This window comes from Ignavibacteriales bacterium (genome assembly GCA_026390795.1).
Lineage (GTDB): Bacteria > Bacteroidota > Ignavibacteria > Ignavibacteriales > Melioribacteraceae > Fen-1258.
In genome coordinates this window covers 1-57,671 of the sequence record JAPLFG010000004.1, presented here as the reverse complement: position 1 = coordinate 57,671, position 57,671 = coordinate 1, and the positions used below count along the sequence as shown (strand labels likewise).

51 protein-coding genes and 2 tRNA genes (1 of these 53 running past the window's edge) are annotated in these 57,671 nt (G+C 33.4%); 47 read left to right on the top strand and 6 right to left on the bottom strand.

The window, feature by feature from the left end; genetic code table 11:
- The 10 genes from NTX65_14975 to NTX65_14930 all read left to right on the top strand — a co-directional run.
- Positions 1-161 carry the 3' end of a hypothetical protein gene (locus NTX65_14975; GenBank protein ID MCX6170642.1) on the top strand. 664 nt of this gene lie to the left of the window's left edge, so only the last 161 of its 825 coding nucleotides appear in the window; its start codon lies off the left edge, out of view; it ends in the stop codon at positions 159-161.
- Between the two features lie 291 nt (positions 162-452).
- Entirely contained in the window at positions 453-1,109 is a 657-nt protein-coding gene (locus NTX65_14970) for a tetratricopeptide repeat protein (protein MCX6170641.1), read from the top strand.
- Positions 1,109-1,789, top strand: a complete 681-nt coding sequence (locus NTX65_14965; protein ID MCX6170640.1) for a hypothetical protein — start codon at positions 1,109-1,111, stop codon at positions 1,787-1,789. Before NTX65_14970 ends, NTX65_14965 begins: the two co-directional genes overlap by 1 nt.
- Complete coding sequence (locus tag NTX65_14960) at positions 1,770-3,107, top strand: hypothetical protein (GenBank protein MCX6170639.1); 1,338 nt, start codon at positions 1,770-1,772, stop codon at positions 3,105-3,107. Before NTX65_14965 ends, NTX65_14960 begins: the two co-directional genes overlap by 20 nt.
- A gap of 23 nt (positions 3,108-3,130) precedes the next feature.
- Positions 3,131-3,310: a hypothetical protein gene (locus tag NTX65_14955; protein MCX6170638.1), complete on the top strand. Its 180-nt coding sequence runs from the start codon at positions 3,131-3,133 to the stop codon at positions 3,308-3,310.
- Between the two features lie 88 nt (positions 3,311-3,398).
- Positions 3,399-3,935 carry a tetratricopeptide repeat protein gene (locus tag NTX65_14950; protein MCX6170637.1) on the top strand — a complete coding sequence of 179 codons (537 nt, stop codon included), beginning with the start codon at positions 3,399-3,401 and terminating at the stop codon, positions 3,933-3,935.
- Positions 3,936-4,364: 429 nt separating this feature from the next.
- Entirely contained in the window at positions 4,365-5,438 is a 1,074-nt protein-coding gene (locus NTX65_14945) for a site-specific integrase (protein ID MCX6170636.1), read from the top strand.
- Positions 5,439-5,554: 116 nt separating this feature from the next.
- Entirely contained in the window at positions 5,555-6,154 is a 600-nt protein-coding gene (locus tag NTX65_14940; GenBank protein MCX6170635.1) for a hypothetical protein, read from the top strand.
- Between the two features lie 361 nt (positions 6,155-6,515).
- Positions 6,516-7,301, top strand: a complete 786-nt coding sequence (locus NTX65_14935) for a DNA/RNA non-specific endonuclease (protein MCX6170634.1) — start codon at positions 6,516-6,518, stop codon at positions 7,299-7,301.
- A 357-nt stretch (positions 7,302-7,658) separates the two neighbouring features.
- Positions 7,659-8,282, top strand: a complete 624-nt coding sequence (locus NTX65_14930; protein ID MCX6170633.1) for a hypothetical protein — start codon at positions 7,659-7,661, stop codon at positions 8,280-8,282.
- Positions 8,283-8,470: 188 nt separating this feature from the next.
- Here NTX65_14930 and NTX65_14925 read toward each other — a convergent pair whose 3' ends face one another.
- Positions 8,471-8,698, bottom strand: a complete 228-nt coding sequence (locus tag NTX65_14925) for a hypothetical protein (GenBank protein MCX6170632.1) — start codon at positions 8,696-8,698, stop codon at positions 8,471-8,473.
- 576 nt (positions 8,699-9,274) lie between these two features.
- Here NTX65_14925 and NTX65_14920 point away from each other — a divergent pair.
- The 18 genes from NTX65_14920 (at position 9,275) to NTX65_14835 (ending at position 31,945) form a co-directional block, all read left to right on the top strand.
- On the top strand, positions 9,275-9,622 hold the full coding sequence (locus tag NTX65_14920) for a hypothetical protein (protein ID MCX6170631.1): 348 nt from the start codon (positions 9,275-9,277) through the stop codon (positions 9,620-9,622).
- Positions 9,623-9,932: 310 nt separating this feature from the next.
- The gene (locus NTX65_14915; GenBank protein ID MCX6170630.1) at positions 9,933-11,150 is read left to right on the top strand and encodes a zinc ribbon domain-containing protein; all 1,218 of its coding nucleotides are present in this window, start codon (positions 9,933-9,935) and stop codon (positions 11,148-11,150) included.
- A gap of 11 nt (positions 11,151-11,161) precedes the next feature.
- Positions 11,162-12,649 carry a hypothetical protein gene (locus tag NTX65_14910; protein MCX6170629.1) on the top strand — a complete coding sequence of 496 codons (1,488 nt, stop codon included), beginning with the start codon at positions 11,162-11,164 and terminating at the stop codon, positions 12,647-12,649.
- Between the two features lie 17 nt (positions 12,650-12,666).
- Positions 12,667-13,002, top strand: coding sequence for a hypothetical protein (locus tag NTX65_14905; protein ID MCX6170628.1), 336 nt, complete (start codon positions 12,667-12,669; stop codon positions 13,000-13,002).
- Positions 13,003-13,010: 8 nt separating this feature from the next.
- Positions 13,011-15,944, top strand: coding sequence for a hypothetical protein (locus tag NTX65_14900; GenBank protein ID MCX6170627.1), 2,934 nt, complete (start codon positions 13,011-13,013; stop codon positions 15,942-15,944).
- A 19-nt stretch (positions 15,945-15,963) separates the two neighbouring features.
- Entirely contained in the window at positions 15,964-16,182 is a 219-nt protein-coding gene (locus NTX65_14895) for a hypothetical protein (protein MCX6170626.1), read from the top strand.
- A gap of 4 nt (positions 16,183-16,186) precedes the next feature.
- Positions 16,187-19,750 carry an Hsp70 family protein gene (locus tag NTX65_14890; protein ID MCX6170625.1) on the top strand — a complete coding sequence of 1,188 codons (3,564 nt, stop codon included), beginning with the start codon at positions 16,187-16,189 and terminating at the stop codon, positions 19,748-19,750.
- Positions 19,747-20,604, top strand: coding sequence for a hypothetical protein (locus tag NTX65_14885; protein MCX6170624.1), 858 nt, complete (start codon positions 19,747-19,749; stop codon positions 20,602-20,604). Before NTX65_14890 ends, NTX65_14885 begins: the two co-directional genes overlap by 4 nt.
- A gap of 10 nt (positions 20,605-20,614) precedes the next feature.
- Positions 20,615-21,568 (top strand): hypothetical protein, encoded by a 954-nt coding sequence (locus tag NTX65_14880; protein MCX6170623.1) that lies wholly within the window; start codon positions 20,615-20,617, stop codon positions 21,566-21,568.
- Entirely contained in the window at positions 21,565-22,296 is a 732-nt protein-coding gene (locus NTX65_14875; protein ID MCX6170622.1) for a hypothetical protein, read from the top strand. Before NTX65_14880 ends, NTX65_14875 begins: the two co-directional genes overlap by 4 nt.
- A gap of 9 nt (positions 22,297-22,305) precedes the next feature.
- Complete coding sequence (locus NTX65_14870) at positions 22,306-23,868, top strand: hypothetical protein (GenBank protein MCX6170621.1); 1,563 nt, start codon at positions 22,306-22,308, stop codon at positions 23,866-23,868.
- Positions 23,846-24,727, top strand: coding sequence for a trypsin-like peptidase domain-containing protein (locus NTX65_14865; protein ID MCX6170620.1), 882 nt, complete (start codon positions 23,846-23,848; stop codon positions 24,725-24,727). The genes NTX65_14870 and NTX65_14865 overlap by 23 nt, the downstream gene beginning before the upstream one ends.
- A complete protein-coding gene (locus NTX65_14860; GenBank protein MCX6170619.1) occupies positions 24,724-26,769 on the top strand; it encodes a hypothetical protein in 2,046 nt (681 codons plus the stop codon). The genes NTX65_14865 and NTX65_14860 overlap by 4 nt, the downstream gene beginning before the upstream one ends.
- A gap of 16 nt (positions 26,770-26,785) precedes the next feature.
- Entirely contained in the window at positions 26,786-28,471 is a 1,686-nt protein-coding gene (locus NTX65_14855) for a hypothetical protein (protein MCX6170618.1), read from the top strand.
- A gap of 23 nt (positions 28,472-28,494) precedes the next feature.
- Positions 28,495-29,163: an OmpA family protein gene (locus NTX65_14850; protein ID MCX6170617.1), complete on the top strand. Its 669-nt coding sequence runs from the start codon at positions 28,495-28,497 to the stop codon at positions 29,161-29,163.
- Between the two features lie 182 nt (positions 29,164-29,345).
- On the top strand, positions 29,346-30,857 hold the full coding sequence (locus NTX65_14845) for an ion channel (protein MCX6170616.1): 1,512 nt from the start codon (positions 29,346-29,348) through the stop codon (positions 30,855-30,857).
- A gap of 402 nt (positions 30,858-31,259) precedes the next feature.
- Positions 31,260-31,478: a hypothetical protein gene (locus NTX65_14840; protein ID MCX6170615.1), complete on the top strand. Its 219-nt coding sequence runs from the start codon at positions 31,260-31,262 to the stop codon at positions 31,476-31,478.
- Between the two features lie 218 nt (positions 31,479-31,696).
- Positions 31,697-31,945: a transposase gene (locus NTX65_14835; GenBank protein MCX6170614.1), complete on the top strand. Its 249-nt coding sequence runs from the start codon at positions 31,697-31,699 to the stop codon at positions 31,943-31,945.
- A 991-nt stretch (positions 31,946-32,936) separates the two neighbouring features.
- Here NTX65_14835 and NTX65_14830 read toward each other — a convergent pair.
- A complete protein-coding gene (locus NTX65_14830; protein ID MCX6170613.1) occupies positions 32,937-33,962 on the bottom strand; it encodes a tyrosine-type recombinase/integrase in 1,026 nt (341 codons plus the stop codon).
- Positions 33,963-34,584: 622 nt separating this feature from the next.
- Between NTX65_14830 and NTX65_14825 the strand changes: the two genes are divergently transcribed.
- Positions 34,585-35,136: a hypothetical protein gene (locus NTX65_14825; protein ID MCX6170612.1), complete on the top strand. Its 552-nt coding sequence runs from the start codon at positions 34,585-34,587 to the stop codon at positions 35,134-35,136.
- Between the two features lie 300 nt (positions 35,137-35,436).
- Here the strand turns inward: NTX65_14825 and NTX65_14820 are convergent, their stop codons facing one another.
- The 4 genes from NTX65_14820 to NTX65_14805 form a co-directional block, all read right to left on the bottom strand.
- The gene (locus tag NTX65_14820) at positions 35,437-35,976 is read right to left on the bottom strand and encodes a class I SAM-dependent methyltransferase (GenBank protein ID MCX6170611.1); all 540 of its coding nucleotides are present in this window, start codon (positions 35,974-35,976) and stop codon (positions 35,437-35,439) included.
- A gap of 33 nt (positions 35,977-36,009) precedes the next feature.
- Entirely contained in the window at positions 36,010-37,317 is a 1,308-nt protein-coding gene (locus NTX65_14815) for a radical SAM protein (protein ID MCX6170610.1), read from the bottom strand.
- Positions 37,318-37,571: 254 nt separating this feature from the next.
- Positions 37,572-38,216 (bottom strand): methyltransferase domain-containing protein, encoded by a 645-nt coding sequence (locus NTX65_14810; GenBank protein ID MCX6170609.1) that lies wholly within the window; start codon positions 38,214-38,216, stop codon positions 37,572-37,574.
- A 42-nt stretch (positions 38,217-38,258) separates the two neighbouring features.
- A complete protein-coding gene (locus tag NTX65_14805; protein ID MCX6170608.1) occupies positions 38,259-39,542 on the bottom strand; it encodes an FAD-dependent oxidoreductase in 1,284 nt (427 codons plus the stop codon).
- A gap of 467 nt (positions 39,543-40,009) precedes the next feature.
- Between NTX65_14805 and NTX65_14800 the strand changes: the two genes are divergently transcribed.
- From NTX65_14800 to NTX65_14715, 18 genes are all read left to right on the top strand, one after another.
- Positions 40,010-40,095, top strand: a tRNA-Leu gene (locus NTX65_14800).
- Positions 40,096-40,143: 48 nt separating this feature from the next.
- Positions 40,144-40,217: transfer RNA gene (locus NTX65_14795), tRNA-Val, on the top strand.
- Positions 40,218-40,258: 41 nt separating this feature from the next.
- Positions 40,259-42,190 (top strand): threonine--tRNA ligase, encoded by a 1,932-nt coding sequence (thrS, locus tag NTX65_14790; GenBank protein MCX6170607.1) that lies wholly within the window; start codon positions 40,259-40,261, stop codon positions 42,188-42,190.
- Between the two features lie 21 nt (positions 42,191-42,211).
- The gene (gene infC / locus NTX65_14785; protein MCX6170606.1) at positions 42,212-42,730 is read left to right on the top strand and encodes a translation initiation factor IF-3; all 519 of its coding nucleotides are present in this window, start codon (positions 42,212-42,214) and stop codon (positions 42,728-42,730) included.
- A gap of 12 nt (positions 42,731-42,742) precedes the next feature.
- Positions 42,743-42,934: a 50S ribosomal protein L35 gene (rpmI, locus tag NTX65_14780; protein ID MCX6170605.1), complete on the top strand. Its 192-nt coding sequence runs from the start codon at positions 42,743-42,745 to the stop codon at positions 42,932-42,934.
- A 15-nt stretch (positions 42,935-42,949) separates the two neighbouring features.
- Positions 42,950-43,297: a 50S ribosomal protein L20 gene (gene rplT / locus NTX65_14775; GenBank protein MCX6170604.1), complete on the top strand. Its 348-nt coding sequence runs from the start codon at positions 42,950-42,952 to the stop codon at positions 43,295-43,297.
- A gap of 68 nt (positions 43,298-43,365) precedes the next feature.
- Positions 43,366-44,355 carry a phenylalanine--tRNA ligase subunit alpha gene (locus tag NTX65_14770; protein ID MCX6170603.1) on the top strand — a complete coding sequence of 330 codons (990 nt, stop codon included), beginning with the start codon at positions 43,366-43,368 and terminating at the stop codon, positions 44,353-44,355.
- 21 nt (positions 44,356-44,376) lie between these two features.
- Positions 44,377-46,782, top strand: a complete 2,406-nt coding sequence (gene pheT, locus NTX65_14765) for a phenylalanine--tRNA ligase subunit beta (protein MCX6170602.1) — start codon at positions 44,377-44,379, stop codon at positions 46,780-46,782.
- A complete protein-coding gene (locus NTX65_14760; GenBank protein ID MCX6170601.1) occupies positions 46,783-47,097 on the top strand; it encodes a hypothetical protein in 315 nt (104 codons plus the stop codon).
- Between the two features lie 27 nt (positions 47,098-47,124).
- Positions 47,125-47,424, top strand: a complete 300-nt coding sequence (gene zapA / locus NTX65_14755) for a cell division protein ZapA (GenBank protein ID MCX6170600.1) — start codon at positions 47,125-47,127, stop codon at positions 47,422-47,424.
- A 232-nt stretch (positions 47,425-47,656) separates the two neighbouring features.
- A complete protein-coding gene (gene rny, locus NTX65_14750; protein MCX6170599.1) occupies positions 47,657-49,225 on the top strand; it encodes a ribonuclease Y in 1,569 nt (522 codons plus the stop codon).
- Between the two features lie 144 nt (positions 49,226-49,369).
- Complete coding sequence (gene coaE, locus NTX65_14745; protein MCX6170598.1) at positions 49,370-49,975, top strand: dephospho-CoA kinase; 606 nt, start codon at positions 49,370-49,372, stop codon at positions 49,973-49,975.
- A gap of 89 nt (positions 49,976-50,064) precedes the next feature.
- On the top strand, positions 50,065-50,964 hold the full coding sequence (locus NTX65_14740; GenBank protein ID MCX6170597.1) for a proline dehydrogenase family protein: 900 nt from the start codon (positions 50,065-50,067) through the stop codon (positions 50,962-50,964).
- On the top strand, positions 50,964-51,980 hold the full coding sequence (tsaD, locus tag NTX65_14735; protein ID MCX6170596.1) for a tRNA (adenosine(37)-N6)-threonylcarbamoyltransferase complex transferase subunit TsaD: 1,017 nt from the start codon (positions 50,964-50,966) through the stop codon (positions 51,978-51,980). The genes NTX65_14740 and tsaD overlap by 1 nt, the downstream gene beginning before the upstream one ends.
- 83 nt (positions 51,981-52,063) lie before the next feature.
- Complete coding sequence (gene mltG, locus NTX65_14730; protein ID MCX6170595.1) at positions 52,064-53,104, top strand: endolytic transglycosylase MltG; 1,041 nt, start codon at positions 52,064-52,066, stop codon at positions 53,102-53,104.
- Entirely contained in the window at positions 53,083-54,771 is a 1,689-nt protein-coding gene (locus NTX65_14725) for an Ig-like domain-containing protein (GenBank protein ID MCX6170594.1), read from the top strand. The genes mltG and NTX65_14725 overlap by 22 nt, the downstream gene beginning before the upstream one ends.
- A 779-nt stretch (positions 54,772-55,550) precedes the next feature.
- On the top strand, positions 55,551-56,237 hold the full coding sequence (locus tag NTX65_14720; GenBank protein ID MCX6170593.1) for a hypothetical protein: 687 nt from the start codon (positions 55,551-55,553) through the stop codon (positions 56,235-56,237).
- A gap of 144 nt (positions 56,238-56,381) precedes the next feature.
- A complete protein-coding gene (locus NTX65_14715; protein MCX6170592.1) occupies positions 56,382-57,401 on the top strand; it encodes an integron integrase in 1,020 nt (339 codons plus the stop codon).
- Positions 57,402-57,671 lie beyond the last annotated feature (270 nt).

Genomic DNA, 57,671 nt, shown 5'->3' with positions numbered 1-57,671 from the left:
CAAAATTCCAAGATCAAAGTCATCTTGATGCGATACTTGATAATATAAAAGATTGGCAATTCCTTAATAAAACTCAGCTGGCCCAAAAACTAGGATATCGTACTAGTAGCGGATTAAATGAAGCATTAAAAGCAGGTAAGCTTTCATTGCCCTCAAAATAGTCCCAGAGATCATAGAGATAGAAATCACAGAAATAAAGGCCTGTCTCTGTGATAGTAAAAAACCTTGTTTATAATCTAATTTCAAATCTTTTAGCCCCCAGAGATCACAGGTATAATACTTGTCTATTCTTTCTTACCAAGAGACAATAAAAGTTTAATACAATAAAAAATTTATTTTCCCTCATTGAGAAGCCGGTTTGTCTCTTGGTTAAAGACTTTCCGGCTTTTCTATTATGTGGGAATAAAACAGCAAGCACTCTAACACTTGCTCTATCAAAGAAGGAGATTCAAATGTCAAAAACCAAACGAAAATTTTATAAGAACTCAGACAAAAGCTTTCAGAGTGAATCTGAGAAAGTCCACTTTTATCGTGGTCTCTCTAGGGCTGAGCTTTCAGATCACCGGGGTGCAATTCACAATTTTAACAAAGCATTAAAAATTAATCCCAATTCAGCTGGTGCTTACTACAATCGCGGTATGTCAAGATTTAATCGTTCAGACTACACCGGAGCTCTCCAAGATTACACCAAGGCAATAAAACTAAATCCTTGTGATAGTTCTGCATATTATAATCGCGGTATTACGAAAGCTGTTTTAAACTATTACAATAGCTCAATCCAAGATTTCAATATTGTAATAAAGTACAATCCTTCTTTTCCTGATGCTTATCACGCTCGAGGTCTTTGTAAAGTAGAGATTGGAAACCTCATTGGAGCGCTTATTGATTTTGAGGAAGCAATACAAAATAATCCAGACTTTATCGAAGCATATATTAACCGTTCTCTCGTTAAAGTGAAACTTTTAGACATAGAAGCAGCAATTAATGATTTAAATAGGGCTGTAGAAATAAACAGTGAGTATACTGAGGACTATCTAAACCGGACTGGTTTTTTAGAAGCTCTCGAGTCTCTTCTTGAACCTTTATTAGATCCAAAGGAAACTGTTTAATGAAAGTGACCAATTTAGGATACGTCAAACTTTATCGAAAATCGTTGGATAGTGTTGTCTGGCAAAACCCAAACACATGGAAAGTTTGGTCCTACTGCCTTATCAGAGCTAATCATAAAGAAGCGGAGATACCATTCGGAGATGAAGTAAGTATCCTAAAGCCAGGTCAATTTATTACAGGAAGGTATACAGGGGCTCAGGAATGCAATATGAGTCCCTCAACCTTCTGGAGCCAAATTTTGAAATTAAAAAAGCTCAAATATATCGACACCTTTTCCGACAACAAGAAAACAGTTATTACGATTGTTAACTGGGATGTAGAGCAAAGTAGGCGGGATAATACCGACACCAAAGCCGACATCAATCCGACACCAATCCGACACAGACAAGAATGTAAGAATGAAGAGAATACTCCACCGGACTTCGAAAAGTTCTGGGACTTATACGGAAAGAAGGCGGATAGAGTAAAGAGTCTTAAGAAATGGATGAATCTACCTGAAGCAGTTAAAGAGAAAATTTTCACTACGCTGCCGGCATACATCTCAGCCACACCAGAATTGAAGTATCGTAAAAACCCTCTCACATATCTAAATGGCGAATGTTGGAATGATGAGCAGGCAACACCCCAAATTAATTATAAACCAAAATGGGATTACGAAAATGAACAAATACAAAATTAAGCTCGAAAAAGAAAAACAAATTCTTGCACTGCTTTATAAGGATCCTGAACAATCTAATGAGCTATTTGAAAAAGTACCATTGGAGATGTTTACAAAAGAGAACCGCGAAATCTTTGAGGCAATATCAAAACAAAGCCCTTGTGATAGCATAGCAATTCTTCATCAACTTCAGATACGGAGCTATCCTGTTCAAGAAATTTTGGATCTTTCATTTCAAATTGAATCTATAACCGAAAGAATAAAGGAATTCTATGATATTTGCGAAACACTCAACATAGAAAATATTTTGGCCGGTGCGTTAAATGAAAGCAAAACATCCTTTCGTGGAGTTGATCTACTATTTGAAGTAAAAGAAAAAATAGATGCCGGGATAAACAAGTATTCCCGCTTCCTTACGATCACAACCTTTGATCAAAACCTTCCGACCATATTAGAACGGATCGAATCCAAATTTACAATGGATGATTCACTAAAGACTAAATCATTCCCAAGTTTTAACACGGGAACCGGCGGACTTAATGAAGGGAACTTACTCGGCATTGCCGGTGCGTTTAAGAATGGTAAGACTACATTCGGATTAAATCTCATACTGGATTTTGTGGAGCAGAACATACCTTCTGCTATCTTCTCTCTTGAAATGAGTAATAATGAAATAGAAGAAAAGATCTTGTCTTATAAAACCGGTATCAATTACGACAAAATCCGTAACCCTAAACGCTTGAATGAAGAAGAAAGAGTTTCTTTATTGAGGTATTCATCACAACGTAAGAACAGCGACGAAAAGTTATTCATTTTTGATAGAGCTTTTACCCTCTCTGAGATAGAGTCGAACGTAAAAAAGCTGAAAGATAAATATGGTCTCAAGGTAATCTTGATTGATTACATAGGATTGATAAAATCTGTTAGCAAAAATAAAAACATCGACTCACGGGAAAGAGAAATAGCCCAAATTAGCAGCTCGTTAAAATTACTCGCAAAAGAAACAGACACAATCATTATTGTTTTATCACAGTTGAATAGGAGCGGAATTAAAGATGCAAGTTCTGTCAACTTAGCTGAAAGTCTAGGATTGGCACGAGATAGTGATTTCCTATTTACAATCAGTAAGCCAAAGGAGGAAGATACAACCTATTTTGAAGTAAAGTTAGATTCGAGCAGGCATACGGCTAGTGGGAAGGAATTTCTTTTACGATTAAATGACAACGGCAAAATGGAAGAAATTGAAACACGTTTTGACAACTCATACTTAAATAATAGAGGAACTTTGAAGCTTCGTAAAATCCACCATGGTACACAAACAAACTTTTTCAAAAAATAAATATAAAATGACAGGAATATAATATGAGAACAAATTTACCAATAAAATCATTTCAGGCTAATTATATAAATATAAAGCTCAAAGATGAAGGAAGAAACATGATAAGAAAAGATACAGAGTTAAGTCATGACAAGGAAGTAGTTAAGTTCTCAAAGATTGCTACTCTTACAGTAAGAATAATTTTTAAGAACCACAGAATCTGAGTTCTGCGAGTAGGTTAAACAATTTTATTCTCTCAGCGAAAGCTGAAAGAATTTCTGACGAATAATAAAACTAATAGGAGGTAACTATATGATAGACAACAGAAAAATAGAAAAAAGTAATAATGAAGATGCTAATCTTAAACTCGCTTTGGTGTATCACAGTCGAGCAATTTCTAAATGTGATCAAGGTGACTTCACGGGTGCTATACTGGATTTTGACAAAGCGATCCAGTTAGATCCCTATAATCAAGATATTTATTTCAATCGCGGTTATGCAAAATTAAAAATTTCAGACTTCCTGGGTGCTATCCAAGATTATGATAAATTCATCGAGTTTGATCCAACAGATGGTGTCGCTTTTATAGACCGTGGTAATGCCAAAAGAGGATTTTTAGATTTTGCGGGAGCTATCGAAGATTATAAAAAGGCTATAGAGATTTACCCCGATGATCTTGAAGCTAAGAATAATCTTGAGTTAACCAAGGCTGAGTTAAAAGACATCATTGGAACCTATGAACATTTTAACAAAACCACCGGGGGAGGAGAGACGGAAGGTATGCATGGATATGGATTAAAGCCATTCCTGATTTTCGAAATTGGACCAAGAAAAAGTGAAATTTCATAAATAGGCTGTTTATAAAATTATCGATTATGTAATCAAACACAAACTATAATCAGCAAGTGAAGGGAAAATAACATGAAAAAAAATACACCAATAAAGTCTATACGTCAGCATTGTCTAGAGTGTAGTTGTCAACAAAAAGGAGAAGTTCTTAATTGTCATCTAGAAGATTGTCCGTTGCATCCATACAGACTGGGCAAGAACCCAAATAGAAAGCGAAAAGCGGTGATACAAGAATCAGGTGAACTAGCATTAGGCTTAGAATAGTTTGTTATCAAAACGCTAGTTGAAAGGGGGTTCTTGACTATTAAAATTGATTATAGCAGAAGTGCTGGAATAATAAATCATTCCGCTTAGAATAATTTCGATTGGAGAGGCAGTATTAATGAATATAATAATCGTAACACTTAAAGAGATCATAATCTAAGAACTATGGAAGAGAATGTTCAGAAAATATTAAACCAATTCTCGTTTGAAGAGATCGAGAAATTGAAACGGCTTCTATTGATTATTCCAGACGCTTCGCAAAATGTGAACGTGGCTAAACCGATTGAAGTCGTTACGCTTAAAATATTTTTTGATGAGTATTCTCATCAAATAAAAATGAATCATAGTAAAGCATATCATGCTTCTGTTATACTCTCTTTGATGCATTTAACAGATTTTTTCGGCGATCAAAAATTGATACAATCTATTGGATTGCGAGAGGTTGAAAAATTTATGATCTACATTCAGCAAAAAGTTAAAAAAGGTTATGTCGTTTATTTCCGCAACTTAAAAGCAGCATTCAATCAGGCAAAAAATTGGGGTTATATAGGAGAGAACTATTTCTTAAAAATTAAGCTTCCGCGAAGACAGAAAACGGCACCAGCATATCTCAACAACGATCAATTGCTATTATTGAGCAGTCAGATAGAAAATCAAAAAATGAAGGAGATAGTTGTAACAGCATTCTTTACAGGTATGAGATTGAGTGAAATTACAAATCTGACTTGGCGGAATGTTGACCTAACAAAAAGAATAATTACGGTAGGAGATGAAAACTTTATAACGAAAAGTAGAAGCCAAAGATATATCCCTATGACTGCAGAAGTTTATGAAATTCTTATCAAAAAGAACGAAAAGAAAATGAAAGTTTTCAAACAAAACGAAGATTATATTTTTTGCAAAAATGATGGAAAAAAGTTCACCGGGGACTACATCTCTAAAATATTTAAACGTGCATGTGGGGCTGCGGGCATAAGTAAATCAATTCATTTCCATTCCTTGAGACATTCCTTTGCCTCCAACCTCGCGCAAAAAGGAATTTCACTTTATATAATTAAGGAGCTACTGGGACATACTTCGGTTTCAACAACAGAGATTTATGCACACTTAAACATGGATTCTTTAAAAGACGCAATTAAGGTGCTTGAAACATCCTCTTATTCTTCTTTGAGCAAAATTGCTCCAACTCCCAATGATTTCAGCTCAGTGATTAAGATAGATTCAAACTCTATATTATAAATTCTACCAATCTACTTATCTACAAAAAATTCTTTATATATATTACTTTGCAAGATCATTTGTTTATTTTAATTCAGGAAAAATTACATCAAGTAAAAAGATACTGGAGCACTCTTATGAAGAAATTTCTTTTTTTTATGTTACTTTTTTATTCATGTTCCAAACCACCTTCAATTTCTCCCAACCCGTCTTTGAATACGAAAAAACCTCTACCACAAAAATTTATTGCTCCTGATGAAAGAATAGAAGTATGTAAAGCAATTAAATTGAATTCATCACGTTTTTCTCAATATGCTATAATCGCCCTCGATACCACTGATGAATTCTCGTTAAAGCATAGTTTTTATGTTATAGACTATGATTCAGTGACTAACAATTGGGAGAAGAGTATTAATGAAAAAATTGAATATAGTAATCTAAGACTTGAAGTAGGCCAAATAGCAGGCATAGTTGATTCAGTATTAGTAATTTCGAGCGTGGAAGGGTCTGGTGCATATTTAAGTTATTGGATATTTGGGAAAATTGAAGGTCGTAACAAGAAATTACTAGACTCTGAAGTGAATCCTGATTTACCACGTGGTGGAATTTATTTTAATAATGGTAAAATATGTGTTGCATACGGTGAAAATATAATAGATAATTATGTCTGGAGTGGTAAAGAATTTATTAAGACTATTCCTTCCAGTCCACAATTAGGTCAAATTAAAAGAAAATAATACAATTATGGAATTCAACATAGATTATCAAGATCAAGTTCATATATACAAAAAAATAATAAATACTGAGTTAATGAAAACAATTTAACTAAACCGAACCGATAGATCGCTTTACTAAATTAGGATTTATATTGATGTAAATTATCTTGTGCATCTTAAAGGACTTTAGTCTAAAGCAATTGAAGAAGGGTTGTATAACTTCATGATTGAAAATTTTATTGAGAAAATTATAAAACAATCAAAATTAATGTCACCGAATAATAAGAGAATGTAATGATTATAATGGTATATCCAGATGATAATGTAATTCAAATATTTTTTCTCATAAATTAATAAATCTATTGTTTTCTATAAAATAAAAATGATTAATACTATTGTGAATTTTAAAACCACTATGTTATTTCTTCTCATAGTTGTTATAATTTCCTGTAATGAGAAAAAAGCTATACCCTCTAATCCCATAGCAAAAATGAGGTATGAGTTACCTGAAATTTATGTTGATGATGAAATTGTTGAACATTACGCTTATGTCCTGAATTATAAAGAAGAATTTGAGCAACCTACTTGGGTTGCATACGTATTGACCTCTGATAAACTAATTAAAAGAGCCAATCGTTCTAATGGATTTAAGCCAGATCCAGATGTTACAACTGGTTCAGCTACCCCGGAAGATTATAAAGATTCCGGTTATGATAGAGGTCATTTAGCTCCAGCAGCGGATATGGTTTGGTCCGATGTGGCAATGTCAGAATCATTCTTAATGAGCAACATGAGTCCGCAGGAACCCTCATTCAATCGTGGGATTTGGAAAAAACTTGAAGAAATGGTCAGAAGCTTTGTAATGAAATATGAAATAGTTTATATTGCTACAGGACCAATGCTTGAAAGAGGACTGCCGACTATTGGGACTAATCACGTAGCAATACCGAAATACTATTACAAAGTATTATGTGTATACCAAGGATTAATTAAACTGGGGATAGGATTCATTCTGCCAAATCAATCGTCTCAAAAAACGATAGAAGATTATGCTGTATCAATTGATTCTGTTGAAAAAATTACAAAAATAAATTTCTTTTACAGTATTCCTAAAAATATACAAGATAAATTGGAATCAAATTTTAATCTAAAGCAATGGTTTAATTAAAGGGACTTGTGATGTTCACTAAAAGATTATTTTATTTCCTACTAATAATTCCATTATTCTCCGTTAATAACTTTGCCTAAACTATTTATATTACTAAAAAGAGTGCAAAATATAATTCTTATACATGTCAATATTTTATAAATAGTTCAATACCATTTCTCTTAAAGATGACATTGATAAAGGATACACGGCTTGTTCAAGATGATCAGCACGTAAAAATATAACCATTGGAATTCGACCTGCTGCTTATAAATGAAGCGAATGAAAACAAACAATACTCAAAGGAGATTTCTGCTACACAAATTAAATGTATAGGTACAATTAAAAGAGTTAAGCGCTGTTAAAGAAAAACTTCAGTTGGCTCAAAATATTGTTTGCAGCATTAATAATATAATTACTTACAATAGGTCAGAACGAAATAAAAATATGATAAAAAATAGTACTTCAAATAATAATCCATATTTCAGCATTCAGCATTTTGGAAGTCTTCCTGCAGTGATACTATTATTCACGATTGTCTACATGTTTAATTACACTATTGTGATTGCTCAGTCTACTTTACCAAACTTTAAAGATTACTCTATTAATGAAAAAATTTACAATGGTTTAACTGCTCCTCTTGTTTTAACACGTGATGATCTAATGTTTAAGACACGCTTAAAATGGGCGACGAAAAATATTAAACCGAACTTTGCAGGGCACTATATTCTGACTACATGGGGTTGCGGGGCCCAATGTTTGATGGGTGCTGTCATTGATGCCAAAACAGGTAAGGTCTATTGGATCGAATTTAGTATATGTTGTTGGTGGAGTTCAAGTCTAGATGACGAAATCCAACCAATTGAATTTCGGCCTGAAAGTAGAATGATTGTATTTACTGGTTTTCGAAATGAGAAGGATGGTGACAATGGTACACACTATTATCAATTCGTTAATGAGCAGTTTGTCCATATACGATCAGTCATAAAACCTGAAAAATAAATATCCTAAAAATGCATTAGAGCACTGAAGATCGTTCAGACAAATTTATCTTTATGTTGTATCGCCAATGAATTTTGTGATTATCTTTTTTTGTTGTTAGTATTATTTATTTTTCTTTTTTGAGCTCCAAGAAAAGAATCTATGTTTTTGTAGCATTATGATATTTCAACAGTATTCTTCCAAAGATCTTAATCATTATTTATCAAAACATTTGCTTTTGGAATTGAATCAGAGCATTTAGGGATGTATCCTTTCGTTTTCCACTGGGCTGCATAATTAGCAATATCCGGATTTCTTGAGAAGCGAAAAACCGAATAATTCTGTATAAGTTCTTTCAACTTAGGATGTTCACTCCAAGTTTTACTCCGATCCTTGCTTATCAACGCAGTATCATCAATGTTGAGAAGAATTTTCATAGATGTCCAATTTTATTGGCAATATATTCTTGCTGTTTGACTGACAACCATCCATAAGAAGAGTGATTTAATACAAAAAGACTATAGTGTTTCGAATGCAATTCAAAATATTTTTTGTTGCCATTTCGTCCAATGGGAGTTTCTCGATTTGACTTAGTTGTATTGATAAAAAATTTTCGAAAATATATTTAAACAAGTTTACTTTGCTACCAATCAACAAAGTTTTCGAATCTATTCTCATATATAATTTCCTATTACCCATGAATTTGCAGAAAATATGATAATGATAATGTTGTCAATTGTTAAAACTTTTATTTTTATATGGTACATCAGCTTTATACCAAATGGGATAATATATTCTAGAATAAGACTATTGGTGATATTTGATTATTGTTGACTGAATAATTCCATTTGCTTAAGTTTAATTAAAATAAGAGATTCATACGAGAATTTATAATAATCATTTCTAAGACGTTATGAACAATTTTTTTCTATCAAAATAATTATAAATGTGACTGATAATAAAATATTGCTGATTGATTGAGAATGTACTCATTATAAAAAAAGGAGTGAATAATGGCAAAACAATATTTTACACGAAAAGGGTTTAGTGGTCTTACTACTCAAAGTCAAATGATTGATGTAGCAATTTTTATTGGTGTTGGCTTAATCGCTTGGTTCATTTTTAAGGCTGGAGCAGATAACTTTTTTGGTATTATCCAAACTGTGTTACTCTCAATAATTATAGCTTGGATCGCTCAATTATTTCTGCCAAAAGCAACATTTTATCGCACTATTAATAATTATTATTGTTCAGACTGTGGACAATATCTAGGAAATTCACCAAAAGTATGTGGTAAATGTGGATGTAATCGATATACAACAAAAGATACTGGTGTTGGTCAAACTATTAGGAATAGGTAATACGATTTGTCCCTCCAAAGAGATCCAACAGTTATACTAGATCCAAAAAGGACTAGATATATTATTATTAAGATTAAACATATTAATAAAATTCTCGCTAATACAAAGAACTTTCATTATTTTAATTACTGAATCAAAATTTATGGAAAAAATAAAAATTTAAGATTACTATTAAATAAAATTAGCACAATTATTATTCTGAAATAAAATTACTGCGATTATAAAGGTTTTTTGTATTCGGAGTAATCAATATTTTCAAAGAATAATTTTACCGAAGTAATATTTCTCATGTGCACTAATAGGGGCTTTAATGGTATCAAAAAAATGTTTAGAATGTAATCAGATATTACCAGCGAATACAAGATTTTGCCCAAACTGCGGTCAAGCAATCAAATCTATTGAAGGTTTTCTCAATATTTTTGAAAATGTAAATGATATCCACTCGATTCAAGTCACTCAGAATAAGAAATATCTTAGAGTACTTCCTGGTTTATCTGGATTTAATTCAATTCTATGTATTCCTGATAGCAATCAGAACTATTATAGGTTATTTGATAGCGGAAAAGGAAATTATGAATTAGGACGAACAGATTTCTTACCAAGTGAAATATCCAAATCTTCTACCCCAGTTTTTGATGGACTCTTTCTAAATACAATCTGTTCAAATATTCTTTTAAGGTTTGGGGTTGATAGAAATGAAAATATAATATCTAATGTATATATATATCATACGGCAGGCCAAATATCAAGTGTCGCAATCTCACCCACGATCGTTTTTGAAAAAGATAAGAGATTTCTTCTATTTATAGTTGAAAATAAACTTTTTATTATTGATCTATCTCGTTTTAAGGAAGAAAGTTCCAATCAAATTAACCTCGTCAGATTACAATCAAATAGAAAATGGAACTCAATATTTTATAATTTTAATAAAGAGACAATCTATATTAGCGATTCGGCTGGAAACGTATTTGAAGCATCATTAAAAAGTATTCTAGGAGGTGAAGATAGTTTTACTCATATAATTAAATCCGATCTAATAGATATTGCAATTCCCGTAGTCATGGATAATAAAATATATATATTTGGGTATAATGCTGATAAACAAGTCAAAATGAAAATCTTCGATTTAACCTCTCGAACAGATCTTCCAAATCGCAACATCAAAGAAAATAATATTGTAATTCCATGTGGACGACCTATTTATTCCGAGAGAGGTTTTCTCTTTAAAAACGGTATAGAGAAAGGATCTTTTTGCAAAATACTAAAAGATGGGAATTCTGAATTAATAACTTTAAGCTATGAATTGAACACGGAGTTTAATTTTGTTAAAAACAATATTATTTATTCAGTAAGTAGGAATGATAGAGCTATACGTCGACTAAACATGGCATCGAATCAATTTATTTCAGAAATCCCAGTAAATTTTGTCATGAGCGAAGTAGTAAATCCGTTATCGAACATTTTTTATTTAAATGGCTTATTAGCATTTATTGAACACAAGAAAATAATTTTAGTTCGTGATATTTAAGGAGAAATACTATGTCGAAAAAAATCGCAATTTTATTTTTCACTTTTCTTTTGTTTCTAAATCTTCAGAATGGTTTCTGTCAATCAACTCCTTCTAGGAATATTATTATAACCTATGATATTTCAAAAAGTATGTTGAAGAATGGAAGAGTTACAGATCAATTGATTACTGAATGGAACACTTTATTAGCAGATATACTTTTTAACAGTTCCTACTCTCCTTCAAATTACAAAAAATTTTTATTTCCTGACTTTCAAAATGCACCTGTTTTACCTGTTCCTTTAGTTTCAAAAGGTGATAAGGCAAGTCTTTTTCTAATTGGAGATAATTTAAAAACTGTTTTTGAAGATATTGAGATTGGAAATAATCCAATTACATTGACAGGAAAATTGCCCTCAAGGAAATCCGATTTTAATCAGAATAATACCAATGTTGAAGAGGCATATCGAAAATTTTTAGAAAGTATTAGTGTCTCATACGATCCAATTTGGATTTATTTATCAGACGATATTCATGATCAAGTCGGTGGTGGTCATACCTTGTCTCACGAAATTAGGGATCTAATGAGTAAGTATCACATAGCTTATGCAGAAGATATTGAATTATTCAATGACAAAATCACCAAATCAACAATTAGACTTCAAATCGCTAAGATTAAATCAACTATTGGAGACATTCTTGAGTTAATATCAGAAAAAAAGGATACAATAATTTTTTCCAATTCTAAAGAGAACAGCAACGTTTATGTAAACACTAACAATTCCCGAATTTCAACAAAAAAGGGACTGGCAGATGGCTTAGTGAAAGATTTAACACTTTGGTTGAGAGTGTATAATAATAAAAACGAGATTGTAACTCAGCAAGTAATGAGAAATGTGATCCTACCTTGGTTTTTCAATAAAATAATTTTAAAGGATTTGGATACTACAACAGTAGCGGCTTTGTGCAAAGGTGGATTTATAGATATTAAAGCCCAATACATTTACAATGGATTCCCAAATCTTCAAGATGTTACAAAAACTATTTATCCTAAAATTAAGTTGCAATTATTAAAAGAATCAATACAAGTTGTTACACCCAAAACGTCTTCTAAATCATGGATAATAATCATTTTACTAATGCTAGCGGTAGCTATTCTATTTCTTCTATTTAAGATTGCACAGAATAGAAATATTCAGGCCACATTTATAAACTTAACAAATAGCAGAAATCAAATTTTTAAAATAAAATATGGTGAAGAAATAAAATTTGGGAAATCTCGTCTCGAAGCATCAAAGAACAAATATTTCGATGTCCAAGCACCTCTTTTCTCAGTAAAGATTCTTAATCCCAAGGGTTTCGAGTTAATAGAAGAAAAAGCCCAGACAAAAAATATTGAGATGGGTAAAGACTTTGAAATTTATGACAAAGATAAAAACCCGATTAGAATGAAAATTTTACTGGGCACTAAGAGTGGGCCCTCCAAATCAAAAACACTTTTTAGTTCAAACCGGAAATAATCTATTAGGAGTTTAACATGGCAGAAATAATGGATTCAATATTTCAAGATCTTCTTTATTGGTTCTTGACACTTGCTGTATCTTATATTGTTTTCTGGTATTTAGTTGCGCTTATTTATGCAAAATCTAATACTAGTTCAACGAGGTTGGAAGAAACAGTTCTGACAGGGTTTTTCTTAGCATCACTAGTTCATCTAATGTTTATCGTTTTTTTACTAGTGTTCCTCTTCTTGTATTACGATTATACTTTGCTTTTGATACAAATGATATCTTTGGTAGTATTGTTTTTGTTTGATATAGTAATGGCTTTCATCTTTTTTTCTAAAAAAAATAATTTACCAGCAATAGCATAGGAGTTGTTATGATAAACATTACACCCACATTAATAATTGGAGTTGGATCTTCAGGTCTTGAAATTATGAATAGTGCTCGTGAATTAATGTATGAGGAATTTCTATCTGCAGGAATGCCTTCAGTTAGATTCATCAATATTAGCTCTCACAAAAATGGGGAGACATTTAGATTACCTAATAATCAGTTTTCAAATATTTATGAAAAAGTAAAAGTTATTGAGATTAGTATCCCAGATACATTATATAAGCAAGTCCCAATGATGCTAGATCCTTCTAGAAAAGATTTTTTCCGGCCTGGTCTTGCTGAATGGTTTCTGCCTGAATTAGCTAAATTGGGTAATACTGATCTTCAGAGTGGAATGCAGAACAAAAGAATGCTTGGCAGATTAGCGCTGTGGCTTAATTGGGACAATGTTACCAAAAGTATTCAGGAAGAGATTAATGTATTACACAACAATGAAAATAAAGACTCGACACAGGCAAAAATAAAGGAATATTTAAAGCAAAAAGGTATAAATCAAGAGTCAGCCAATTATGTAAATAATAACATTAATGTCTATTTAGTTGGAACTTTACATGGTGGAACATGTTCAGGGACTATGTTAGACTTAGCCTATTTTATTAGAACTCAAAACCCCTTGGTTAAAGTCTTTGGTATTTTTACATTTATGGATGATACTGAGACATCGAAACCAAATAATTCTAGACTTTCAGCAAATGCATATGCTGGTATGGTTGAGAATGATTTTTACAGGCAAACAGGAACAGTGTTTAATTATTTCTTCCCAAACTCAATGAATTCGCTTAATGAAATAAACCCTCCTTTTGAACATGTTCATTATATATCAACTAAGAATAAAAAAGGAACGTCTGCAGCCATTGTACGCACTGATGGTAGTGTTGATTTTGAAAGTTTGCATAAAATGATTGGTATTTCGATGTTCTTCGATACAGTTGGTGGCCAATATATGAATACAGGTGGCTTGAGATGTAATTGGACCTTTTTAAAAAAACAAGTAGAAACAAGACCAAGATATTTGAAATCTTTTTCATCGTTTGGTGCTGTTGCATTATGGTTCCCGAAAAGTAGAATTTCTGGTGCAGCTGCCGCAAAATTTATTTCAAATAAACTTTGCACTAATTGGCTTGGGAATCAAAGTACAACCAATAATCAACAAGTTCAAAACATGGCTAATCAAATAGTAAGTCAGTTGACACAAGAAATTACATCTGAAATTGTGGGTTTCATTAACGAATCTGGTGTTCAGACAACGATTGGTTCTGATTGGAGAGCATATGTCAATCAAAAAATTACTGATTTAGAGATTAATAACCCAAACGTAGCGTTTCTTAAAAGCGAGTTAATTCAAACACCAACCGAAGATCCTTATGTCTCCCGTTTTAAGATTCAAGGTTATTACTACAAACAATTATCCTTAAATATTAACCGAGGTACTAACATATTTAAGCTAAAGCTAAAAGATACTTTTGAAAGGCAAATAAAAATCATATTGTCTTCAATCAATATTGATGGAGGTCCTAATAATATCTCATTAGCTGATTTAGTTAATTTACAAAATTTAGTTAAAAATCAATTGACTGAATTATCTCGGAAAGCTCCCAATCTGTCGACTAAAGATATTGATTTTTCATTATTGGACCCAAATTTTGATGCTGTCGAAGTTGAGCAGAATAGAATTACTACTACAATGGTATTTTTACGTGATGAAGTTCTTAAGCAACATTACAAAAGAATTTCAGATGGAATAAATTTCATATTTAACGAAGCTGAAGAAAATCTGATTAAAAATTTCATTAGTCAAATAATTAAAAATAACTTGGATTCACTTGATTCCATACTTAATAAAATCATAAATGAAAATCACAAGCGAGTTATTAAAATAAAAGATTTAGCAAATCAAAGATTCAATGATCTGAGTCAAGTGCATGAATACACTTCGTTAAAAATCATTTCACAGAGTGGTCTTTTAGAAAATGATATTGAAAAATATTCTTCCGAAATTGATGTAACACAATTCTCTACTGAATTACCTGATTTAATAAAAAATATTTTAGACCCTCAACAAACGGAAGAATATTGCTTCGATAATTTAGCGGGATCTCTCCAAACTAATATTCTCAGAAATTCATCAATTAACAATTTTGATGTAGCTAGTAGAGTAGATAGAACTACTTTAATAAATTTTGCCAGGAATGCAGAACCAATGTTTGAACCTGATCTTAACTATCAACAGGTTCCATATCCCGTCGGTCAAAATCCAACGATCATAGGTGGCGGTAGCCAAAATTCAAGAGAACAAGCAAAAACTGAAATTAATGAATACTTACCAGAAAATAAGATATCAATTGAATTACCAATAGATCTTAATCATCTACTTTATATTTACAAAGAAGAAGCTGGTATTGCTATAAGCGAGTTTAAAGCCTTTAATAGTATGAAAGCTCAATATCAAATTGGGCATGAGTACGGAAATCATATCGATAAAAACCCCGAAAGATTTAATATTGAGAGATTTCTTGTAACAAACGAAATGAAAACTGATTCTTGGTTCAAGGTCTCAAAGGATCTTTTTGAGGATATTATTTATACAAGCAAGAATAAAGATCCAAGGACAAACCAAATTTACTATGTCTTTTCTTATGTAGATGAGTTCGATGAAAATACAGAGGAAAATTTCATCGAATCTAACGAACAGGATTTCATCCAAAAACTTGTTAATAACAAATATGTTTTTGATCATTTTAGAGAAAAATTTGATGGTTGTTTTGCAAATATGGATAAGAAAGGATTTAAGGAAAGAATGAATAATCATTTAAATGAATTTTTAGAAAGTGGTAATTTCTCTAAGATTTCCCCAGAATATGAAAAAGAAAAACTATTCTACACTACGCTAATGAATAAAAAGTACTCAGCGGATTAATTAATAAAACGGAACTTATATGGTATGCATTTTATGTAAAAGCGGATGGGAAATTTTAGATGACGAAAAATATTGCGGCTGGTGTGGTTCACCAACAAAAGGATTTTCAATTCATTTTGATGATGAAGAGCAAATTAATTATGCCGATTCTGAAAATGAAATTGAACTTATCTACACAATTATTAATACAGGAATTCTTCCAATAACGGTTGACAGGCCACAAATAAGTATAGAGTGAAAATATGCATTCTCTAAAAGTATCCGATATATTATTTGTAAAGTATGAAATCACCAAAGTTCTTTTCCAAAATATAGAGGGTGATTTTTATGAGGTTAAGGATATTGAAAAAAATAAAATTTATGACCTACAGTATTCACTAATTGAGAAAGATTCTCCGTTTTTGTTGAATTTCGACAAATATGGCAATTATTTGAAAAACTCAGCTAACACTATGAGAGATAGTGATTTAATTCTTCCTATTTTTTCTGAACAGCGACCTAATACTTCACGTAAACCGTATGAAATAAATCAAATTCATATTTATAATAAAGGATCGTTTGAAAGGCCGCTTTTCAATAAAATCGGGTGGGATGAAGACAAATATTGCTCAAATACAATCATGTCTGATCCAGATATTCAAAAAATATTTGAGGATATATTTGGAGATCTTACTTCTTTAAATAAAAATGGATTCCATCATTCCTTCATTTGTCCCGAATCCATTTTCTTTTACGAATCCAGATATAGATTAGCATTTCCAGGATTCAGTAATCTTATCGAGAATATAAGTTTAACTTATAAAACAGTAACAAAAGGATTTCGAGAATTAAATATTTTCCCATTGGCTCCAGAATTGATAAAAAACAAAATGAATTTATCAGAAAAAGCCGATGTTTGGTCGCTGGGTATCCTATTATCTATTCTTAAGACAGGAAAATTACCCTTTAATTTTAGTACTCAAGCTGGTTATTTGAGCGCCATCAAAGCAGGAGAACTGACTCTTAAAATTGAAGAATCCATGGGTAATTCGTATAAAACTCTTTTATCCGGAGCATTGAAACTTGATCCTTATCAAAGATTTAGTCTAAATGATTTTTCTGAGAAGCTAAAAACAATTTTTAATCCAGTCGTTCAATCCAACAATATTGAAATAACTGGTGTTTCTCTCAATAATGAAAATGAAATAAAACGCTGGTTTGAAAATGTTTTTCAATCTGAACATGTAGAATTGCAAAACCATGGTGACATCGTTAGAGGGCGATTAAAAATATCTCCATTTTTATTACCATCCCAAACCCAAAATAAGGTTTTAACGATTTCTGTTAATTCACCATCAATTCAAGGGACCAAAAGTAAAGAAAGAAAAGAGATTACAATTTATCCATCTCCCCAAATAAGAATTGTGAATACTTCATATTTAATGAAGAAATATGATTCAGCATTTCAAGGTAGCTCTTATCATTATGAAGGTCGAATTGATTTTAGGATAATACAAAGTGTTGTTAGGATCTCAAAAATCAATATTGATATTGAGGGCATTCCTAATCCAATCGATGAAATTGAATTCAATGGCCTAAATACACTTCTTACACCTAACCCTGGCGGAGAGCCTTATTACATTTATTTTAAAGTTGTTGATGCAGATATTAAAATAAATGAAGTATCACGATTAATTCTTAATTTTTCATTGCATAATCATTCTAGTATTGAACATACTCATCCAATTATTCCCACATTTCCTGCAAAACTTGATATTCTTTTTGATATTATGTCGCAGCTCAGACTCCATTGCGGGGAATTAAAAACATTTACTCTCGAATTGAGAAATTCGGGTGGAAACCCTTGTCGTATAACAAATATTTACTTAAGATATAGTCGTGATTTAATTCGATTATTTTTTAAACCGACCTCTAGATGGATTTCTAATAATCAACAAATTGAGTTCCAAATAACTGTTGATGGAACTTCTGTTCGCGAGAATGATGCCTCTCAAGGTGAATTCGTAATTGAATATGATGAACAGATCCAATCTAAGATATTATCAAATAAATGTAATCATAAATTCAATTTAGTTTTTAAGAAGTTGGATGCTGAATCTGTAATCGCTATAGATTTCGGCACTTCAAATACTTGCGCAGCATATATCGACGCTGATGGAGAATATAACCTTGTGAACTGGTCATACAATATAGGAGCCGAAGAGGATTATAAAAGTCTTCCAAGTTTTCTTTATTATTCCGATAAAAAAGGTGTTGATGAAATATATTATGGGCAGGAGGCAAAAACATCTTTTCTACAGGGAAGACCTAACACATTCCATTCAGTTAAGAGATTCATTGGTGAGCATAAGTCCGAACCCGTTTTCATTCATGGACATCCAAGATTCGTTACATACGAGGAAATGACATTTGATTATTTGTCAAAACTATTCAATGATATATCAATCTATAACGAAAGACGATTCACAAAGTATATTTTTACCCATCCTACAAATATTACTAGGGCTCAAGAGCTAGCGTATAAAGATATAATTAATCGGCTGCATATTAACGATATTACTGCAAAAATTAAGTTCATTGATGAGGCGACCGCCGGAGCTCTTCATTTTATCAACCAAAGAGCTGAATCTGATAGTTATTATCTCGTGTATGATTTTGGTGGAGGGACCACTGATATTGTATTAGCTTTTTTTGAATGTTACAATATTAAAACGCCAGGAGGATTTACAAAACATAAAAAACTTACACCTTTGTTTGCGACGGGTTATAATTATGGAGGCGATACAATAAATGAATTGATCATTGAGGAGATTGTAAATATTATTTATGAAAAAGAAGCAAAACTTATCCCAGCTATTCCTATGCGAGAGAGGGGTAGTCTTCCTGGAAATTGGTCTGATGAGTTGAGATCAAGAGTCTCTGGTAATTATGCTAAACTTTGGGATAAAGCCGAATCATTCAAAAAATCAATTGATTTAATTAAAGATTCAGATACCTTGACGATTTCGTTAATATACTGTTTGACTAATAGTTCTACTAGAGATCAATACACAACCTATTTGGTAGAACCTAACCCAAGTTCGGTCGAATTAGATTATACATCGTTATGTGATTTAAGAAAAATCGTATTTAAAAAGGTTGGTGAAAGACTTGATAAGATTATCAAAGAAGTTCTTTCTTATTCAAACAAAACAATCGAAAATTCGAAACCTATAAACATATTACTTTTAGGTCGCTCTTCTAATCTAAAATTAGTACAGCATCTTTTTGAGTATTACGTTAATAATACTTCATTCCCTCAAGATCAGTATGATGGCTTTTATCCTTCAGATAGCCCTCTTTTTTTCAATTCAAATAGTACTGTTGAAAAACCGGACGAATTGAAACAAGTAGTTGCTCTTGGTGCTATACAAATGGAAAATCAGGATATTGAAACGTGTAATGACCGTTTTTATAATACTATTATTGCTTGGGGAATAGAAATAATTTTGCCAGGTAGAGTAAAAATTGATGATAAAAATCCAAGCAAAATTGTTAGCATTCTTCAAAATGGTACCCATAACGAATACGCGTGTTATGTATCTACAAAAAATTCTTTAAAATTCTATCATGATAAATCTTACGAGTTCAGAGAACAAAGTCCACGTCTAAGAAGTTCGCTTGGCTATATTAATATTAAAATCGACAAAAAATATATCGACTTAGAAGGCTATCTATGTGTATATGTAAATTCCCAGAATCAAGTTCGATCTGTAATTATTGATGAAGATTGGAGGATTTTACAATATGAGGACATTCAAAGATGATAAACCTGTTTGTGGACACTACTTCAGACAAAATTCGTTTTGCAATCATTAATCTTGAATCAGAGATTCTTGAAAAAATAGATCTTCATGAATTCTGTTTTAGTAATGGGAAATTTTATTTTGGTAGTCCAGATGGTAAATCCAAAATATTTGCTTCTTTTCATCTTAAACTAATGAAAAATATTGATGAAGAATTAAAAATCGTTTTTCTAGAGCTATTAGTTGATAAGATTGGAGAAATTAAAAATTCTTATAAATGTGATAAAATTTTTATTATTCTTAAAGAAGATTTTCCAGAAAATTATTTGTCTAAATTTAGAAAACACGCAGGAATCGTTGGATTGCATGGATTGTTTTTTCTACGTGAGCCTATTATCGAAAAATTTGATTGTTTCTATGATTATTCGGAATCCAATGAAAATAAAAATACAGATACTCAAGATTTCCGGGTACTTAAATTCAATTCAAGTATAAAGAATTTTGTTAAAGGTTCAAACATTCCAATTGTGATTAATTATCCCGTTGAAATTGGTTTAAAGGTTAGAGGACAATTTCTTCCTTTGATCAATACTTCATCAACTCTTCCCCAAACTAAATATTTTAGTTTTTCAATTGAACAAAATTTCCAATTTCGTGACGAAAGAGATATTATACTTCTGTGTAGAACCCAGCAAAAAAAAATGTACCAGATACATCGGATCAAAATCCCACGCGAATTAGGGAATCAATTTCATAGATTTACCCTAAAATTAGAATTTCTTCATTCATATAACGGGACTGCAACTTTATATGAAAAAACAAACATTTTATGTGCATCTGAAATGCAAATACCATTTCTAATTTATTCGTTATAAGGACGGACTTATGATTTTTAGGAAAATATTCTTTGTAGCGGCAATTATACTAAGTTGTTCAGTCAACAGTTTTGCACAAAATTATAAATTTTACTCTTTTGAAATAATTCAAACTGGTAAAGAAATATTTTTATCAAGCCTGATCGATGGTGAATATTCAAAAATGGTGCTTAAAAATGTTGATAATAAATTCGTTGTTGTTAATTCTGAAGAAATGGCTAAAACTGAGATATTTCTGAGGGATTCATTGAAAATATTTGGCAAATTAGTTTCAAAAGAAGGAGGTATTGTAAATAATATCGACGAATTTATTAACTATTTATTGAATGGTCGACAATTACAAGCATTGCAGTTGGAAAACCACCTAAACATATATAAAAGTGGACCTTCAGCAATCGTAATTCAAAAAAACATTTTATATACTTCTACAAAAGTTATGCAGTCTCAAGAAAATCAATATATTCTTTATGTATTAATTATTTCTACTTTATCATTAGTTATTCTGTCCTTTCCTTTATTCCAAAAATTAATATTCCTTATTAGAAAAATCTTACATTCAAAAAGATCCCATAATCTTGGAGACTCTAATAAGGATTCCACACCAACTTCTTCAAATGATGAGGACAAAACAATTACCTCAATAAAAAGTGCTTTGGAAGATGTATTAGGCGATGAGAAAGGCGCACTAAATTATTGGTTCCATACGCTAAGCAATAAGATCATAAACATTGAAACTGAAATTGGGTTTTTGAAAATATTGCACAATGAAACTCAGAAAGAAGAGTTCAATTTAGATCGCAATGCACTTTCTGAAATCGAGAAGTTGTTAGAAGTAAGAAATTCAAAAGTTGATGATTTTGAAAATTCTATTAAGGACTTGCAAATAATTTTGCATAATATTGCTGAGAAATTAGAATACCGTAATAATATTAAGGAAAATAAAATACCTAAACTTGACCTATGAGTATTGACCCTATAGTTCGTGATGAATTTCTTAGTACTCTTGATGAATTAAGGAATTTCTCAGAGAATAAACTGTGGAAAAATTCCGAGAAATTTCAAATTGAGATACTCCGAGAAATTTTAAGAGATGATATTCTAAGACAATCTTCCACTAGCGAGACTAATTATGAATTAATTCTCAATGTTCTTGGAGAAATTCTTGAACGTAAAAAAAATGAAAATCCAATAGGTCTACTTAATAGTCTGATTAAAAATATTATTCATGAGTACTCATTGGATTCTCAAATATTTTCTGATTACACAAAATTCTCGCTGGAATATTCAACTTTTGCTTTTTCAAATACTGATAAACCATATAGTCTTCAAATTCTCAAAGCAATGGACAAAGAGATTAGCTCAATTAGATTACCTGAGTGGACTAGTTTTCAATTATTATTTGAAAAAATTGAGTCTGTCTTAGTTAAAAAACCTATGGATAAAATAAAGCTTGGAAAAATGAATGAATTACTCTTGGTATTTGGGTATAAATATGATGAGCAATTGAATATTCTCAATTATAAACCAGGTCAAATAATCTTTAATCAATCGTTGCATGAAAAATTTTCAGATCAAAACTCTACTTATCCTCATAGATCAGTATTAGAAGTGATTAGAATGGGTATTGTTGAAAAATCAAATAATGGTGTCATTGTTAGAAAACCAGTAGTAATTATCTCGTTCAATATTTAAGAGGGTTTTGTGTCGGTTGAGATAAATACAATTCAATTATTCAAAGAAAATACATCTACGGGCGACATCTATTTGAAGGTAAAACTAAATAATGTTGATAATAACAAAGATTACTTTTTGGAAATAATTGATAATGTAACAAATATAAATGAACGGTGTCAGTTTATTAATGGTGAATTCAATATTAATATGAAAAAATACAAAGATTTCTATTTCAAGGTCAAGCAAACTTATTATAATAAAAGACTATTTATAATAGTAACAGAAAAAAACAAAAATACAATGATTAAAACAATTGTAACAATAAAATCCGTTGTAGATCGCCTTGAATTTTTGCAATTGATGCCTGCTAATGTCCAACCTGACGAATATGAAAAGAGGGAATATTTTAATGAATCATCTATTGATTGTGCAATACTGCATAAAGATAAATCAGATCTTTCATTTACACTTGCATTATATTTTAAAAACTTCTTGAAAGAAGAAGTTGTTATAAAATATGAACGATTGCCGAACGTGAATATCTCAACAGGTCAAAGAGGTAAAGAAATAAAGAATATATATATTATAAATAAACTTCCCGTAGATTTATATATTATCACGACAGCATATGAATATCTTTTCAGAGTCGATTACGATGGCATTGATAAAAATAATCTATATCAAATGGTAAACATTATCTTTAATAAAAAGATGCCCATCAATAAAAGTAATAAAAATACTGAAACGGGTCCAGTAACAATTAAAATGGTCCCTTCACAAAAACTTAATAGTGATACTGACGATTCAATGAAGATAGAAAATAGTAGAGAAATCGAAACCCATGTCTTCGAAAAAAATATTTTAAGAGAGGCTAAAGAAAAGTTAGAAAAAGAACTTAAAAAAATGAACGAAGAAAAAACAGAGTTGAGTTATAGGTTTAAAAATTCTGAAAATGAAATACTCCGACTAAAGAATGATATTAATATTCTTATAAATGAAAAAGATAAAAATAATTATCTAAACAATTATAAAGTTGAATTAGAGGAGATTATTTTACAATATCAAAACGCTGGTGGTCGAAAGGGCTATGAAGATAAAATCAAAAATATTGATAGACTAAATAATTTTTATATAAAAATGTCTGACCGACTCAACAAGCTAGCATTATTAAATATTAATGAGAATAGCGAAGACCTAATTATAAAAATTGGATTAGAATTACATACTTGGTTTCACAGATATTCTTCCACTGAAAAGGGTCAAAAGAGTATAATCTCACAATTGTCAGAGAATCCAGTATTTAAAGTGATAATTGAAAAATTAATACAATTGTTCGTTCAATTAGAAACAAAATTGCTGTTTTTGTTAAAAGAGGATGTTAGTACAGTTGGAAGTGACTTTACAGAATTATACAGAACCGTTTTTAGCGACCCTAAAAATTTTACTCTGTTAAGTATTTTCTTTAATGAATTATTTAAAGTAGCTAAAGATTTCAAACAGGAGGAGAGTCATCTTTTTTTAAGTACTTACTCATATTTATTTATAACCCTAAAGAAAAAGTTAGAGAATGACAAAACCACCACTATTTGACCCGCATAAAAATACGCGATCGGGCAGCAATTCACTGGAGAAGGAGAGGCCATTCCATAAAATTCCTTATGCAACGAAGAAAAAAAGAGAAATCAGATTTCTAGTCGTCTTGTCCGGGTTTTTTTTATTTATTTTATTTATTTTGCTTATAGGGGTAGGAAAATCTAGAAAGATACGTAATTCTGAACAAAGCCATCAATATCCTAGTAGAGAACAACAAAAACAAAATCCACCTATAGAATCTCGTCCAGCTAGGAATCTTCCAGAAGGAGAATTGGCCTCATGGGCTAAAAGTGTCGTTTACATTGAGGTTGGAAATATGGACCGAACTACCAACACTTTTCATTCTACTAAATCTGGAACGGGCTTCGTTGCCGGGAATTATTCTACAATTTTTACAAATAATCACGTCATTTCGAATGGAGATGATATTCTTCTTACGTTTTATGATGGTTCAATAAGATTTGCACAAGTAAAAAAGTCCAATCCTGAATTGGATATAGCTACTTTAAGTTGCGAAATCCCAGATGGAGTTCCTTCTCTCAAAATAAATCTGTCAGACAATGTTAAAATTGGCAGATCAATTCTTGTGATGGGTTTCCCACTTGGATCCCAGTTAGGAAGCGAGATGACTTTAACAGATGGATTAATCAGCTCTATTAGAAAAGATAATAGCGGAAATCTTGTTTGGTACCAGGTAAGTGCTGCAGTAAATAAAGGTAATTCCGGAGGACCGTTACTAGATAGAAATTCTGGTGAAGTACTTGGTGTCGTGACTGCCAAAATAATGGAAGCGGAGAATATAGGTTTTGCCAGACCCATTACTATTGTGAGTAAAAATTTTATGAATGACTTATGAAAGTATTTTCATTTGACGAAATTACGCGTGTTCATAATCTATTATATGAAAACCCGTTCGGAGATATTCCAGAATTATCAATTGATTCTGAAATCACTAGTGATAATAACGGGGCATTGGAAATCGAATCTGATATTTTACATCTCGGAGCATTGTCTCCGGAATCGCATACTATAAAAATAAAGTTCAATAATTTTTCAGATAGTATTAGGAAAGTCTCTGCCATAAGAATACTTGATTCAAATTATCCACTTCTTGAATCAATTAATAAAGATATCGTAGGGGAATTTAAAAGTTTTCAAATTGCTCCTTATAGCGATGGTGTATTTTATTTGCACTTAAACTTAGAGAACACCCCGGCTGGTTTTTATATCTTAATACTACATTTCACAGTTCAAGACTGTCAACCGCTCAAGACCCAGCTTTATTTTAGTGTTGATCTAGATGGAATGGTTTTAAAACATTCCGAAATAAAAAAGTACTCTGTGAAAGTAGTAAAAACAAGTACTTCAAAGTTGCTCGATGAATCGCAACCGAGTGGAAATTTACTTTCATTTAAAATTAGTCCAAATACAAGAAAATTGTATTGCAAGTCTGAGTATATCGATAGTAACTATATCGAATTGAAATTAAATAAAAAGCGCGATAAAAAATTTTTATATGCTGAAGGTGAAAGTCTTTTCTCTACTGAAATTCAGCTTGACGCAGGTGAGGATATTTTTTATTTCGAGGATAATTTCGGAAGGTTTATCAATAGTTATGGTTCTTCAATGCAGTTTTTTACATATGATTTTACGCTATCTCAAAAAATAACAGACCTAACCCCTGATTGTATTTATAGAATTAGCAATGTTAAAAAAGGTAAAACTTTTGTGCTTTCTAGCCCTGATTGGTGTATAATTGAGCAAGATGATACAAGCAAAGAATCAGTTGATATAATTATAAACGTACTTAGAGAAAAAATTCTTTTTGGAACTACTAATGGAATCTTACTCCTTAAAATCAAAGGTAAAGAAGTTTCAGTTAGATTGAAGGTGGAATATTTGCCTGAAGCGCTGGAATTAATAAGTGAAAATATATGTATTGATGTGACTGAAGAATTATCAAAACCTCTTCCTTTTCTAAAAATTGATTTACCTGTCAGATTAGCTGGGAATGGAAAAACAAAAATAACTGTAACAAATAGTGAAATAAAACATTCTGGTTTTATAATAGATAAAAATGGTCCTTCTATTCGCTCTAGTGAATATCCACTTGAAATAAAAACCTCTCTATTCACTAGTCTTTTAGAAGAACCCAAGTGCTTTCAACTAATTTCATCAACATCCCGTGGAATTCACACAATTGTGGGCGTTTCACTTAATCACAATATGAGTAGAATAAATCGCTCATTACCAGATGTCGTTGGTCCTGTTATTCTTCATTATGGTAGTCGGTATCAGAAGGAAATATTGTTTACTGGTAATAATGATGAGGGGATTTCCAGTATTAAAGTGAAACTCAAAGAGCTTTTAATAAATGGAACTGAAATTAAATCTGAATTGATCCAAGAGGATTTAGGAATTAAGTCTATATATGACCAAATCATTCAATACACTGAATTAGAGCCAGGTAAAATTGTATTCACATTTGAGGGTAGAAATATTAAACTGGCAGGTGATTTCAAGGTCCACTTGCAATTCAAAATTGTTACAAAGTACTCAACATATTACGAATCATTGATAGTTTTTGGACGCTTCGTCATAGGCGAGGCAGAATTCATTTACAATAGATCAAAAAAATCAGATATGAATAATTATACTAGCAGTGAGATTAAGTGTACAAACAAAAAGAAGGATCCCATAGTTATATACAATCTCATATCGAGTGATCCGTTTGTCATAGTAGACTTTATGAATACGGGGTCAAGATTTCCATGTTATATCAAAGAAGATGAGGCTGTAAGTTGGGTTGTTTTCGAAAATAAAAGTCTATCAAATTCTAAAGAGAAATACATTTCAATCTATTATAATAATTCTACTCCTTGTAAAATTAATATCTAAACGGGCTGAGACAAATATGATAATCGCAAGTATTACAAAGTTCATTTTACAATTTTTTTTCGCAAGTCCCACTTCAATATTTATTAACATATTTATAATAATAATAGCTTCATATGCGTTTATTAGAGTAATTCAACTATATATAAAAATATTAAATTCAAAAAAAGAATTTACTAAACTAGTTTGTTCAGTAGATGAAGGTATTGGTAAAGTACCTATTGTAAATTTTGCCTCATATTTAACCGTTATGGAAGAAGGTTCAATATTATACAAAAGATTGTATGAATTTCATAAAATACGTTTGTCAGGAAAAGAGCTATCGATTGATATAGTGGACAGTGTTGTAAGTACTATTCCGCTTCCAGGAGCTATGTCTGCAAAAAAAGTGTCTGGAATTCTTGTCTTACTTGGCTTATTAGGTACTATTGTTGGTCTTAGTCAATCTATTCTTCCGATGCGAGAACTTTTAGTTCAAAAAGATGTTGAGGCTATAACCAATTCAATGATCTCTTTTCTCTCAGGTATGTCGACAGCTTTTTCCACGACATTACTGGGAATTATTTCAACTTTACTAGTATTATTTATTTTGTTCTTTTATGAAAAGCATAAAAATTCGTTAGAAGAAAGTTTTGAAAGATTGATAGTTGGCAAAATTATTCCAGCATATTCTTTTGTCAAATCAAGAGATGATCTTGATGACATTAAACACATCATGACTGATATTTCGACCACTCTAACAGGTGTAGTTCAACAAACTGTGAAAACAAATGAAAATACACGTGAATTATATCAAAATCTATTTGATTCTGTAGCCTCTTTAACAAAAGTAATTCGGGAGGTTGTAACACCACTAGGGCAAAGTGGGAATATTCAGTCTGAGATGCTTTCAATATTACGGAATGTGGAAGAAGTATTTAATAAATTCTCCGAATCCTCCATAGAGATGAAAACCTCTATTTCAGATTTTACTTCAAAGTATGACCAGATGATAAGAAGTGTTGATGAAACAATTGGACAACTAAAAACTCAAAGTTTTGAAAGCCAGGAGCTGAAGAACCAATTATCAAGTTATTCTGAGAAGACTGATTCATTAATAACGAGAACCGACAGTTTTACTCTTGAAATAAGGAACACAAATGTCGAATTGCAAAAAATCATTCCTGAAATTGTAAAAATGACTTCCATTACTTTAAAAGATATCAAAGATTCAGTCCAAAACAGTATTAATGAAATTAATAAAACATTGTCATTAATGATGAACGAAGGAAATGATGGTTTTCTGTCAGGAATTAAAAAGATTAATGATGAGACGATCAATATGATAAAATATTTGAGACAAACTCTTGATGAACACTCAGAGAAACAATACGAACACATAGGCGAATTAACAAAGCAATTAAATACGACTCTTCTTTCTATTACAGAACAATTTACTTCTGCTCAAAATGCTTTTTCAACAGAAAATAAAAATATGTTAATAACAAATATCTCACAAATAACTAATTCTATATCACAGTTGAATTCTTCAGTGCAGACTAAAATAGATAATATGGCAGGTGAACTCAAGCAGGCAGTGCAATCCAGCATCAGAAAAATACCAAGTGTGGAAATAGACTCAGCTCTGAATGCTAAAAAGAAACCAACCAAGACTAAAAACTATAAAGCATTATTTTTTCCATTTAATTTTTTCTCTAAAAAGTAAATTGGTTTGAGGTTGATCTAATTATGAAAAAGAAACCAGAAGAGGTGGATTTTAATTTTTGGCCTAGTTTGTCGGACCTAACTATCATGGTGATGTTTATTCTAATACTCTTCATGTTTGTTTTAGTTATTAAAAATTATCTTAGCTTCCCGGTGGAAGAGATTCAAAAAAATAGAGATGGATTAATGCGAAGTATAAAACAAAGTCTCGGTAGAGATTCAACAATTATTGATCGCGATATATTAATTGGAACAAACCATACTATTGTATTTAAAGATGCGTTTCTATTTCAATCAGGTAAAGATCTTTTTGCTAGTGACAAAAGTGAAGATTTTATCCGAAAAGTTGGCCAAGCGATTAAAAAATACGTTGCTGAAAACAAGATATCACGTGTTGTGGTGGAAGGACACACGAATGATTTGCCGTATAATGGCAGCGTATTTAAAAATTGGTATCTTTCTGCAAATAGGGCCATAAAAATTATTGAAATTTTCGACAAAGAAGGGGTACGCGAAGCAAAAAAAGAAGAATCATCAAAACCATCCCGGCTCTTGTCAATTGCAGGTTATGCACAGTACGATTATGTAACAAAAAAATCTGAGCTGGGTGAAGAGGATGAAGAAGCAAGCAAGAGGATACAAATATTTATTGAATATAAAATAGGAAAAAGCGTAGAAGAAAAATTTCAATAATATTCAAAGACGATTGAAAGTGAATAAATGAAAATACTATCGAGTGCACTTTTGAAATAAAAGTATTTAATAGTTTATTCTAATTTAAATATATTTTGATACATTTTTATAAAATATAATTTATGTAAAATAATAGTTCTAAAAAGAGAAAGGAAAAAGCAAGAAATAAAGGAGGGTTTTAAATGAAATATAAATTGACGAATAATGATTTAGAGGATTACAAAGAATATTCTAATAAGCAAGCTAGAATTGAAATTATTACGATAGTTATATTTCTTATTGGTTTTGCATTTAGTGCTTTTATGCCCTCAATTAGAAAAGACCTGCTAGAACCGAATGGAGATTATTCGGCATGGATAAGTAATTCAGCATATGCTACCCTTTTATTCATTATAGGTCCGATCTTACAGTTGTATGTTATAAGAAGGGTGGGGGATCGAGAGATTAAAGGGTATTATTTATTTAGTGCATCTCGATCAATACTCATGGTGTGTATATTATATATCATGTATCTTGTATGTGTTCAGTTTATTATAATTCCGTGTACGTATTTGAATATGCTTGCTGTATTAGCACTTACTTTTTCAATTACGCTCGTGTTGGATATCGGTACGATTTGTAGTCATTTACTCGGCACAAAAGAGGACCCAAACTCTATATTTTCTCATGGTTTAGAACAGCAAACATTTAATAATCTAGTACATTTCCTTGGTCTATTCCTATGTATTTGTAGCCTGCTAGCATTAGCAATTGCTTTCTGGGATGGAGCACATAATCACCGAAGCATATACTCTGAAAATTTATTCCCAAATAAAGTATTTGAGAATAAAATTGAGAATGAAGAAAGTACTCTTTTATATTTTAATAGTGGTTCAGCAATTGTTGAGAGTTCTCCTAGTCAAACACCCTATGTTCAGGCCGTATTAGACTGGAGAGGATATTTAAAAAATTATGGAAATAGTAATAATGGTTTATTGAATGATCGAATGAAAGCCTTAAATTATAGTAGCATAAAGTTTATCCTGGATAAGATTGATTCTGATTCTTTGAGAAATTCACAAAAAAGAATAAGAATCAAACTAATTGGGCAGACTGATTTACAAGGAAAAGATACACTCAATAATAAATTCACATCTAATTATGAATTATCTCAAGCACGAACGGTACAAGTTCAAATGATATTAGCGGATTCTCTATTAGCCCGTGAGAAAAAAGCAATTCAAAATAAAAAAAGAAATATTTCAAATAATTTTAATATTGAATGGGCTCTTGTTCCAATGCCCAATGAAACAAATCATAAAAACTTAAAAATGGCGGATCCTTTAAGGAGACTTGTTAATATAATTATACAACCAATAAATCAGCATCAATCTGAAATTCAAATTTCATCCATTGCTATGAATAATAATATGGAACTATTGGATTACATGTATTTCATGATTTATACGATTACGACAACAGGTTATGGGGATATAAAACCAAAGGATGGTTTTATAAAATTTATAGTTTCTCTGGCGAACATTATTGAAGTATTTATTACAGTGATCTTCTTTGGTGCATTAATTGCGCGTTTTTCCATTGCGAAGTCAGGAGGTAAAGTTCTTGGTAATCATATAAAAAAAACTGAACGGGACAAGGTTGACAAAAGCCAAACATCAAACGCTGAAAATGATTCTCAAGATTTAAGTAACTGAATTACAATGGTAAACCTCTGAAATATTCTTCAAGATTTAAAAACTTTTTTATGAATAGTGTTCTAAGAGAGTAAACAAACTTGAGAAGAAGATTAGCACCAATAAGGTTAATAACATCGATTTGTTTACACAAGCAGCTAATGTAGGATTTGAGAATCATATAAAAACCCAATGCAAAAGAGCATTAGAAACGAACAACCAAAAAATAAACTGGAGCGATTTAATAGCTCCAATAGAACAAAAGTTAGTCAGAGGACAAGCAAAAACACTGAAGTCGGAGAAAACCATTTTCACTGGAGGCAATAATAAAATGTTTCATTCTCCAGACAATCTACAATCTTTCCGATCCCTGATTTAGAAGAAGAAATTGCTGATAGACGAAGTTTTCAAATATTTTTAGGAATTACCAGCGAAGATTCAATCTCCGATGAAACGACACTTGTTTGCTTCCGTAAAACATTTTCTTCCCTGGGATTAGATAAGATGCTATTTGATAGATTCAGCAGACTGCTGCATCGAAAACAATTAATAGTGGGAAAATGGACAATAGTAGATGCAGCATTAAAACAAGCTCAAGCTAGGCTATCAAGCAACAAAGACAAGGATTCAAACTTTACCTAGAAACGAGGAAAAAGACGTATTGCGGTTGTAAAGGGCATATCTCCATTAATGAAGACAGTTAAATAATAAAGCAACTTGAATTTACCAAAATAAGTGTTCACGACTCCAATAAATTTGACACCCTTGTAGATTGCACTTAATTAGCAGTTTTTGGCTATAAGGACTATGCTAATAAACCGAGAAGAAAGAAACTGGAATCCAAAGGAATATTTTATAGTATCCTAGAAAAAGGTTCCCGCAATAAACCATTAACTCTGGTTCAGAAGAAAGTAAATCGATTGCTCTCAAGTATTAGAAACAGAGTTGAGAAGACTTTTGCATTCATAAAAAAAGTCTTGGACTATGAAAGGTGTAGTTACTATGACCTAGCAAGAAACCGTTTAAAGCAGACAACACTATTTCAAAGAACGTATTATTACGTATACAAGAATTATTATTTCAAAAAAACAGTAATACTTAAAAACTAATTAATTAACAGAATACTCAGATGTCTCTAGAAATAAGTAATAACAAAATTTTGATCAAACCATTAATTAAATGAATATTATAAATTTATTACTTCGTTATATCAAAGTTATAATTATTGCAACTCTTACACAATTGATAGGTTTATTAGGCTTTTTCTTCCTTTCCGGATTTATCCTTCTTATTCTTTCGAAAATGACTCGAAAACTTTTTCAGAAAGCTGGATTCCTTAGATTGGATATTTATTTCACGGGTTGGTTGGGGACACCCGTGCATGAGATTGGACACGCGATTTTCTGTTTAATTTTCGTCCATAAAATTGAAAATATCAGCCTTTTTACACCGAATAATTATGGCTCGCTTGGGCATGTTAATCATAGCTATAACCCAAATAATTATTATCAGAATGTTGGCAATTTTTTTATAGGAGTTGGACCGATAATATTTGGTGTTTTTATCATCTATGGGATAATGTATTGCTTGCTCCCGAATAATATTGAAATAATAAAAATACTTTCTTCGTCAAGGTGGAACAGATTAAATCTGTCAAACATTTTTAACAATTGTGCTCTTATTGTTGATTATAGTCTAAGTCTATTAAAAAAAATTTTCAGTTCTTCTAATTATGGCCATCTGACTTTCTGGCTCTTTCTGTATTTTTCTCTTTGTGTAGCCTCTCACATGGAACTGAGTCTGCCAGATATTAAAGGCATGTGGAAGGGATTATTTTTTATAATAATTATAATGTTAGCAATAAATTCTTTTTTTCTTGTAGTTGGATATGACGTAAGTTCTTATCTTATAAAACTAAACTACTTGAGTGGGAATCTAATTACACTTTTTATCTTTGCAATTGTTATCTCTTTGTCTAATCTCCTATTTACTTTTATTATATTAACTATTATCTATTTCTTTAAATACAAGAAATTTCTTTTATTTTCCTAATTAGATTCTTTGGAATAAGATAAGATTATTTTTTTTATTTTAATCACTTTATAAGAACAAATTAACGGCGTCTCTCAAATTCTGTTGCTGTAAGTGACTATAAATTTGTGTAGTTGTGAGTGATTCATGTCCTAGCAATTCTTTTACTACATATAAAGAGACACCTTTCTGAACCAAGAGCGAAGCGAATGAATGTCTTAAAGTATGGAAATGTACTTTCTCATCAAGTCTAGCAATTCTGACTAAAGCTTTGAACTTCTTACTTATGAAATTTTCATTGAATTTGATCCCTGGACACTTTGAAAAAACATACTCCTCATTCTTGATATTGATTACTCTAGGGAACCGAGTAGTTAAAATTGCTTGGAGATTTGAATTAAAGGGAATGATCCTCTCATTTTTACTTTTGGTTGTAAACTCTTCGGAGCATTTAACAATGATATAATTTTCTTTAAAATTAACCCATGACCATTTCATATTGAGTATTTCACTGAGTCGCATTCCTGTATAGAAAGCGATAGTAAATAAATCTTTAAGATACCCCTCTTTAGTATTTACGAGGATTATACTTAACTCAGTTTCAGATATGAAAATTGGGAAGACTTTTGAAACTTTTGGAGATCTTATTTTCTTCAGAGCGTTTTCTGACAGGTAATCCCAAAGGACTGCTTTACTTAAAGCTGCTTTTAGAGTGCGATAATAGAGAGAAGCACTGCGCGGAGCCCTCTTGAAAGTAGCAGTAATAAATTTATCAAGAGTGCGTAGATCTAATCGGTCAAGATGAATTTCCCCAGTGTATGCATGCAATAGTCTGAAGGATGTCTGCACTGATCTAATGTAGTGTTTTGATTTCGTGGCTTGAACATAATTCAAATATTCTTGCTGGAATTCTGATAGTGTAATTGTAACATAAACAGGTTTCTGTTCGGGTTTTGGGATAGGTAGCTTAAATGATTTTTGGAAACGAGTAGCTTCTTTTTCATTTTTAGTTTTTGTTGAAATGGTTTTTCTTTTACCTTCAAAGAAATATACTAGTTGATAATATGGCGACTTGTTGTCTTTGAAAATATACATGGCAAACTCCTTTTTGCCGTGTATGGACTTTGTATGGAGTGACCAAAACCCTAATTATTCAGTCTGAATTACTACGAATCCCGATTACTCATAATCAGCGGGTCGGAGGTTCAAGTCCTTCAGGGCCCACTCAAAAACCTCGAAAATGTTATGTTTTCGAGGTTTTATATTTTCGGTCAAAAGTAGCCCGATGATTACTTATTGAATTCTAGTACGGACTTTTTGTGAAGAAATTTAAATTCGTAATAAATTCATAGAACAATGGCATATTTGACTCATTGACGATTCATAATATTGTTTTAAAACAATTATTATCAAGTCTATAAAAGGGATTTTACATTGAATAGTAATAGAGCTGACCGATTATTTAATAGTGTTGGATCGATATTTTAATGAAATCTGTCGATTCATCTATTGTGAAATGAATTCTAAGATAATGGCCCAAGTAGGAATTAAATATTTCTAACAAGTCGCCTTATTAATGAATAAGTCCGTATCTTTGTTGTAGTTATTTTGTATGAATGCCCTTATAATCGAAATAAACTTGATTTAGAAATCTGCGCGGAAAATACTAATTAGTCTATCCTGAAAATCAATTAATTTTAAAACGAGAAGAAAAGTAATGAAAAAAGAAGATTGCATTTTATTCAGCGGCGGTATAAATGGAGCAGAATCGGAATTCGGGATGAATGCCGAACATTTCGGAATTGAAGAAGTTAATTTTACTTTCGAAGGACACTCGATAAACCGCCAGCGCGGAATTAGAATGTTGAATCACGATGAACTAAAAAACGGCGATGTGAGCCTAGAGTATATCTCCAAGTTAATGAACCGTAATTACACAGAAACTCCTCTGTTCAGAAAAATTCTTCAGAGTATTTGGTATCAGATAAATAGCGGTCAGGAAATTTATGTTGTAGGCGAAATTCTGGAGAACAACACAGTAAAAGGTGGAACCGGATGGGGTGCTGAATTTGCGAAGTTGTGCAACAAACCTATTTTCGTTTTCGATCAAAAGCGTGATGGCTGGTTTACTTGGAAGCAATTAAATTGGATTCCCTGTGAAAAAGAACCCGTCATTCAACATGTTCATTTTGTAGGAACCGGAACACGTTTTCTAGAAGAGAACGGGAAAAAAGCAATCAAAGAACTTTTTGAAAGAAGTTTCAAATAATCACCCCGATGAATTTGAATCCCGCTGATATCCGGTTTTATTTGCGGGATATTTATTCCAATAACCAGTTGATGCTCCAATAATTTTCTTGAACTGAAATTATTATCTAAGCTGTGAAGATGAAGACTCATCGATTGATAGTGAAAATATTATTCAGAATCTAATCCTACTAAACTACCTATCCCAGTACACAAAGAAATACAAAGTACTTATAAACGATTTAAATAAGAGTTATTTAGCTCGATACTAATTTTATTGAATTGGGTTATGTAAAAATGAAAAAATAAATTGCACGGGTTCTTAGCTCAGTAAATAGAGAGATAAGTTTGTCAATGGGATAGCAGTGAAAGATATAAATCCGGCATCTTTTGAAAGTTGTTCAATAAATTCCGGTTTCAATCTGTGTTCTAACGGCGGTCCAAACTCCTGAACCTCGTAATTCCATTCCAGTATTGCTGCTTGTTTTACAGATACTCTTTCAATTTCCTTCAGCACTTTATTAAAATCATCTACTTCATGAAAGACTAATCCCATAAAAATCATATCAAAGGATTTATCTTCAAAAGGAAGTGATTCCGCTGATGCAAGTTTAAATTGGCAGTTAGGCAAATAATCTTTTGCAGCTATTAACATTTCTTGATTGGCATCGATTCCCGATACTTTAATATTTCTTTTATAAAATGCTTCTGCAAAAAGTCCGCTGCCTGTTCCGATATCAAGAACGGAAGCAATCTTCGAACCGTTTAAGCAAAGATCAACCACTCGCTCTACTTCCAATCTCCCGGTTCTTTCAGGCGATCGAAGGCGTTCTACTCCGCTATTATAGACTCGTTCATTCATCTACTGTTCCTTTCATAAATTATTTACCGGTTATTACTTTTCACAAAAATAATGTGAAATTCCCATCTCCAACAACTGTGTTATCGGACGGCAATCAGGTGAAGTTAAACTGCCTGTTCTATTTTTCGCAATCGAAGCACAACCGCCTCCACATGCTAGTTGCAGATTACAACTTTTACATTCGGGAATTGTTGTTACATCCCGTTCTTCCCAAACTTTTATCAAGTCATTAGCTTTATTTACTGTCGGATAATAAGTACCCAACTCTTCTCCTTTTTTCCCAACGGTTGCTGTGCATGCATAAATATGCCCGGAACCATCAAAAGCCCATTCTGTTTTACAGCCGGTACAGTCATCAAAAAGAGGAGCCGGTAATTCTCCATTATCAAATAAAAATTTTGAAACGGAAAAAGCAGGTTTGTGAAATTCTGTGATTTCCGGATGTTCTTCTATCAAAGAATAGATCGCCTCATAAAATTCAAGACGCGTGAATAATTTGCTCTGAGACGATTGGCAATAATGCAGTTCGTAATTTCTGCCAAGCTGTGTCTTGAAATATTGACTTTTCGTCCAACCTTTTTCTACTGCAAATTTCGAAAGATCAACAAGTGAATTGAGATTTTCTTTATCAATCACAACTCTAAGATTAATATTGATTTTATTAGCCAATGCTTCATCAATGCCATCAACAATTTGAAGGAACGTTTCTCCGCCATTTTTAAGCGGGCGGCGGGAATTATGAATTTCGCCAATACCATCAAGTGTTACCTGAACTTCTCTAATCCTATATTCATTAAGTAGGGAAGTGTATTCTTTAAGTGAAAATCCATTTGTAACTAAAGCCGTATCCAAACCATTTTCTGTGGCTTGCTGCAAGATATACTCAATCGATTTTCGTGAAGCTTCTGACGGCAGAAGCGGCTCTCCGCCGAAGACGGTAATATATTTTCTTCTTCCGGCGAATTCCTTTTTTACATATGAAAAGAAAGCATCAATAACTTCTTTAGATATAGATTGTTTTTCAAGATCGTAACCGGATTGATAGCAATACGAGCAGCCAAAGTTACACGCGTACCATGGCACAAAAAATATTTGAACTTCATCCTTATCTCTGTCCTCAATGAACTCGAGATATTTGTTCATGTATAATTTTTTCTCTTCATTCTCATCAATCAAATAACCTTTGTCAAGGTATTCTTGAACGTCGCCAAAGTTGCCGGTTATTATTTCATTTGCCTTCTCGAGCTGAAGAATATCCGCATTACCGGAAAGAAGATTTACTAGATAGTAATCATCAGAATTTCTAATCTTTGAAAAGATATTATATTTTGAAAAATACATTTACAATTCCTGTTTCTGAAAAAACGTTAATAAAAAAAATCCGGCATTGAGCCGGATTTTCCGCACTAAAAACTAGTCGTGGCAACCTGTAGCAATTACCGAGACTTTAGCACAACATTGAGCAACTTTAACATTGCTCTTTTTTTTCGAGATGAGAGATTTCATCATCTACTCCGTATTTGGTATTTAAATCTGATAACCGAAGATGAATTCAATTATCGTTAAAATTATTAATCGAAATAATTAGAAAGATATTAATCAGAACATCCGCAATTTTTTCTTTTACCTACAACCGTAAAACTAGCTACTTTTATTTTACCTTTATCATAGGGTTGGCTCTCTTCAATAATATCTATATCAACAAAACCTACTTTTTCAAGAATATCTATGTAGAGATCTTTCCTAATAGCGCCTGCCCAGCATTCTGCAACAGCAACCGGATCGTTTTTATATTCATCCGGTACATCTATGAGCGAATAAATATCACTAACAGAAAAACGTCCGCCTTTTTTAAGTATACGATGAATCTCTTGCCAGACTTTTAATTTGTCAGATGCATGATTGATCGTACAATTCGAAATAATAAGATCTGCTTGCTTATCAGAAATCTCAATTTGTTCTAACTCGGATTTAACAAATTTTACATTAGTAACACCAAATTTTTCTGAATTAGCTTTCGCTTTTTCCAGCATTCCATCTGAAATATCAACTCCGTATACGAAGCCGTTCGGTCCAACTTCTTCTGCCATTCTTAGAACATCATTCCCTCTGCCGCATCCTAAATCCACACAAACTTCGTTTTTCTGCGGCTCAGCATAATTGATGGCGCCGCCGCAAGAAAGGCAACAACTGCTTTCTGCAAGTTCTCCGTAACGTTTATTTATTTCTAATGTATCCATAATTTCTCTTCAAATAGTTTTAGTAATTAAGTTATTGAATTTCTATTCCAACTCTTTTGAAATTGTAATTGCTGCAACAGTTCCATCTGCAACCGCCGTAGTAATTTGTCTGAATTGTTTTCCAGCAACATCTCCAATTGCAAATACATCTTCCATGTTTGTCTTCATATTTGCGTCTACATTTACATAACCCCATTTATCAAGTGTCAGCCGATTATCAAGATCTTCTAAGTTTGGTATCATTCCGGCAAAAATAAAAACTCCATCACAACTAATAGTTTTATATTCGTGTGTTCTGAGATCTTCTACTACAACTTCATTAACTACTGAACCGTTCTTCACAAATTCTCTCGGTTCATGCTCAAAAATAAATTCAATTTTTGGATTGGCGAATGCTTTTTCCTGGGCAACTTTGTTAGCCTGCAGTTTATCAAATTGATGAACGATTGAAACTTTACTAGCAAATTTTGTAATAAATAATGCTTCTTCTATCGCAGAGTTGCCGCCGCCTATAACTACAACATGTTTTCCTTCATAAAACTTTGCATCGCAGGTTGCGCAATACGAAATTCCTTGTCCCTTATATTCAAGTTCACCTTTGACTCCCAATTTTCTTGGTGAAGCACCGGTTGCTATAATAATTTTTTTCGCATGAATCGTTTCGACTCCATCGATCTCAATGCTTTTATTTACTAAGTCGATCCATGTAACATCTACAGCAGATCTAAAATTTACGCCGGTGGCTTTTGCTTGTTCTGCCATATGATGCATCAACATATATCCGGAAATCGGTTCTTCATAACCGGGATAATTCCAAACCATGTGAGTCACCTTAACTTGTCCGCCCGGTAAGTCTTTATCAACTATTATAGTATTTAGTTTTGCTTGTGCAGAGTAAATGCCGGAAGTTAAACCTGCCGGTCCGCCTCCGAGTATTAGTACATCACAATTTGTATCGGATTTTTGAAATGAATTTTTAAGGATTGCGGCTCTTTCTTTCGAAATAAGAAGTTCCAAATTTTTTATGATATCGGCGCGCTTGATTCCACCGGTTAATCTTTCACCTACCATCTCGCCATTTTTATAAAACAATAATGTAGGGGATCCAGAAACTCCTAATGATACTGCGAGTTCCTTGTTCTCTTGTCTAAATATTTTTATGAATTTAATGTCGTCGCCGTATACATCGCTTAGGCTTTCAAATTTAGTTGCCAATGCCTCGCAAGGAGGGCATTCGCTTGAATAAAAATCAACTACTACATTTCCGGATTTTAATACTTCAGTTTCAAATTCTTTAGAAGTAATGTTCATAATTTTTTCAGACATCAACTGTCTCCATAATAATTGAAATTTTCTATAATAATAATCAGATACTGGAGTGTTGGATGCTGTTTTTATTAATTGGATTCATAAAAAATGAAAAATTAAATACTGTTCTGAAGGCTTTTGATCCTCAGTACTTAAGGATTAAGTACAATATTCGTTTATGAACCCATCAGTATTTGGATAGCAGCATAAATCCAAATATGGAATCGGTAGATTTGTTATCTGTGTAAGTGTAATGTATTTTTGCGGTGAGTCAATTATGATCCTCTTACTACACGCTAAGGTACGACTTACGGTAATCTGCTAAAGAATAAATTTAATTGACGGATTGAAGTACAAAACATTGCAACGAATCAAAAAAAAAGTTTATATTTGCACCGCGTTTTGTGCCGGGGTGGCGGAACCTGTCCCGCTTTGCGGGATTGGTAAACGAAGTTGTGATTCATAATTTGTAGAAATGTAAATCTGCCGGGGTGGCGGAATTGGTAGACGCACAGGACTTAAAATCCTGTGGGTGGTCACACCCGTGCCGGTTCGAGTCCGGCCCTCGGTACTAACTTTTTTGATTTGGGTTTTGTAAAAATGACAAAATAATTTGCACGGGTTCTTAGCTCAGTTGGTTAGAGCGTCTGCTTGACGTGCAGAAGGTCATAGGTTCGAATCCTATAGAACCCACACCAACTCGGAGTTTTCTCCGATTTTTTTTAGTAAAGATTATGGATAAAATAAAAATAAAATTTCCCGACGGATCGGAAAGGGAATTCGATAAAGGAATTACCCCCTTTGAAGTTGCAAAATCGATTTCTAATCGTCTTGCCGATGAAGCTTTGGTTGCAAAAATTGACGGCGCAGTGCGTGAACTTTCAACCAAAATAAATCAAGACGCATCGTTACAGATTTTCACTTTTGAAGATGCACAAGGGAAGGAAACCTACTGGCATTCAACTTCACATTTGATGGCGCACGCCATTCAATCAATTTACCCTGAAGCCAAATTTGGAGTCGGTCCTGCAATTGATGCCGGGTTCTACTATGATATTGATATCAATTCGGTTTTAAGCGAAGAAGATCTGGCAAAGATTGAAAAGAAGATGATGGAAATATCATCTCAGAAAAATCCATTTAAACGTACCGAGCTGCCGAAGAAAGATGCTGTGAAATTCTTTGAGAAAAAGGGAGATAATTACAAGCTCGAGATTTTAAGTGAACTTGACGATTCAAATGATATTATTAGTATATATGACGAAGGTGATTTTACTGATCTCTGCTTAGGTCCTCATTTACCTGATGCAGGAAAAATTAAATTTGTGAAACTTCTGACTGTCTCCGGATCTTACTGGCGCGGCGATGAAAAGAATAAACGAATGCAGAGGATCTACGGCATTTCATTTCCTAAAAAGAAAATGCTCGAAGATTATCTCTTGTTCCTTGAAGAAGCAAAGAAACGCGATCACCGTAAACTCGGTAAACAGCTCGATCTCTTTAGCATTCATGAAGAAGCCGGTGCGGGACTTATATACTGGCATCCTAAAGGTTCACGAGTAAGAAATACTATAGAAACATTTTGGAGATCAGAACATTTTAAAAATGGTTATGATCTTCTTTATTCACCGCATATGGGTAAAAGCTGGCTGTGGGAAACAAGCGGTCACTTAGTTACATATAAAGAGAATATGTATTCACCGATGAGTATTGACGATCAGGATTATTTTGTTAAACCGATGAATTGCCCGTTTCATATTATGATTTATAAGACACAACTCCGTTCATATAGAGATTTGCCTTTACGATGGGCTGAACTCGGGACGGTATACAGATACGAAAAAAGCGGTGTGCTTCATGGACTTTTAAGAGTCCGCGGATTTACTCAAGATGATGCTCATATATTCTGTACACATGAACAAATGGAAGATGAGATTATAGAAGTTGTTCGCTTTTCGATCGCGTTGCTGAGCGCATTTGGTTTTAATGAATTAAAATTCTACGTTGCAACAAAGCCTGAAAAGGCTGTTGGTGAAGATCAAGATTGGGAAAAAGCAACTCAATCGTTAAAGCATGCTATGGAGAGAGAAAATCTTCCGTATGAAATGGATGAAGGCGGCGGTGCGTTTTACGGACCTAAAATTGATATTAAGATTAAAGATGCATTGAACCGTGAATGGCAGTTAAGCACAATTCAATTTGATTTCAACCTGCCTGCAAGATTCAAAATGACTTATATCGGTGAAGATGGCAAAGAACATCAGCCCTATATGGTTCATAGAGCATTACTTGGTTCAATAGAAAGATTCATGGGAATTTTAATTGAACATTACGGCGGTGCTTTTCCTCCATGGTTAGCGCCAGTTCAAGTTGCTGTAATTCCGGTTTCGCAAAATTTCTTTGATTATGGTAAAAAAGTTGTAGCTGAGTTAAAATCAAAAAATATTATTGTTGAGCTTGATGAGCGAAATGAGAAGATCGGATATAAAATTCGTGATTGGGAAACTCATAAAGTACCATATATGTTGATAGTAGGAGAGAAAGAAAAAGAATCCGGAACGGTATCGGTTCGCCAACATAAACTTGGAGACAAGGGAAGTATATCACTGCAAGATTTTATAAATACGATTTCTGAAGAAATAAACAACAGAGTAAATCACATTTAAGCGAGGTATTCCATTAGTCAAATAAAATATCGAGTCAACCAGGAAATTAGAATTCCAGAAGTTAGGCTCATAGGACCCAATGGAGAAGCTATTGGTGTTGTATCAATAAAAGATGCACTTAAAAAATCAGAAGAAGCTCAGATGGATTTGGTTGAGATTGCCCCTCAGGCAACCCCTCCGGTTTGCAAGATCATTGATTACGGCAAATTTTCATATGAGATTCAGAAAAAAGAGAAACTTCAGAAAAAGAAACAACAGGTTAGCGTATTAAAAGAGATTAGACTACATCCAAATACAGATACACATGATTTCGATTTTAAAGCAAGACACGCAATTAATTTTATAGAGGATGGCGATAAAGTAAAAGTATCTGTAATATTTAAAGGAAGAGAATTAGCATATACAGAAATAGGCGAGACATTGTTACGGAAATTCCTTGAACGCTTAGCAGATGTTGCTAAAGTTGAACAGGAACCAAAGTTTGAAGGAAGGGCAATGCACGCAATTTTAGCACCGTCAAAAAGCAAAAAGAAAAAATAAACAGGTGAACAAATGCCAAAAATGAAAAGTAATCGTGGAGCGGCTAAAACATTTCGCAAAACCGCATCCGGAAAGATCAAAAGAAATAAAGCTTTTAAATCACACATACTTACTTCTAAATCTACCAAGAGAAAAAGAGGATTGAGAAAATCCACTTTAGTCTCTGCATCCGAACAGAAGCGTATAACCAGATTAATTCAATAAGGAGAAAGTAATACCATGCCAAGGTCAGTCAATCACGCAGCGTCAAAAGCGAAGCGTAAGAAAATTCTTAAAATGGCGAAGGGCTACTGGGGTGCCCGGGGCAATGTTTATACCATTGCTAAAACTGCAGTTGAAAAAGGTTTGCAGCACGCGTACAGAGACCGCAAACTTAAAAAGAGAGAATTCCGTTCATTATGGATTGTCAGAATTAACGCTGCATCTAGATTGAATGGCACAACATATTCGCGTTTAATTAATGCCCTCGATAAGAAAGGCATTACAATTAACAGAAAGTTATTAGCAAGTATGGCAATTGAAAATCCTCAAGCTTTTACAGATATCGTAAAATTTGCTATGAACTAATTTTTTCCCTCCCGAGCTCTTAAAAAAGTTTCGGGAGGGAATTTTTTTAAATTGTCGGGAATACAGAAATGATTAACAAGATTGATGAAACCCGAAAAAGTTTTGACGAAGACCTCTCAAAGGTTGATTCATCCGCCGCACTTGAAGAACTGCGCATCAAATTCCTCGGCAGAAAAGGTTTAGTCTCTCAACTTTTTGAATCCCTCAAAGATGTTTCAAAAGAAGATAAACCGAAAGTTGGACAAGCACTCAATCAATTAAAAATCCATACTCAATCTAAATTTGATGAGATGAAAGAAAATTTTGAGAAGAGCGAAAACAAATCTGAAAGTTTTGTTGATTTATCTTTAGCTGGCAGAACTCGAACAATCGGAAGCAAACATATTCTCACTCAAACTTTAGATGAAATTAAAAATATATTTAAAGGACTCGGTTTTTCAGTCTATGAAGGACCGGAATTAGAATCCGATTACAATAATTTTGAAGCTTTAAATTTTGCACCCGATCACCCAGCACGTGATATGCAGGACACTTTCTTTGTTACAGAAGATTTTTTATTGAGAACGCATACTTCCCCGGTTCAAGTTAGATTGATGACGGATAAGAAGCCGCCGCTGCGCGCTATAATGCCTGGTAAAGTTTTTCGTAATGAAGCCATTAGCGCAAAAAGTTATTGTCTGTTCCATCAAGTTGAAGGTCTTTACGTTGATACAGATGTAACATTCGCAGAATTAAAAGGAACATTGGTAGCGTTCGCAAAACAATTCTATGGTCAAGACGTTAAGTATCGGTTTCGTGCAAGTTTTTTCCCATTTACAGAACCAAGTGCAGAGATGGATGTGTGGTGGCAGCCGAAAGGTAAAGAAGGACGGTGGCTTGAAGTTCTTGGATGCGGAATGGTTGATCCGAATGTGTTAAATAATGTTGGAATTGATCCGGAAAAATATTGCGGCTATGCTTTTGGAATGGGTGTAGAAAGAACAGCAATGCTTAAGTATGGTATAGGCGATATCAGAATTTTATTTGACAACGATAAAAGATTCTTGACTCAATTTTAATGACAGTTTAACGGTGATAAAATGAAAATTTCTCTCAATTGGTTAAATGATTATATCAATCTAAAAGAGATCTCATTAGAAGAGATTCTTGATAAATTGACTTATGCGGGATTGGAAGTAGAAGAAGTAGAAGACCAGGCAAAAAATTACGAGAAGATGGTTGTTGGATTAGTGATGGAAGCGAAGAAACATCCGAACGCAGATAAGTTATCGTTATGCAAAGTTAGCGACGGCAAAGAAGAATTTAATGTGGTTTGCGGTGCGCCAAATGTTGCGTCAGGGCAAAAAGTTGTTTTTGCTAAAGTTGGTTCAATTATTCCAAATGGAAAATTGAAATTAGAAAAAGCGAAGATCCGCGGTGAAGTTTCATTCGGAATGATCTGTTCGGAAAGAGAATTAAATATTAGCGATAATCACGAAGGCATAATGGTTTTAAATCCTTCTTTGAAAGAAGGAACATCTATTGCAGATGCACTTGAAATGAATGATGTAATTCTTGAAATTGCGATTACGCCGAACCGTGCCGATGCTTTAAGTCATATCGGTATTGCACGCGATCTAGCTGCGCTCTTCAACATTCCGTTGAAGTATCCCGAAATAAAATTAAATGAATCCGGCAAAAAATCGGATGAACTTGCTGCTGTTGAGATAATTGATGTTGAAAATTGTCCACGTTACGTTGGTAAAGTTGTTACAAATGTTGTTATAAAAGAATCGCCGGATTGGTTAAAGAAGAGAATAAAAATTATCGGTTCACGTCCGATAAATAATGTTGTTGATGTTACAAATTTTATTCTTCATGAGGTTGGACAACCGCTTCATGCATTCGATCTTGACAAGTTGAACGGAAAGAAAATAATTGTCCGCTCTGCCGGAAACGATACAAAATTTACAACGCTTGATTCTAAAGAGAGAAATCTTCAACCCAAAGATTTAATGATATGCGACACTAAGAGAGCTGTTGCTATTGCCGGAGTAATGGGAGGAGAAAATTCCGAAGTTACAGAATCGACAAAAAATATCTTAATAGAAAGCGCGTTCTTCAATCCATCTTCAATTAGAAAAACCGCGAAGAATCTTGGACTTTCGACGGATGCTTCATATCGATTTGAACGGGGAACCGATCCTAATATTACTTTGTGGGCTGCAAGGCGTGCGGCTCAATTAATCCAGGAAACTGCCGGCGGCGAAATTTCTTTTGGTGAGATTGACGCATTCCCAAAACCGATTGCTATAAGGAGTACAAAACTTCGTTTCTCTCGGCTCGATCAAGTGCTAGGTTATCATATTGAAAGCACAGAAGTCGAAAATATTCTAGTGAGCCTTGGATTTGAAATTACAGATAATTCCAAAGGTGAATTGAACGTAAATATTCCGTCATACCGCCATGATGTTGAAAGGGAAATTGATTTGATTGAAGAAGTGGCAAGAATTTACGGCTACAATAAAATTCCGGAAGTGAATAAAATTTCGGTAACTCTCGAAGAAAAAGTTGATCATTCGGCATTTGACGACAAAGTAAGAGTCTATTTAAACTCACTTGGGTTTTATGAAATAATAACGAATTCACTTTTGAGTGAAGAGACAGCAAACCGTTTTGGCAAACCGGTGCATGTGATGAATCCGCAGAGTAGTGAAATGTCACATTTGCGTCCTTCTTTGTTACCGGGAATGATGACAACCATTTCCAATAACTTGAAAGTAAATGAAAAAGATCTACAACTATTTGAAATTGGAAAAGTTTTTGAAAAATTGAGCGACGCAAAGATTAAGAGTTTTGACGATTTCAAAGAATCAGAACAATTACTGATGATAGCAACCGGGAATTTCACAAGAACAGAATGGTTTGAAAAAGACAGATCATTTGATATCTACGATATGAAAGGACTGGTTAATTCATTATTGGTGAATTTGTTACCGGGAGTCACATTCGGGGATCATTTTTCGGAAAACGATTTTCCATTCTTAGATTACGGATTTCAATTAACTGCAAGTGGAAAGATTTTAGGAGTCTGTGGAAAACTGAAAAAAGAAATTTGCTTGTTATTTGACATCAATCAGGATGTTTTCCTATTTCAAACTCATCTGGATGAATTGAAGCAAATTCTTCTTCCAAAGAGAGCATTCAAGGATTTGTTAAAATTTCCTAAAGTATACCGCGACTGTGCATTTGTTTTTGACGCGAATATCAGATCGGACGAGGTTACCGAAGTTATAAAGGAAAATGGTTCTAACTTGTTGCATAATGTAAAGTTATTTGATATCTTTCAAAGTGAAAGCTTAGGATCGGGTAAAAAGAGTCTTGCTTTTCAACTGGAATATTATGATCCGGCTAAAACATTAACTGAAGAAGAGATCGAAAAAGTATTTAGTAAAACGGTTAAATCAGTTGAACAAAAGTTTAATGCACATTTAAGAGGCGCTTGATTGTCGGAAATTTCTAAATATGATTTGTTTATTGATGAATTGAATGCTCTCGAAAAACAAATCTATTATTTCTTGCAAAAAGGAAGTGATCTTCAAGAGGCAAATCAAGCGTTAAATAACAGAATAATATTACTTGAAAGAGAAAATGACACTCTGAAAAAGAAAATTTCGGAGATTGAAGGTAAAGTTAGTAAATCACTATTTAATGGTGAGAACATTTTTGGGGGTGAAACCTTTAATTTAGAGGAGAAGGAAGCGCTTAAGAACAAAATAAGCGAATTGATAGCAAAGATTGACTATCATTTGCGTTCTTAAATTAGTTTAAAGATGGAATAGATAAAAATGAGCGAAAAAAAGAAGCTGAAAGTAAAAATTTTTGATAAAGAATATTCACTGCTGGTAGAAAACCAGGAGATTGCTGCAGAGTTAGCTGAATATGTCAATACGATGATGGAAGAAACAAAAGAAGAGTTACCAGATCAAACGAAAGATACAATTGCCATCATTGCCGCTTTGAACATAGCATATGATTTATTTGTAGAAAAGAATAAATATCGTGAATTCAGCATTCAGGCGACAGACAAAATCAAAAAAATCAAGCTTCTTCTAAACGAATCCAAATTTATGTCTAACCCATCATAACTTTCCGCGCTGCCGTGTCATTTATAAAAAAGAACTAATAGTAGACTATTAGGGTTATCAGCTCGCGGCGTGTATTACAGGCCTCATCCCGATTCGTCGGGATCCCGTTTAGGCGGGACCAGTGGAAGTAAAAAGCGTCGGGTGGTTTCCCGCAATGCATAGTTATAAAAGAGGTTCTTTACTGTAATTAGACCGGCAGTTGCGGCTTAAATATATTGTTAATGGAGGAAATATGCAGGTAGATTTGTTAATTGGAATTGGAGTTGCTGCCATTCTGGTAGTGCTGGCTTTTATTGTAGGTTGGTTTATTAATTCCAAACTTGGTAAAAATAGTCTTGTTAATGCAAAAGAAAAAGCTGAAAGATTAATTGAAGAAGCGGATAAAGAAGCAAAAAATATTAAAAGAGAAAAGCTTCTCGAAGTAAAAGATGAATGGCTAAAAAAGAAACAAGAATTTGATAGTGAAGTAAACAACAAAAGGCAAAAACTTCAGAACCACGAGAAACAATTAGAATCGCGTGAAGAAAGTCTTGAAAAAAAATATGATGTGGTTACTCAAAAAGAAAAAGTAATCAAAGAAGCAGAAAAAAGTATTGCATCTCAGAAAGAAGATCTTGATAGAAAACATTCCGAATTAGACCGCCTGGTAGTTGATCAAAATGTTCGCCTCGAAAAAATTGCACAATTAACGGCTGATGAAGCAAAAAAGATGTTGATGGAAAATATGATCAACAAAGCCAAAACCGATGCTGCACAATCAATTAAAGAAATTAGAGATCAAGCTAAAATCGACGGTAAAAAAGAAGCACAGCGTATTACAATTCAAGCAATTCAGAGAACTGCTGTTGATCATTCAGTCGAGTCAACTGTCTCTGTTGTCCAGATTCAAAACGATGAAATGAAAGGAAGAATTATTGGGCGTGAAGGCAGAAACATCCGCGCGTTCGAAGCTGCTACAGGTGTCGATGTGATCGTTGATGATACGCCTGAAGCCGTGATCCTATCGGCATTCGACCAATTCAGAAGAGAAGTGGCAAGAATTTCATTAGAAAGATTAATCGCGGATGGAAGAATTCATCCGGCAAGAATTGAAGAAGTAGTTGCAAAAGTTGAATTGGAACTTGATGAAGAAATTCAGAAAGAAGGCGAGAACACATTAATTCAACTAGGTTTACATGGTGTTCACATCGAATTAGTTAAGCATATTGGAAAGATGAAGTACCGTTCAAGCTACGGACAAAATTTATTACAGCACAGTATAGAAGTAGCTTATCTTACCGGAATCATGGCTGCGGAACTTGGTCTCGATACAAATTTAGCACGGCGTGCTGGATTGCTCCACGATGTAGGCAAAACGATTGACCGTAATGTCGAAGGTCCTCACGCATTACTGGGATACGATCTCACAAAAAAATATAACGAACATCCGATCGTAGTCAACGCGGTTGGAAGTCACCATGAAGATATTGAAATGGAACATCCGATTGCGGCTTTAGTACAGGCGGCAGATGCAATTAGCGGCGCAAGACCGGGTGCAAGAAGAGAACCTCTTGAGAGTTACGTCAAGCGCTTAGAGAACCTTGAAGCGATCGCTAAATCATTTGAAGGCGTTGCCAAGACTTACGCAATTCAAGCCGGCAGAGAAATTCGTGTTGTTGTTGAACCCGATAGAGTTGATGATGTTTTCTCAGACCGTCTGGCAAATGAGATTGCTCAAAAAATTCAAGAAGAAATGGAATACCCAGGACAAATTAAAGTTATGGTAATTAGAGAAGTTAGAAAGATTGCTTACGCGAAATAAAATTGTTCTTAAGTATCTTTTCAATCTTTTTTCTTCGTGATTTGGTGTCTTAGCGGCAATATGGGTTAATCGTAACTTACGCTGCATCAGATTTCGCCACAAAGGCACAAAGACACAAAGACTTTCCTTTTATTGGAAACAATATTGAGTAAAAAATTAAAAATAGCGGTTACCGGGGGAATCGGTTCGGGTAAATCACTCGTTACAACTATTATAGAAAAATCCGGCTATCCCGTAATCAGATCTGATGAAGTAGCAAAAGAATTGATGCGTAAAGACGAAGCGATTAAGAGAAAAATAATTAAAGAATTTGGTCCGCCTTCATATAACGAAAAAGGACTGAATACAAAATATCTTGCCGAAAATATATTTACGCATCCGCAAAAAGTTGAGAAGATCAATTCGATAGTTCATCCGCCTACGATTAATAAAATTGAAGAATTAACTTCGCAATTATTCTTAAAGAGCAAGATAGTCTTTGTTGAATCGGCTTTGATTTACGAAGCGAATATTCAAGATTGGTTCGATTATGTAATACTAATTTATGCTGATGAAGCAACACGGATAGCCCGCGTAATGAAAAGAGAGACAATTACACAAGAAGATCTTAGGAACAGGATCGGTTCTCAAATTTCCGACGAGCAGAAGAAGGGAGCAGCGGATTTTGTAATTGAGAACAATTCAACAACGGCTGAATTGGAGAAGCGGACTCTCTTTATTCTCAATATTTTAAAGGCAATTGCAGAGTAAACTCTAAAAAAGATAAAAACATCCTTCCTTGATTTCCATTTACCCATGGGCTAATTTTGTGCGGTCATTTTCCAAAATAAGGTGCTGAAGTGAAACTAATTAATAGTGCTATTGTAAGTTTTGTAAAAATACTCCCGAAACCTGTTGTTCATATTTTTGCAAAAAAGTATATCGCCGGTAATACACTGGATGATGCAGTAAGAGTAACAAAAGAATTGAATGCAATGGGAATTCTTACAACCATTGATGTTTTAGGCGAAGCGGTGAATAATAAACGTGAATCTGAACTGGCTAAAAAAGAATGCTTGGAAGTTCTTGACGCGATTGAGCATCACAAACTAAATGCTAATCTTTCATTAAAACCGACACAATTAGGATTGGTACTGGATAAAGAATTTTGTTATGCTCAGATTTCTGAAATACTCGAGAAAGCAAAAGGATATGATAATTTTGTCAGAATTGATATGGAAGACTCATCAGCAACAGATCTAACTTTTGATCTTCTACACAAAATGAAAGAAAAATACACTAAAGTCGGTGTGGTGGTACAAGCTTATTTAAGAAGAACTTTTGATGATGTTGAAAGGGAGAATAAAGAAGCGACCAATTACCGTTTATGCAAAGGTATTTATGTTGAAGCCGAAGAAATTGCTTTCAAGGGGAAGCAGGAAGTAAGGGATAATTTCTTAAAAATATTAGAATTGATACTGGATAACGGGAACTATGTAGGGATAGCTACACATGATGATTATCTGGTAGCTGGCGCATATGAATTGATAAAAAAGAAAAATATTTCGAAGGATAAATTTGAATTTCAGATGCTCTACGGAGTAAAAGAAAATTTGCGAGATAAGATAAATAAGGACGGCTATAAGGTTCGAATTTATGTACCGTTCGGTGAACATTGGTACAAATATTCAATTAGAAGATTGCAAGAGAATCCTGCTATGGCATGGCATATTACAAAAAGCATTTTCTCTTTTAATTGATGAATGTTCTTGGGATCGAAAGCTCGTGTGATGAAACTTCCGTCGCGGTAATTTCCGAAGGAAAACTTCTTTCAAATCTGATTTCATCTCAAGACTTTCATACAAATTACGGCGGAGTTGTGCCCGAACTATCAAGCCGGGCACATCTTCAAATTTTACTCCCACTTGTGAAACAATCCTTAAAAGAATCCGGAATTACACTTAATCAAATCGATTTAGTCTCTGCCACGGCAGGCCCCGGTTTAATTGGTGCTCTCCTAGTAGGTTTAACTTTTGCAAAAGGTTTTGCTTTTAGTGTTAACAAACCTTTCATACCGGTAAATCATATTGAAGGACATATTTTTTCCGGATTCTTAATGGAAGAGAAACCGGAATTTCCTTATTTGTGCCTAGTGGTCTCCGGAGGGCATTCGTTACTTCTGTTAGTTGAAAGTGAAACAGAGATTAAAAAGCTCGGGACAACAATTGATGACGCGGCAGGAGAGGCATTCGATAAGATCTCTAAATTGTTGGGTTTTGGTTATCCCGGAGGACCGAAAATTCAAGAAGCGGCGTTAAACCAGAGGACCAACTTTGTCGAATTTCCGATTGCGCAATGCAAGAATGAATTTGATTTCTCTTTCAGTGGACTAAAAACTTCAGTACTTCGATTTATTCAAAAAGAATACGGCGACGCAACTAAGATTCCGGCTGAAGATCTTCCTTTAATTGCGGCATCATTCCAATACTCTGCCGTTAAAGCACTTGTGGTAAATACAGATAAAGCGCTTCGGAAATATAAAGTCAATTCAATTTCATTAGTCGGCGGTGTGGCTGCGAATAAAATGCTGAGAAATGAATTTCAAAAACTGGCAGTTAAGTATAAAAAGAAACTTGTAATTCCTTCTCCGGAATTTTGCGGTGATAACGCCGCGATGATTGCTTACCGGGGTGTACAGCTTCATAATGCAGGAATCAAGTATTCATTCGATTTTAATGCTTTCCCGAGTCTGAGCGATCACACTTTCATTAAATAATTCCAAATTGCACAATTATATTCGCACTCTATAAAATAAAAATTTTCAATATATTAGAATTGCTCTAAACAAAAATTGAATTTATGCCTGAAGTGAAAAAACCTAATAAACCGATCATTACAAGAAAAGAACTTGTAATTGTTTCAGCTTTTTTCGGATTCATTCTAATCCTCCTGATCATAACATTTTATTCTCCAAATTATTACAAGAATACCGAACCGGTTGAGATTGATATTGCACACGGTTCGACGCTTTCGCAAGTGATTGATTCTCTTTATGCCCGTAAAATAATTCCGAACAAAATGAATATGAAGATAATTGCATATTTATACGGAGCGGAGAAAAAAATAAAAGCCGGCAGATATAATATTCCCAACGGATTGAATTACATTAAACTGGTTGAACTTCTTATTAACGGTTCCCCAGCGGCACAAATTTTAGTTACTTTGCCCGAAGGAATCTGGCAAACTGAGGTTGCTCAAATTTTGAAAAATAATTTACATATTGATTCTGCCAAAGTGATGGAGTTAAGCAAAAGCAGATCGTTTCTGAATTACCTGGACCTGGATGTTGATAATTTAGAAGGGTACCTTATGCCCGAAAGTTATTACTTCTATTCAAACAGCAGCGCTGAGGAGATATTAAAGAAACTGAAAGATGAGATGGATAAATTCTTCACTCCAAAAATTACTGCGCGTATGAAAGAACTGAGGATGACTAAAAACCAGATTCTTACATTAGCGTCAATTATTGACGGCGAATCGAATTTAGTTAGCGAGTTTAAAACTATTTCCGGTGTTTATTACAACAGGTTAAAAATCGGAATGCCTCTTCAAGCCGATCCGACAGTTCAATATTTGATCCGGGACAAACATAAAAACAGAATCTTCAAAAAAGATTTACAGATCGATTCAAGGTTCAATACATATAAATATTACGGCTTACCGCCCGCACCCATCAACAACCCGGGTAAAGACGCAATTAGAGCGGCACTCTATCCGGAAAAGAATAATTATTTATATTTTGTAGCAAACGGAAACGGCGGACATATATTTTCTAAAACCAACAACGAACATGAACTAAATGTGAGCCGGTACAGACAATGGCGAAGAAATCAAAATTAATATTTAAAGTAGCAGCATTATTCGCGCTGGTAATATTTTCAAAATGCGCAAATCAGTTGCCGCCGGGAGGCGGAGATGTGGATAAAACCCCTCCTACAATTATAGATCTCCATCCGGCAAACGGAACAACCAACTATCACGAAAATTATTTTGAATTAACATTCAGTGAATATGTTGATAAGCGCTCTATTCAAGATGCTATCTTTATTTCTCCTTCATTGAAATACCCGTTGGAATATGATTGGAGCGGAAGATCTCTAACAATTAATTTTCAAGATACTCTCAAACAGAATACAACATACACAATTACAATTGGAACCGATGTTAGAGATTTGAACAATAATAATAAAATGGCGGAACCTTTGACGTTCGCATTTTCCACCGGCGATAAAATTCACACCGGAAAAATCAGCGGAAGAATTTATGACCCTAACTCCGACGGCATTATGATTTTTGCTTATAAGAATGACGGCGAGGCGATTAATCCCGGTAAACAATCACCGGATTATGTTTCGCAAGTAGGAAGGAACGGAAAATATTCTCTTTCCGGAATAGCAGACGGTGCTTATACGATTTTCGCAATCAGAGATAAGCTGAAAGATCTTAAATATAAAAAGAATGAAGATGAATACGGAGTTCAGTTCAAAACGGTTGATTTAAAAGACCAGTTAAACGCAGTTAATGATGTCGATTTCTTAATTACAAAAGAAGATACTATTGCGCCAACTATAACAAATGTTATTATGAAGGACCGTAATCATCTTCTGATCGAGTTCACAAGTAAAATTGACAGCATTAGACTATCCCCATCTAATTTTTATTTATTCGATTCGACCGCAAATAAAAAAGTGTTACCAAAATATATTTTTAAGGGAGACGCAAGGCCTTATCAATTCTATCTTGTTTTAGGCGATACTTTGGAGAAGAAAGAGGGCTGGATTTTAGTTTCTAACGGGATCTATAATATTGATTCTATTAAATCCACAGAAGGGAAAAATTCCATTACGGTTAAAAACGACCGCGATACTTTAAAGATAAAGCCAAATAGAGTTGGCGGCGAGCTGCCAGATGGCAAAGTTGATTTCGAGGACGCTAAGATCAATCTAACATTTAATGATGCAATTGATTCAACTACAGTAAAAACAAGATTACTTATTCTAGATTCTAAAAAGGATAATTATCCGTTTGCAATTAAACGTATTGATGATGCCGCATATATAATTACTGTGTTATCCAAGTTAAGACAAAGTACAGAATACACAATTAATCTCAATCTGAAAAATTATACGGATTTAAGCGGCAACGATATTGATTCTCTTTTCCAAAATAAAATAACTACATCGAACGAACTCGATTTCAGCGGTGCGTCCGGAAATATCGAAAACAATTCAGATTCTTCAAATGTTATTGTAGTTCTGCAAAACACTACTGTGAATAAAATTAAATACTCGCAAAAGGCGGGACCGAAAAGTGATTTCGAATTCAAAAAAGTTGTGCCCGGTAAATACCTGGCGTGGGGCTTTAAGGATAAAAATAAAAACGGCAAATACGATTACGGTACTATCTTGCCATTCAAACATTCCGAAGAATTTAAGTTTTATCCCGATACATTAAATCTTAGAGCGCGGTGGCCAGTAGGCGGGGTGAATATTGATTTCAAAAAGTAATTGAGAATTGAGAATTACAAATTTAGACGGGAGGAAAGAAGGAATGAATGAAAAATGAAAAAAGAAAAGAATGAAAAAGAAAAAAGTGAATCAAAGAAATGAATAAAAATGAGCTTAATCATTTAAGTGGTTTGTTCAAGGTTTAACATAGTTCATCTATTTTCAATTAACCCGAACATGATTTCATCTGACGGCTCAAATATAATTTCCGGTAGTTTCATAGTACTTTCCAACGCTTCCAAAATGCTTTCCAGCGGTTACTAAGCGATTTCCAGCGGTTTCAAAGTTGTTTCCAATGATATATAAGCAGTTTCCAGCGAAATCAAAGGTGTTTCCAATTGTTCGCAAGCAGTTTCCAGTGATTCCAAAGTCATTTCCAATAGTTTAAATGTGATTTCTAAAGGGTTCAATGTACTTTCCAAAGGAGTTTAACTGTTTTTTGATGGAGTAAAAGTGCATTCTAAACAAATAATTGAGGGTACCGGTGAAGGAAATACTCTTTCATAAAGAATTAACGCGGATTTATAGAATGAAAATTTGATTCCACCCCAAGAAAGGAATACAATCTTTAAAGAGAATAAAAAAATGATTGACATAGTTTAAGTTAATAATTAAGTTATTGCAGAAATTTTCAATAGAAGACCCTCAGTACTGGCATTCTTAAATGGGGCAATAATGTTTATGTGGTGTAACTCTTCAAAAAAATAATTTAATCAATTTATACTGGGGTATGCCGTAAAACCCAATAATTAATTAACAATAATTATTCGGAGGTGAGTATGGCGATTAAAATTGATTACCTACTACAGGACTGTGAAGCGCTTATTCAAACAATTGACGATAACAGAAGCGCAATGACAGCAAAGGGATTTTCGGATTCTAACTACACGGCGTTAATTGATGCCAAAGAGAATCTGAAATCGAAGGAAGCAGCACAGCAGAAGGCGGTTAAGCTCGTTGGAGATAAAACCGCCGAGCAGAATCTTTCTATTACGGAAGTAACAAATTTGATTAAAAAAATACGGAACTCCGCAAGGAGCAGTTACGGGAATGACGAGCGGAATCTTAAACTTTTCAGAATAGGCGAACTAATTCCAACTTCTGTAAAGAAACTGAGACCGATGTGTGAATATTTGAGCGGTTTGATTCTTGAGAAGCAGGAGATGCTATTGCAGAATGGATTAATGCAGGAAGATATTGACGAGCTAAATTCCGCATACGGAAAGCTTGTATCGGTTGACGCGTCCCAGGAGAATGCAAAGAAGCTTCAGGTGACGGCAACATTGATGCGAGATGAAGCGGCAGAAAAATTGAAAGACAAAATGTTTAGAGCGCGTAATTTTGCGAACGCTTGTTTTTCTAAGAACCCCGAGATTCTTATTCAGTTCAAACCAATAGCAAAAGGGGCGGGAGGAAGAAAAGAAGCTGAGAATGTTCCGGAGGAGAAGGAAGTTCCGGTTGGTTAGTTGAATACGTGAGACGTGAAACGGGAAAGGTGAAACGGGAAAGGAGGCTGTCGGCAATCAGCTTCTAGCTGACAGCTTTCTTTAAATTTCTTTGAATAGTTTTAATTTTGTTTTAAGTTGTAAATGGAAGAAGGGGAAATTCCAATGTTATTAGAAAGGAAAGAAAGTTCTAACGGTGAAGCAGTAAGAAAAATCATTTCACCAAACAATCAAAAGCTAAAGCTTTTAGATCAGGTAAGAATTACGCTCCGCACAAATCATTACAGCCGTAAAACAGAAGAAAGCTATACATCCTGGATAAAGCAATTCATAATTTTCAATAATAAAACACATCCTCAAGAACTTGGACCAGAAGAGATAAAAAATTTTATTACTCATCTTGCTGTTAAAAGACATGTATCATCCTCAACTCAAAACCAAGCATTACAAGGAATTCTTTATCTATATAAAAATATATTAAAGAAAGAAGTTGGGTGGATTGATGACATAAAACATGCAGCGAGAGTTAAGCACCTTCCAGTAGTGTTTTCGAAAAGTGAAGTAATAAAGATATTTGAGCATCTTGAAGGAATACCAAGGTTAGTTGTTTCTCTTTTGTACGGTGGAGGATTACGACTGGCAGAATGCCTTGGCCTAAGAGTTAAAGATATAGATTTTGATTACAAGCAAATAATAGTACGTGATGGAAAAGGTGAGAAAGATCGACATACAGTTCTACCGATGTCAATCCAAACAGAGTTGAAAAGACATTTAAATGAAGTTTATAAACAACACAAAAAAGATTTAAATAGCGGTAAAGGTGAGACAATTCTTCCATATGCACTAAAGAGAAAATATCCGAATGCAGGTAAAGAATTCGGTTGGCAATACGTATTTCCCGCAGATAAATTTATAAAAGATAAGGAGAGCGGCTTACTATTTAGATATCATTTACACGAAAGTACAATCCAACGGGCTGTTAAAGAAGCAATTAATAATGCAGGTGTAAATAAACCGGGAAGCCCACATACATTCCGTCATTCTTTTGCTACTCATCTTTTAGAGAATGGCTCCGACATAAGGACGATACAAGAATTACTAGGGCATCAATCGGTTAAGACTACAATGGTTTATACACATGTATTGAATAGAGGGATTGGAGTAAAAAGCCCTTTGGATTACTGAGAGTTAGGATTATAGATATGCACGACCCTATTTTAAAATATTGAGAAAATTGAAAGTTTTGGAAGAAATTGGAACATAGATATGCAGCTGGACGCTGTTCTATGTTCTTTAGACAATTATCCCGTTCAGCATAAGTAATAGTTATATGCTAATAGTAAAGTGAATATTAAACAATGCACAAAAAACAATTATTATATCTTGGAATAATTATTCCAATTGTATTTTGGATGACAACAATTATTTGTGGTTATATTTTAGGTGACTACAATC

Bases quoted from the DNA above. Each gene is read 5' to 3' on its own strand.
- NTX65_14970 (MCX6170641.1), top strand. From the start codon at position 453: ATGTCAAAAACCAAACGAAAATTTTATAAGAACTCAGACAAAAGCTTT.
- NTX65_14965 (MCX6170640.1), top strand. From the start codon at position 1,109: ATGAAAGTGACCAATTTAGGATACGTCAAACTTTATCGAAAATCGTTG.
- NTX65_14960 (MCX6170639.1), top strand. From the start codon at position 1,770: ATGAACAAATACAAAATTAAGCTCGAAAAAGAAAAACAAATTCTTGCA.
- NTX65_14955 (MCX6170638.1), top strand. From the start codon at position 3,131: ATGAGAACAAATTTACCAATAAAATCATTTCAGGCTAATTATATAAAT.
- NTX65_14950 (MCX6170637.1), top strand. From the start codon at position 3,399: ATGATAGACAACAGAAAAATAGAAAAAAGTAATAATGAAGATGCTAAT.
- NTX65_14945 (MCX6170636.1), top strand. From the start codon at position 4,365: ATGGAAGAGAATGTTCAGAAAATATTAAACCAATTCTCGTTTGAAGAG.
- NTX65_14940 (MCX6170635.1), top strand. From the start codon at position 5,555: ATGAAGAAATTTCTTTTTTTTATGTTACTTTTTTATTCATGTTCCAAA.
- NTX65_14935 (MCX6170634.1), top strand. From the start codon at position 6,516: ATGATTAATACTATTGTGAATTTTAAAACCACTATGTTATTTCTTCTC.
- NTX65_14925 (MCX6170632.1), bottom strand. From the start codon at position 8,698: ATGAAAATTCTTCTCAACATTGATGATACTGCGTTGATAAGCAAGGAT.
- NTX65_14920 (MCX6170631.1), top strand. From the start codon at position 9,275: ATGGCAAAACAATATTTTACACGAAAAGGGTTTAGTGGTCTTACTACT.
- NTX65_14915 (MCX6170630.1), top strand. From the start codon at position 9,933: ATGGTATCAAAAAAATGTTTAGAATGTAATCAGATATTACCAGCGAAT.
- NTX65_14910 (MCX6170629.1), top strand. From the start codon at position 11,162: ATGTCGAAAAAAATCGCAATTTTATTTTTCACTTTTCTTTTGTTTCTA.
- NTX65_14905 (MCX6170628.1), top strand. From the start codon at position 12,667: ATGGCAGAAATAATGGATTCAATATTTCAAGATCTTCTTTATTGGTTC.
- NTX65_14900 (MCX6170627.1), top strand. From the start codon at position 13,011: ATGATAAACATTACACCCACATTAATAATTGGAGTTGGATCTTCAGGT.
- NTX65_14895 (MCX6170626.1), top strand. From the start codon at position 15,964: ATGGTATGCATTTTATGTAAAAGCGGATGGGAAATTTTAGATGACGAA.
- NTX65_14890 (MCX6170625.1), top strand. From the start codon at position 16,187: ATGCATTCTCTAAAAGTATCCGATATATTATTTGTAAAGTATGAAATC.
- NTX65_14885 (MCX6170624.1), top strand. From the start codon at position 19,747: ATGATAAACCTGTTTGTGGACACTACTTCAGACAAAATTCGTTTTGCA.
- NTX65_14880 (MCX6170623.1), top strand. From the start codon at position 20,615: ATGATTTTTAGGAAAATATTCTTTGTAGCGGCAATTATACTAAGTTGT.
- NTX65_14875 (MCX6170622.1), top strand. From the start codon at position 21,565: ATGAGTATTGACCCTATAGTTCGTGATGAATTTCTTAGTACTCTTGAT.
- NTX65_14865 (MCX6170620.1), top strand. From the start codon at position 23,846: ATGACAAAACCACCACTATTTGACCCGCATAAAAATACGCGATCGGGC.
- NTX65_14860 (MCX6170619.1), top strand. From the start codon at position 24,724: ATGAAAGTATTTTCATTTGACGAAATTACGCGTGTTCATAATCTATTA.
- NTX65_14855 (MCX6170618.1), top strand. From the start codon at position 26,786: ATGATAATCGCAAGTATTACAAAGTTCATTTTACAATTTTTTTTCGCA.
- NTX65_14850 (MCX6170617.1), top strand. From the start codon at position 28,495: ATGAAAAAGAAACCAGAAGAGGTGGATTTTAATTTTTGGCCTAGTTTG.
- NTX65_14845 (MCX6170616.1), top strand. From the start codon at position 29,346: ATGAAATATAAATTGACGAATAATGATTTAGAGGATTACAAAGAATAT.
- NTX65_14830 (MCX6170613.1), bottom strand. From the start codon at position 33,962: ATGTATATTTTCAAAGACAACAAGTCGCCATATTATCAACTAGTATAT.
- NTX65_14825 (MCX6170612.1), top strand. From the start codon at position 34,585: ATGAAAAAAGAAGATTGCATTTTATTCAGCGGCGGTATAAATGGAGCA.
- NTX65_14820 (MCX6170611.1), bottom strand. From the start codon at position 35,976: ATGAATGAACGAGTCTATAATAGCGGAGTAGAACGCCTTCGATCGCCT.
- NTX65_14815 (MCX6170610.1), bottom strand. From the start codon at position 37,317: ATGTATTTTTCAAAATATAATATCTTTTCAAAGATTAGAAATTCTGAT.
- NTX65_14810 (MCX6170609.1), bottom strand. From the start codon at position 38,216: ATGGATACATTAGAAATAAATAAACGTTACGGAGAACTTGCAGAAAGC.
- NTX65_14805 (MCX6170608.1), bottom strand. From the start codon at position 39,542: ATGTCTGAAAAAATTATGAACATTACTTCTAAAGAATTTGAAACTGAA.
- thrS (MCX6170607.1), top strand. From the start codon at position 40,259: ATGGATAAAATAAAAATAAAATTTCCCGACGGATCGGAAAGGGAATTC.
- rpmI (MCX6170605.1), top strand. From the start codon at position 42,743: ATGCCAAAAATGAAAAGTAATCGTGGAGCGGCTAAAACATTTCGCAAA.
- rplT (MCX6170604.1), top strand. From the start codon at position 42,950: ATGCCAAGGTCAGTCAATCACGCAGCGTCAAAAGCGAAGCGTAAGAAA.
- NTX65_14770 (MCX6170603.1), top strand. From the start codon at position 43,366: ATGATTAACAAGATTGATGAAACCCGAAAAAGTTTTGACGAAGACCTC.
- pheT (MCX6170602.1), top strand. From the start codon at position 44,377: ATGAAAATTTCTCTCAATTGGTTAAATGATTATATCAATCTAAAAGAG.
- zapA (MCX6170600.1), top strand. From the start codon at position 47,125: ATGAGCGAAAAAAAGAAGCTGAAAGTAAAAATTTTTGATAAAGAATAT.
- rny (MCX6170599.1), top strand. From the start codon at position 47,657: ATGCAGGTAGATTTGTTAATTGGAATTGGAGTTGCTGCCATTCTGGTA.
- tsaD (MCX6170596.1), top strand. From the start codon at position 50,964: ATGAATGTTCTTGGGATCGAAAGCTCGTGTGATGAAACTTCCGTCGCG.
- mltG (MCX6170595.1), top strand. From the start codon at position 52,064: ATGCCTGAAGTGAAAAAACCTAATAAACCGATCATTACAAGAAAAGAA.
- NTX65_14725 (MCX6170594.1), top strand. From the start codon at position 53,083: ATGGCGAAGAAATCAAAATTAATATTTAAAGTAGCAGCATTATTCGCG.
- NTX65_14720 (MCX6170593.1), top strand. From the start codon at position 55,551: ATGGCGATTAAAATTGATTACCTACTACAGGACTGTGAAGCGCTTATT.
- NTX65_14715 (MCX6170592.1), top strand. From the start codon at position 56,382: ATGTTATTAGAAAGGAAAGAAAGTTCTAACGGTGAAGCAGTAAGAAAA.